This window comes from Pseudomonas sp. UBA2684, assembly GCA_002354655.1.
Classification (GTDB): domain Bacteria; phylum Pseudomonadota; class Gammaproteobacteria; order Pseudomonadales; family Pseudomonadaceae; genus Aquipseudomonas.
Window position 1 is genome coordinate 1 of the sequence record DELY01000054.1, and the last position, 54,374, is coordinate 54,374.

Annotated in this window: 44 protein-coding genes; 20 read left to right on the forward strand and 24 right to left on the reverse strand. The window is 63.9% G+C overall.

Going from position 1 to position 54,374, the window contains the following annotated elements; genetic code table 11:
* Positions 1–99: 99 nt before the first annotated feature.
* A complete protein-coding gene (locus B3M58_RS20700) occupies positions 100–648 on the reverse strand; it encodes a hypothetical protein (RefSeq protein ID WP_296222094.1) in 549 nt (182 codons plus the stop codon).
* A gap of 363 nt (positions 649–1,011) precedes the next feature.
* Between B3M58_RS20700 and B3M58_RS20705 the strand changes: the two genes are divergently transcribed.
* Positions 1,012–1,752: a substrate-binding periplasmic protein gene (locus B3M58_RS20705; protein ID WP_296222096.1), complete on the forward strand. Its 741-nt coding sequence runs from the start codon at positions 1,012–1,014 to the stop codon at positions 1,750–1,752.
* 13 nt (positions 1,753–1,765) lie between these two features.
* Here B3M58_RS20705 and B3M58_RS20710 read toward each other — a convergent pair whose 3' ends face one another.
* From B3M58_RS20710 to B3M58_RS20735, 6 genes are all read right to left on the reverse strand, one after another.
* On the reverse strand, positions 1,766–3,001 hold the full coding sequence (locus B3M58_RS20710) for a diguanylate cyclase domain-containing protein (RefSeq protein ID WP_296222098.1): 1,236 nt from the start codon (positions 2,999–3,001) through the stop codon (positions 1,766–1,768).
* A gap of 52 nt (positions 3,002–3,053) precedes the next feature.
* On the reverse strand, positions 3,054–4,433 hold the full coding sequence (gene dbpA / locus B3M58_RS20715) for an ATP-dependent RNA helicase DbpA (RefSeq protein WP_296222100.1): 1,380 nt from the start codon (positions 4,431–4,433) through the stop codon (positions 3,054–3,056).
* An 864-nt stretch (positions 4,434–5,297) separates the two neighbouring features.
* Positions 5,298–6,980: a choline dehydrogenase gene (gene betA, locus B3M58_RS20720; RefSeq protein ID WP_296222102.1), complete on the reverse strand. Its 1,683-nt coding sequence runs from the start codon at positions 6,978–6,980 to the stop codon at positions 5,298–5,300.
* 143 nt (positions 6,981–7,123) lie between these two features.
* Complete coding sequence (gene betB / locus B3M58_RS20725) at positions 7,124–8,596, reverse strand: betaine-aldehyde dehydrogenase (RefSeq protein WP_296222103.1); 1,473 nt, start codon at positions 8,594–8,596, stop codon at positions 7,124–7,126.
* Positions 8,597–8,925: 329 nt separating this feature from the next.
* Positions 8,926–9,516 (reverse strand): transcriptional regulator BetI, encoded by a 591-nt coding sequence (gene betI / locus B3M58_RS20730; RefSeq protein WP_296222105.1) that lies wholly within the window; start codon positions 9,514–9,516, stop codon positions 8,926–8,928.
* Between the two features lie 171 nt (positions 9,517–9,687).
* The gene (locus B3M58_RS20735) at positions 9,688–10,485 is read right to left on the reverse strand and encodes an alpha/beta fold hydrolase (protein WP_296222106.1); all 798 of its coding nucleotides are present in this window, start codon (positions 10,483–10,485) and stop codon (positions 9,688–9,690) included.
* Between the two features lie 179 nt (positions 10,486–10,664).
* On the opposite strand from B3M58_RS20735, the gene B3M58_RS20740 reads away from it, so the two are divergent.
* Positions 10,665–11,666, forward strand: coding sequence for a hypothetical protein (locus tag B3M58_RS20740; RefSeq protein WP_296222109.1), 1,002 nt, complete (start codon positions 10,665–10,667; stop codon positions 11,664–11,666).
* Positions 11,667–11,799: 133 nt separating this feature from the next.
* On the opposite strand, the gene B3M58_RS20745 is transcribed toward B3M58_RS20740, so the two are convergent.
* The 5 genes from B3M58_RS20745 to choX (B3M58_RS20765) all read right to left on the reverse strand — a co-directional run bounded on the left by B3M58_RS20745 (position 11,800) and on the right by choX (B3M58_RS20765) (position 17,566).
* A complete protein-coding gene (locus B3M58_RS20745; RefSeq protein ID WP_296222112.1) occupies positions 11,800–12,660 on the reverse strand; it encodes a glycine betaine ABC transporter substrate-binding protein in 861 nt (286 codons plus the stop codon).
* A gap of 230 nt (positions 12,661–12,890) precedes the next feature.
* Positions 12,891–13,835 carry a choline ABC transporter substrate-binding protein gene (locus B3M58_RS20750; protein WP_296222113.1) on the reverse strand — a complete coding sequence of 315 codons (945 nt, stop codon included), beginning with the start codon at positions 13,833–13,835 and terminating at the stop codon, positions 12,891–12,893.
* A gap of 37 nt (positions 13,836–13,872) precedes the next feature.
* Positions 13,873–14,757, reverse strand: a complete 885-nt coding sequence (locus B3M58_RS20755) for an ABC transporter permease (protein WP_296222115.1) — start codon at positions 14,755–14,757, stop codon at positions 13,873–13,875.
* Positions 14,750–15,955, reverse strand: a complete 1,206-nt coding sequence (locus B3M58_RS20760; protein WP_296222117.1) for a quaternary amine ABC transporter ATP-binding protein — start codon at positions 15,953–15,955, stop codon at positions 14,750–14,752. Before B3M58_RS20760 ends, B3M58_RS20755 begins: the two co-directional genes overlap by 8 nt.
* Positions 15,956–16,627: 672 nt before the next feature.
* Entirely contained in the window at positions 16,628–17,566 is a 939-nt protein-coding gene (gene choX, locus B3M58_RS20765) for a choline ABC transporter substrate-binding protein (RefSeq protein WP_296222119.1), read from the reverse strand.
* Positions 17,567–17,926: 360 nt separating this feature from the next.
* On the opposite strand from choX (B3M58_RS20765), the gene B3M58_RS20770 reads away from it, so the two are divergent.
* Entirely contained in the window at positions 17,927–19,306 is a 1,380-nt protein-coding gene (locus B3M58_RS20770) for an L-serine ammonia-lyase (RefSeq protein WP_296222121.1), read from the forward strand.
* Between the two features lie 603 nt (positions 19,307–19,909).
* Positions 19,910–21,013 carry a GlxA family transcriptional regulator gene (locus tag B3M58_RS20775; protein WP_296222123.1) on the forward strand — a complete coding sequence of 368 codons (1,104 nt, stop codon included), beginning with the start codon at positions 19,910–19,912 and terminating at the stop codon, positions 21,011–21,013.
* A 159-nt stretch (positions 21,014–21,172) separates the two neighbouring features.
* On the opposite strand, the gene B3M58_RS20780 is transcribed toward B3M58_RS20775, so the two are convergent.
* From B3M58_RS20780 to B3M58_RS20815, 8 genes are all read right to left on the reverse strand, one after another.
* Positions 21,173–21,418 carry a hypothetical protein gene (locus B3M58_RS20780; protein ID WP_296222125.1) on the reverse strand — a complete coding sequence of 82 codons (246 nt, stop codon included), beginning with the start codon at positions 21,416–21,418 and terminating at the stop codon, positions 21,173–21,175.
* Positions 21,419–21,545: 127 nt separating this feature from the next.
* Positions 21,546–22,319 carry an electron transfer flavoprotein subunit beta gene (locus B3M58_RS20785; RefSeq protein ID WP_296222127.1) on the reverse strand — a complete coding sequence of 258 codons (774 nt, stop codon included), beginning with the start codon at positions 22,317–22,319 and terminating at the stop codon, positions 21,546–21,548.
* A 97-nt stretch (positions 22,320–22,416) separates the two neighbouring features.
* Positions 22,417–23,640: an electron transfer flavoprotein subunit alpha/FixB family protein gene (locus B3M58_RS20790; RefSeq protein WP_296222129.1), complete on the reverse strand. Its 1,224-nt coding sequence runs from the start codon at positions 23,638–23,640 to the stop codon at positions 22,417–22,419.
* Between the two features lie 133 nt (positions 23,641–23,773).
* Positions 23,774–25,735 carry a dimethylglycine demethylation protein DgcB gene (gene dgcB / locus B3M58_RS20795; RefSeq protein WP_296222132.1) on the reverse strand — a complete coding sequence of 654 codons (1,962 nt, stop codon included), beginning with the start codon at positions 25,733–25,735 and terminating at the stop codon, positions 23,774–23,776.
* Between the two features lie 142 nt (positions 25,736–25,877).
* Positions 25,878–27,938 (reverse strand): dimethylglycine demethylation protein DgcA, encoded by a 2,061-nt coding sequence (dgcA, locus tag B3M58_RS20800; protein ID WP_296222134.1) that lies wholly within the window; start codon positions 27,936–27,938, stop codon positions 25,878–25,880.
* Between the two features lie 97 nt (positions 27,939–28,035).
* Positions 28,036–28,566: a DUF5943 domain-containing protein gene (locus tag B3M58_RS20805; protein ID WP_296222137.1), complete on the reverse strand. Its 531-nt coding sequence runs from the start codon at positions 28,564–28,566 to the stop codon at positions 28,036–28,038.
* Between the two features lie 191 nt (positions 28,567–28,757).
* Positions 28,758–29,735 carry a dipeptidase gene (locus B3M58_RS20810; protein ID WP_296222140.1) on the reverse strand — a complete coding sequence of 326 codons (978 nt, stop codon included), beginning with the start codon at positions 29,733–29,735 and terminating at the stop codon, positions 28,758–28,760.
* A 391-nt stretch (positions 29,736–30,126) separates the two neighbouring features.
* Entirely contained in the window at positions 30,127–31,080 is a 954-nt protein-coding gene (locus tag B3M58_RS20815) for a GlxA family transcriptional regulator (protein ID WP_296222142.1), read from the reverse strand.
* 513 nt (positions 31,081–31,593) lie between these two features.
* Here B3M58_RS20815 and choX (B3M58_RS20820) point away from each other — a divergent pair.
* The 4 genes from choX (B3M58_RS20820) (at position 31,594) to B3M58_RS20835 (ending at position 35,139) form a co-directional block, all read left to right on the forward strand.
* On the forward strand, positions 31,594–32,535 hold the full coding sequence (choX, locus tag B3M58_RS20820) for a choline ABC transporter substrate-binding protein (RefSeq protein ID WP_296222143.1): 942 nt from the start codon (positions 31,594–31,596) through the stop codon (positions 32,533–32,535).
* A 95-nt stretch (positions 32,536–32,630) separates the two neighbouring features.
* The gene (locus tag B3M58_RS20825) at positions 32,631–33,518 is read left to right on the forward strand and encodes a 3-keto-5-aminohexanoate cleavage protein (protein WP_296222144.1); all 888 of its coding nucleotides are present in this window, start codon (positions 32,631–32,633) and stop codon (positions 33,516–33,518) included.
* Between the two features lie 147 nt (positions 33,519–33,665).
* Positions 33,666–34,631 carry an L-carnitine dehydrogenase gene (locus B3M58_RS20830; protein WP_296222145.1) on the forward strand — a complete coding sequence of 322 codons (966 nt, stop codon included), beginning with the start codon at positions 33,666–33,668 and terminating at the stop codon, positions 34,629–34,631.
* Positions 34,632–34,671: 40 nt separating this feature from the next.
* Positions 34,672–35,139: a thioesterase family protein gene (locus B3M58_RS20835; RefSeq protein WP_296222146.1), complete on the forward strand. Its 468-nt coding sequence runs from the start codon at positions 34,672–34,674 to the stop codon at positions 35,137–35,139.
* A gap of 443 nt (positions 35,140–35,582) precedes the next feature.
* On the opposite strand, the gene gbcA is transcribed toward B3M58_RS20835, so the two are convergent.
* The gene (gbcA, locus tag B3M58_RS20840; protein ID WP_296222147.1) at positions 35,583–36,875 is read right to left on the reverse strand and encodes a glycine-betaine demethylase subunit GbcA; all 1,293 of its coding nucleotides are present in this window, start codon (positions 36,873–36,875) and stop codon (positions 35,583–35,585) included.
* 360 nt (positions 36,876–37,235) lie between these two features.
* On the opposite strand from gbcA, the gene gbcB reads away from it, so the two are divergent.
* A complete protein-coding gene (gbcB, locus tag B3M58_RS20845) occupies positions 37,236–38,336 on the forward strand; it encodes a glycine-betaine demethylase subunit GbcB (RefSeq protein ID WP_296222168.1) in 1,101 nt (366 codons plus the stop codon).
* Positions 38,337–38,451: 115 nt separating this feature from the next.
* Here the strand turns inward: gbcB and B3M58_RS20850 are convergent, their stop codons facing one another.
* Positions 38,452–38,967, reverse strand: a complete 516-nt coding sequence (locus B3M58_RS20850) for an REP-associated tyrosine transposase (protein ID WP_296222148.1) — start codon at positions 38,965–38,967, stop codon at positions 38,452–38,454.
* A gap of 155 nt (positions 38,968–39,122) precedes the next feature.
* Complete coding sequence (locus tag B3M58_RS20855) at positions 39,123–40,166, reverse strand: low specificity L-threonine aldolase (protein WP_296222149.1); 1,044 nt, start codon at positions 40,164–40,166, stop codon at positions 39,123–39,125.
* 341 nt (positions 40,167–40,507) lie between these two features.
* Between B3M58_RS20855 and B3M58_RS20860 the strand changes: the two genes are divergently transcribed.
* From B3M58_RS20860 to fdhA, 9 genes are all read left to right on the forward strand, one after another.
* A complete protein-coding gene (locus tag B3M58_RS20860) occupies positions 40,508–40,813 on the forward strand; it encodes a hypothetical protein (protein WP_296222150.1) in 306 nt (101 codons plus the stop codon).
* A gap of 97 nt (positions 40,814–40,910) precedes the next feature.
* The gene (locus B3M58_RS20865) at positions 40,911–41,651 is read left to right on the forward strand and encodes a TraX family protein (protein ID WP_296222151.1); all 741 of its coding nucleotides are present in this window, start codon (positions 40,911–40,913) and stop codon (positions 41,649–41,651) included.
* A gap of 275 nt (positions 41,652–41,926) precedes the next feature.
* Positions 41,927–43,180 (forward strand): serine hydroxymethyltransferase, encoded by a 1,254-nt coding sequence (gene glyA / locus B3M58_RS20870; RefSeq protein ID WP_296222152.1) that lies wholly within the window; start codon positions 41,927–41,929, stop codon positions 43,178–43,180.
* A gap of 172 nt (positions 43,181–43,352) precedes the next feature.
* Positions 43,353–44,603 (forward strand): sarcosine oxidase subunit beta family protein, encoded by a 1,251-nt coding sequence (locus B3M58_RS20875; RefSeq protein ID WP_296222153.1) that lies wholly within the window; start codon positions 43,353–43,355, stop codon positions 44,601–44,603.
* Between the two features lie 197 nt (positions 44,604–44,800).
* Positions 44,801–45,127 (forward strand): sarcosine oxidase subunit delta, encoded by a 327-nt coding sequence (locus B3M58_RS20880; protein ID WP_296222154.1) that lies wholly within the window; start codon positions 44,801–44,803, stop codon positions 45,125–45,127.
* On the forward strand, positions 45,124–48,141 hold the full coding sequence (locus B3M58_RS20885; protein ID WP_296222155.1) for a sarcosine oxidase subunit alpha: 3,018 nt from the start codon (positions 45,124–45,126) through the stop codon (positions 48,139–48,141). The genes B3M58_RS20880 and B3M58_RS20885 overlap by 4 nt, the downstream gene beginning before the upstream one ends.
* Positions 48,142–48,217: 76 nt before the next feature.
* Positions 48,218–48,847: a sarcosine oxidase subunit gamma gene (locus B3M58_RS20890; RefSeq protein WP_296222156.1), complete on the forward strand. Its 630-nt coding sequence runs from the start codon at positions 48,218–48,220 to the stop codon at positions 48,845–48,847.
* A 196-nt stretch (positions 48,848–49,043) separates the two neighbouring features.
* Positions 49,044–49,907, forward strand: a complete 864-nt coding sequence (purU, locus tag B3M58_RS20895) for a formyltetrahydrofolate deformylase (protein WP_296222157.1) — start codon at positions 49,044–49,046, stop codon at positions 49,905–49,907.
* Positions 49,908–50,095: 188 nt separating this feature from the next.
* Positions 50,096–51,295: a formaldehyde dehydrogenase, glutathione-independent gene (gene fdhA / locus B3M58_RS20900; protein WP_296222158.1), complete on the forward strand. Its 1,200-nt coding sequence runs from the start codon at positions 50,096–50,098 to the stop codon at positions 51,293–51,295.
* Between the two features lie 84 nt (positions 51,296–51,379).
* On the opposite strand, the gene B3M58_RS20905 is transcribed toward fdhA, so the two are convergent.
* Positions 51,380–52,273: an acyltransferase gene (locus tag B3M58_RS20905; RefSeq protein ID WP_296222159.1), complete on the reverse strand. Its 894-nt coding sequence runs from the start codon at positions 52,271–52,273 to the stop codon at positions 51,380–51,382.
* 173 nt (positions 52,274–52,446) lie between these two features.
* Here B3M58_RS20905 and B3M58_RS20910 point away from each other — a divergent pair, with 173 nt between their 5' ends.
* Together B3M58_RS20910 and B3M58_RS20915 are read left to right on the forward strand one after the other, a co-directional pair.
* Positions 52,447–53,667: an HD-GYP domain-containing protein gene (locus tag B3M58_RS20910; RefSeq protein WP_296222160.1), complete on the forward strand. Its 1,221-nt coding sequence runs from the start codon at positions 52,447–52,449 to the stop codon at positions 53,665–53,667.
* 89 nt (positions 53,668–53,756) lie between these two features.
* On the forward strand, positions 53,757–54,260 hold the full coding sequence (locus B3M58_RS20915) for an ATP-dependent zinc protease (RefSeq protein ID WP_296222161.1): 504 nt from the start codon (positions 53,757–53,759) through the stop codon (positions 54,258–54,260).
* The last annotated feature ends 114 nt before the right edge of the window (positions 54,261–54,374 follow it).

Consider the following 54,374-nt stretch of genomic DNA (forward strand, 5'->3'; position numbering starts at 1 on the left):
AGCGGAATAAGGCCGATAACAATGCTGATCCACGTGATCGATTGAACGCTTGGCCCCGCTGCGCGAACTACAGCGTGGCCAGGGTTTGAGTCCCCACTATTATCGATCGAGCAGAACCTCAGCACCCTCAAGGTTGATGCCTAAGCCTTCAATTTTGACTTTCATGGTTTCGATCGCGCTGGACACGATGTGGATCGAGTTTTCGACGGACGCCAGTTTGTTTTTCAGCGCGATGAAGTCGCTCTCGCTGACGGTGTTCTTGCCATGCAGCAGTCTGCCAATAGTCAGCAATGCTTCTTCTGCTTTGGCGGTAGTGGTGGAGTAGTTGTTCAGGGTGTTGATCAGCTTTTTCTGTTTGACGCCATGGCTGAGCAAGACTGCTTTTATGCGTTTTATCGTCGCGACGAGTGTGCGTCGCTCGGCTTCGGTGGATTGCAGTTTTTCAAGCATGTCTTGGCGGTGAGCCTCAAGGTCTGTGACCCTGCGGGACAGTGCTGCGATTGTTTGCTCGCGTTCGCGCTCGCGGAGCTCCAATAATTCGATCTTTCCCAGTCTGCCTTTATCCATTTGCGCGGCTATGAACGTGGCGGCCGCTAGGGTAAGGGCATTGCTGCCAATTATTAAGGTGATCCACTCTGCATTGGTCATATAAACCTCCCAGCACACTGGTGTTTAGATGATTGCTCGTTACCAGCACACGCCCAAATTCCGGGTAATGCAGCCTACTGTCAGATGGTCGCTGGCGAGGGCGTGGCGATGGTAAGAGTGCTATACCCGGTCAATGAAAAATTGCAATTAGCTGTTTTAGCGACGCTAGTCAGTCGCTGACGCTTTGTCCAATGCTTGCCGTTGTCTGTTTGGGCTGTAAAGCTGTGGGCGATGGCGTATACGCCTGCTCGGGGTTAGTGATGTAGCTGTTTCAGATTTGAAGCAGTTATGGCCCCGACTAAATCGCCCCGGTTCACCAGTCGCGGCTAGGCTTAACTCTTCGACCTTTACGGACAGCCCTCGATGAATGGACTGCGTACCTGCTGCTTGGCGCTGGTTTTGCTGTCGTTACTGCCGTTGGGCGTGGCGGCGCAGACTTTGCGTCTGGTGGCCGATCCTTGGCCGCCGTTCAATGATCAGACCTTGCTGAACAACGGTGTGGCCTCGGATCTGGTCAGCACGGCATTGACCCGTGCCGGCTATGTCACGAGCTATGTCGAGGTGCCGTGGGAACGGGCGGTGCGTGGTTTGCAGCGGGCCGATTACGATGTGCTGATCAATGCCTGGTACAGCGATGAGCGCGCGACCTTTGGCTACTATTCCCAGCCGTATCTGATCAACCGTATTCGGTTTTTGCAGCGCAAGGGCGCCAATATCAAATTCGAGCAGTTACCCGATCTGTATCCGTACAGCATCGCGGTGGTGCGCGGCTATGCCTATTCCAGCGAGTTCGATCAGGATACTCGGCTCAGCAAGGTCGGTGTGCTCAGCTTCGAAACCGGCGCGCGGATGCTGCACGCCAAGCGCGTTGGGTTGACCCTGGAAGACGAGTTTGTCGCGCGTTATCACTTGGGCCGCGAGTTGAGCGGCATCCGCGATGAGTTGGAGTTTTTGCCGCAGCCCTTGAGCGAGAACGGCTTGCATATTCTGGTGAGCCGCTTGCACCCCGAGTATCGGCAAATCGCCGAGGCCTTTAATCGGGCCATCGAGGCGATGCGCGCCGATGGCAGCTATGCCGAGATATTGCAGCGCCACGGGTTGTAGCGGCGCGGCGAGTTTACTGCCAGTGGCTGCGCCCGCGGCCTTGGCGTTTGGCCTGATAGAGACGCTGGTCGGCTTCGTGCAGCAGGCTTTCGAGGTCGTCCGGGGGGCCGTGGTAGATGCCGGCGCTAAACGATAGGGGCGGTGCGCCGATGGCGTATTTCAGGCTGGCGCACTGCTCGCGCAGGCGGTCGAGGGCCTGGCTCAGGCTGGCGCCGTTCTGTTGGCTGATCATGGCGAACTCTTCGCCGCCGAGGCGGCCGATCAGTGCATCGGGAAAGGCGTGGGTGAAGGCGCGGGCGAAGGCGATCAGCGCCGCATCGCCGCTGGCATGGCCGTGTTCGTCGTTGATGCGTTTGAAGAAATCCAGGTCGAGCATGGCCACGCTGAGCGTATGACCGCCACGTTGCGCCTGCTGGAACTGTTTCAGGCCCTGTTCGTAAAAGGCCCGGCGGTTGTTCAGGCCGGTCAGCGCATCGAATTGCGCGGCTTGTTTCAGGGCGCGTAGCAGGTCGCGGCGTTCCAGCGTGGACATGACCCGGCAATTCAGTTCTTCCGGGCAGAATGGCTTGCGCAGGAAATCGTCGGCGCCGTGCTTGATGAACTTGGCGCTGAGCGAGCCTTTGGCATCGGCGGACAGGCCGAGGATGATCAGTTCGCTGCGCTTCATCTGCTGGCGCAGCACTTTGACCAGTTCGAAGCCACTGAGCCCGGGCATGCTGTGGTCAACCACCAGCAGGTCGATGTCTGGCTGCGCCTGGAGAATCTGCAGGGCTTCGTCGCCGTCGCGGGCGTCGATGATCTGGAAGCGGTGCGGGGTCAGCACGTGGCGGATGTAGTGGCGCGTGGCTTCGGAGTCCTCGGCGATGAGGATCTTTACCTGGCTGTTGCTTTCCAGGCGGTGCAGCAGGCGGAAGGCGTACTCGTAGGAGTGCTGGCTTTCCTTGAGCACGTAATCGACCACGCCCTTGAGCAACAGCTCGTCGCGCCGCTGCTCGTTGTAGGAGCCGCTGAGCACGATGCACGGCAGGTTGTACTGCATCACCAGGTCGACGCTCTCGCCGTTCGGCGCATCCGGCAGGTGCAGGTCGACGATGGCGGCGAAGAACAGGCTGGCGGAGGTTTCCAGCATCACTTCGGCCTCGGCCAGCGAGGCGCAGAAGATCGGTTGCAGGTCGTGTTCCTGACGGAACAGGTGGTCGAGAATTTTCAGCACCAAGGGGCTGTCTTCGATGACCAGAATAGTGCGCACTGGAACCTCCTGTACCTGTGGCCGCCTCCGTGCGGCGTGCCTGTCCGTTAACTTATAGCGTGCGTACGCGTAGCGAGCGGCCTTTGATCTTGCCATCGCTCAGGCGCTTGAGCGCTTGCGTGGCCATGCTGCGCTCGACGGCGACAAACGCCTGGAAGTCGAAGATCGCGATTTTGCCGACGTGGGCGCCAGGAATGCCAGCATCGCCGGTGAGCGCGCCGAGGATGTCGCCGGGGCGCAGTTTGTCTTTGCGTCCGGCGCCGATGCACAGGGTGATCATCGGCGGTTGCAGCGGCTCGCCGGCTTTGGCTTTGAGGCTGTTCAGCGGGTGCCAGTTGAGCGGGCTTTGCTGCAAGGTCTCGATGGCTTGGGCGCGATGGCCTTCGGCGGGTGCGACCAGGCTCATGGCCATGCCTTTTTCGCCGGCGCGCCCGGTGCGGCCGACGCGGTGGATGTGGATTTCCGAATCGCGCGCCAGTTCGACGTTGATCACCATGTCCAGGGCGTCGATGTCCAGGCCGCGCGCGGCGACATCGGTGGCTACCAGCACCGACAGGCTGCGGTTGGCGAACATCGCCAGCACCTGATCGCGGTCGCGTTGCTCCAGGTCGCCATTCAGCGCTGCGGCGGAAATGCCGTTGGCGGCGAGGTGGTCGACCACTTCCTGGCACTGCTGCTTGGTGAAGCAGAAGGCCACGCAGGATTGCGGGCGGAAGCTGGCGAGCAGCTTGACCACCGCGTCGAGGCGTTCTTCGGGGGCGATTTCGTAGAAGCGCTGCTCGATCTGCGTGTCGTCGTGCATGGCCTCGGCTTTGACCTGCTGCGGGTTGCGCATGAAGGTGGCGCTGAGCTGCTTGATGCCGGCCGGGTAGGTGGCGGAAAACAGCAGGGTTTGGCGCTTGCTCGGGGTCTGCCCGATGATCTCGGCGATGCTGTCGTAGAAGCCCATGTCGAGCATGCGGTCGGCTTCGTCGAGCACCAGGGTGTTGAGGCCGTCGAGCTTCAGCGTGCCTTTGCTGAGGTGCTGCTGAATCCGCCCCGGAGTGCCGACGATGATCTGCGCGCCGTGTTCCAGCGAGCCGATTTGCGGGCCGAAGGATACGCCGCCGCACAGGGTCAGCACTTTGATGTTGTCGGCACCGCGCGCCAGGCGGCGGATTTCCTTGGCTACCTGGTCGGCCAGCTCACGGGTTGGGCACAGCACCAGAGCCTGGCAGCCGAAGTAGCGCGGGTTCAAGGGGTTGAGCAGGCCGATGCCGAAGGCCGCGGTCTTGCCGCTGCCGGTCTTGGCCTGGGCGATCAGGTCCATGCCCTTGAGCATCACCGGCAGGCTCTGCGCTTGGATCGGGGTCATCGCGGTATAACCGAGGGACTCGAGGTTCGCCAGCATGGCGGCGGACAGCGGCAGTGAGGAGAACGCGGTGTTGGTCACGGGACAGGCCTGCTAAACGGAATGGCGCGCAGTGTAACAGGCGCGTGGCGCCGACATGAGGTGGCGCGACCGGGAGCGTGGCTTGTCTTGCGGCGATGGCGTTAAACGCAGCGATACCCACCCTGGCGTGCGCAGCGTTCCCGAGCGCTATCGGTTGGTAGGGCGGACATGCCGAAGGCTTGTCCGCCGTTTGCGTGTAGGCGGTGGACAAGGCTGCGCCATGTCCCCCCTACGGCGATGATCTGGCAACGCTTCAGCGTTGTGGGGTGCCGTGCGGCGGTGGGGCGTAGCGGTTCCGAGTGCTATCGGTTGGTAGGGCGGACATGCCGAAGGCTTGTCCGCCGTTTGCGTGCTGGTGGTGGACAAGGCATGCACCATGTCCACCCTACGGCGACGCTCTGGCAAAGTTTCAGCGTTGTGGGGTGCCGTGCGGCGGCGGGGCTTAGCGGTTCCGAGTGCTATCGGGTTGTAGGGCGGACATGCCGAAGGTTTGTCCGCCGTTCGCGTGTAGGCGGTGGACAAGGCTGCGCCATGTCCACCCTACGGCGATGATCTGGTAAAGCTTCAGCGTTGCGCGGTGCCGTGCGTTGGTGGGGCGCAGCGTTCCCGAACGCTATCGGTTGGTAGGGCGGACATGCCGAAGGCTTGTCCGCCGTTTGCGTGTAGGCGGTGGACAAGGCTGCGCCATGTCCACCCTACGGCGACGATCTGGCAAAGTTTCAGCATTGCGCGGTGGTGGGGCGCAGCGGTTCCGAGAGCCATCGGTTGGTAGGGCGGACATGCCGAAGGCTTGTCCGCCGTTTGCGTGCTGGTGGTGGACAAGGCTGCGCCATGTCCACCCTACGGCGGCGCTCTGGTAAAGCTTCAGCGTTGCGCGGTGCCGCGCGTTGGTGCGCCGCCTGCCACGTAGTACGGCGCGGTGCTGCGCGGCAGTGGGGCGCGGCCGCGGATTTTGTCGGCGATTTTCTCGGCCATCATGATGGTCGGCGCGTTGAGGTTGCCGGTGGTGATCAGCGGCATGATCGACGCATCGACCACCCGCAGCCCTTGCAGGCCGTGTACGCGGCCTTGGCCATCGACCACCGCCATGTCGTCCGTGCCCATCTTGCAGGAGCAGGACGGGTGGAAGGCGGTTTCCGCGTGTTCGCGGACGAAGGCGTCCAGTTCGGCGTCGCTTTGCACTTCGGCGCCGGGGCTGAGTTCGCGACCACGGAACGGGTCGAGCGCCGATTGCGCCATGATCTCGCGGGTGATGCGGATGCCGTCGCGGAACTCCTGCCAGTCCTGCGCATGGCTCATGTAATTGAACAGGATGCTCGGGTGCTGGCGCGGGTCTTTCGATTTCAGCTGGATACGCCCGCGGCTGGGCGAGCGCATGGAGCCGACGTGGGCCTGGAAACCGTGCTCCTTGACCGCGTTGCTGCCGTTGTAATTGATCGCCACCGGGAGGAAGTGGTACTGGATGTTCGGCCACTCGAACTCGGCGCTCGAGCGGATAAACCCGCCGGCCTCGAACTGGTTGCTGGCGCCGATGCCTTGGCCGAGGAACATCCACTTGGCGCCGATCAGTGGCTGGTTCCACCATTTCAGCGCCGGGTACAGCGAGACGGGTTCCTTGCAGGCGTATTGCAGGTACATCTCCAGGTGATCCTGAAGGTTCTCGCCGACGCCCGGCAGGTCGTGCACCACCGGAATGTCCAGGTCGCGCAGCAAGGATGCCGGGCCCACGCCGGAGCGCTGGAGGATTTGCGGCGAAGCGATGGCGCCGCTGCACAGCAGCACTTCGCGCCGTGCGTGCACGCTGGTCGGGCTGTCGCTGTCGCCGTGCAGGTAGTCGACGCCGACGGCGCGTGTGCCGTTGAACAGAATGCGGTCGGTGAGCGCGTGGGTGACGATGGTCAGGTTCGAGCGGCCGCGCGCCTGGTCGAGGTAGCCGCGCGCGGTGCTGGCGCGGCGGCCCTGCGGGGTGACGGTGCGGTCCATCGGGCCGAAGCCTTCCTGCTGGTAGCCGTTGAGGTCGTCGGTGCGTGGGTAGCCGGCTTGCACGCCGGCTTCGATCATCGCCTGGAACAGCGGGCTGTTACCGCTTTTCGGCGTGGTCACGCTGACCGGGCCGTCGCCGCCGTGGTAGGCATTGGCGCCGCTGTCGCGGCGTTCCGCCTTGCGGAAATAGGGCAGGCAATCCAGGTAGCTCCAGTCTTCCAGGCCCTTTTCCTTGGCCCAGCCGTCGTAGTCCATGGCGTTGCCGCGGATGTAGCACATGCCGTTGATCAGGGATGAGCCGCCCAGGCCTTTGCCGCGCCCGCACTCCATGCGGCGGTTGTTCATGTGCGGTTCCGGCTCGGTTTCGTAGGCCCAGTTGTAGCGCCGGCCTTGCAGCGGGAAGGCCAGAGCGGCGGGCATCTGGGTGCGGAAGTCGAGGCGGTAATCCGGGCCGCCGGCTTCCAGCAGCAGCACGCTGACCTCGGCGTCCTCGGTCAGGCGGGCGGCCAATACGTTACCGGCCGAACCGGCACCGATGATGATGTAGTCGAACTCTTGGGACATGGGGCTTACCTCTGTAGCCCGGAGCAAGGCGGGCGACGAGTTGTGCGTGGGTAGGGTGGACATGGCGAAGCCTTGTCCACCACGGCGGCCTGGATGGCGGACAAGCCTCGCGGCAGGTCCGCCCTACGACGGCGCGAACAGGCTCAGAACACCGAGGTGTAGCCGCCCAGTTCGACCTGTACCGACTTGATTCGGGTGTAATGCTCCAGGGTGCTCAGGCCGTTTTCACGGCCGACGCCGGATTGTTTGTAACCGCCGACCGGCATCTCGGCCGGCGATTCGCCCCAGGTGTTGATCCAGCAGATGCCGGCTTCCAGCTGGTGGATCATGCGGTGCGCGCGCGCCAGGTCGCGGGTCACCACGCCGGCCGCGAGGCCGTAGTCGCTGGCGTTGGCGCGGCGGATCACTTCCTCTTCGCTGTCGTAGACCAGGATGCTCATCACCGGGCCGAAGATTTCCTCACGCACGATGGTCATCTCGTCCGTGCAGTCGGTGAACACGGTCGGCGCGACGTAGGCGCCCTTGGCGTAGTCGCCAGTGCTGACGCGTTCGCCGCCGATCAGCAGGCGTGCGCCTTCCTGGCGGCCGGTTGCGATGTAGCCGAGCACGCTGTCCATGTGGGCGAAACTGGTCAGCGGGCCGAAATTGGTGGTTTCGTCTTGCGGGTTGCCCAGGCGGATGCGCTTGACCCGCTCGGCCACCTTGCTCTCGAAGCGCGCTTGCAGCATGCGTGGGATAAACACGCGGGTGCCGTTGGTGCAGACCTGGCCGGAGCTGTAGAAGTTGGCCATCACCGCGATGTCGGCGGCGCGGTCGAGGTCGGCGTCTTCGCAGATGATCAGCGGCGACTTGCCGCCCAGCTCCATGGTGACTTCCTTGAGCGACGAGCTGGAGGCGCTGGCCATGACTTTCTTGCCGGTGCTGGTGCCGCCCGTGAAGGAAATCTTCTCGATGCCTGGGTGTTCGGTCAGCCACTGGCCGACTTCGCGGCCGCTGCCGGTGAGCACGTTGAACACGCCGTCCGGCAGGCCGGCTTCGGTATAGATTTCCGCCAGTTTGAGCACCGACAGCGGGGTGACCTCGCTGGGTTTGAAAATCATCGCGTTGCCGGCGGCCAGGGCCGGCGCGGACTTCCACAGGGCGATCTGGATCGGGTAGTTCCACGCGCCGATGCCGGCGACCACGCCCAGCGGCTCGCGGCGGGTGTAGACGAAGCTGCTTTCGCGCAGCGGAATCTGCTGGCCTTCGATGGCGGGCACCAGGCCGGCGTAGTACTCCAGCACGTCGGTGCCGGTGACGATGTCGACGAAGCGGGTTTCCGACAGCGGCTTGCCGGTATCGAGGGTTTCCAGCTCGGCCAGCTCATCGTTGCGCGCGCGGAGGATGTCCACGGCTTTACGCAGGATGCGCGAGCGCTGCATGGCGGTCATCGCTGCCCAGACTTTCTGCCCGGCGGTGGCGCTGGCCACGGCCCGCTCGACGTCGTCCTTGCTGGCGCGCTGTACCTGGGCGAGCACTTCGCCGTTGGCCGGATTGATGCTCTCGAAGGTGCTGCCACTGCTGGCTTCCACGTAGCGGCCGCCAATGTAGAGCTTCTGTTCGTCGAATCGGGCCATGGAGTGAGTGTCCTCTTGAAGGTGATTGCGCAAGGCGGAGCAGCCGTGTCGTGGCGCCTGGGTCGGTGAATCGGCGTGGCAATGGGGTGTAGAAAAGCGCGGGGTGCAGCCGATTTGATCGAAAAAAGCCTACTTTATCTTTATTGATTGTTCAATCAATAAAGATTTCTGAGAGCGACGAGGGCCGATCCGAATACGACGCGCATCAGTCGTTCGTCCCAGAAGGCGAGGGGCTGGCTTGAGGTGAGGCGGGAAGTTAGGGGATTGGATTGAGCGCGAGGTCGTTGGGGCCCGTGCGGCCCGACCCAACCTATGGCTTGTCGGCTACCTTAGGCGGCCTTGCCCAATTGCACGTCGAGGTAGTCGTAGGCTATCTGCAGCGCTTGCTGGGTGTCGAAGGCCTCGCCGGACAGCGCGCCGCGCAGCCACAGGCCATCGATCAGCGCGGCCAGGCCACGGGCCGCGGCGCGTGCCTGGGGTTGCGGCAATACCCGGTGGAACTGCCCGCACAGGTTGGAATACAGGCGATGGTCGTTGATCCGTTGCAGGCGGCGCAGCGAGGGCTGGTGCATGCTGGTGGCCCAAAACGCCAGCCAGGTCTTCATCGCCGGGCCGCTGACCTGGGTGTGGTCGAAGTTGCCAGCGATGATCGCGCGCAAATGCGCGCGCGGGCTGTCGTCCTTGAGCACCTTGCGCCGTGCGCGCACGGCATCGCTCAAGGCCAGCATCAAGTGGCGCATGGTGGCGTCGAGCAGGCCGTTCTTGTCCTGGAAATAGTGGCTGATGATGCCATTGGACACCCCCGCGAGGCGGGCGATATAGGCGATGCTGGCATCGCTCATGCCGACCTGATCGACCGCTTCGAGCGTGGCCGCGATCAGTTGCGAGCGGCGGATCGGTTGCATTCCGACCTTGGGCATCGGTATCTCCGTCGATAAAAGGCGTTCCCTGGGTGGCGCAGTCTAGGACGGTTTTTATTGATCGATCAATCAAACATGACGCTTTAGCGGACGACCCGTCGGTCTAAATTGTGGATTCACTGGCCGTACGGCGCTTCAGCCCAGTGCTACAGCGGGCATGCAGCGCTGTCGTCACAGTGCATCGAGGAAGTGCGCAATGGCGGCGTTGACCGTGTTCGCGTGGGTAACCGGGCCCATGTGGCCCAGGCCCTCGAATTCGACCACCCGCACCTGCGGCAGCACCTGGGTCAACAGGCGGGCCACACCGCGCGACGAGGCGGGTGAGTGTTGGCCGACCAGGTAGAGCACGGGCATCGGCAGCGCGGCAAACGCGGCGAGCGGCGTCGGTTCGTTGAGCAATGCCCCGGCCCAGCCGCGCACATTGGCCACCGAGGCGGCAATGGCGGTTTTACGTGACGCCGGCATCTGCGCCCAGGCACCCGTGCCCATCCAGTAGTCGATAAAACACTCGGCGGCGCGCTCAGGGTTGCCCGCCTCAAGCGCCGCCGCCGAGGCCACCACGGTCGCGCGAATGCCGTCGGCGGCATTCGGCGGTGGCGCTTCGGCATCCAGCAGCGCAAACAGCGTCGGTTCATACAAGGCCAAGGCGCGCACCCGTTGGGGCTGCGCCAGCGCCGCGAGCAATGCCACTGCGGCGCCGTAGGAGTGGCCGACCAGCACAAAGGGGGCGCCGGCGCGGGCGAATACCGGCTCAAGCAGTGCCACCTCATCGTGCAGCGAAACCCGCCGCTCGGCAGGCCAGGCCGGGCTCTGGCCCGCACCCAGCGAGTCGGCGGCCAGCACATGGAACCTGTCGGCCAAGGCCGCCATCAACGGCCGCCACTGGCTGGAGGTACTGGCATTCGCGTGCAGGCACACGACCCCAGGGCCAGTGCCGGCTTCGCGAAAGAAGGGCAGTAGAGGCTGCATGGTCAGCCCTCGGCGCGAGGCAGGTAGTGGGATAACTTTAGTGCAGGCGCAGAGGGATAAATCAATCCGTCTGCTTTTCTGCGTCCCCTGTTTCTGAGATGAAGCACTTGCTACGCCATCAATCCAGCATGGAGCCATGTTCTATGCTCCCTCCAGCAACTCAAAAAGGGAGAGGGATTGTGTCCAAGCTCAGGGATTTTTTTAAAGGACTCTTCGAAGAAGGAAAGCTATTAGCGATCACTCAGGGAAACCTCGTGCTGGATGTCCAGCAGGGCACAAGGCGATTTACCGAAGAAGAGTTGAGGCGCTATGAGTACCGTATTGCGGGTGGCTATTTGCTGAATGTGGAGGGGGTCAGGCTAAGTTCGACAATTCTCGCGCAATCGCATGACAAGAGTGGCATGGCGGCCTTTGTGATCGCGGCTGACGACAGAGTCTATATTTTCAATCACTTCAATAAAGCGGACCGGGTGGCCCACTCTTCATTTGTGGGGAAGTTTGCCAAGGGTGCCGGCGAGATCATGGTGTCGAAAGGCAAGATCAAGCTGGTGCATGCGCACAGCGGCCATTTCCGGCCCAACGCCCTGAATATCTACCGTGTTGTTGAGTACTTCAATGGGCTGGGCGCTCTGGCCGTGGATGCCAAGGTGGGTTTCGTGACCAATCCATTTCCCGATATCGGCAAGACGCCGCCGACCTATGCCGCCAGTGTCCTGCTTACCTGTGTTCTGGATAGGCAAGAGAGAGAAACCCTTGCAGCCTGCAAGGCAAGTGTTGAGCAAGCAAAGTCGCAACTGGCTGTATTGGGGGTAGGGATCAACCAAGAGTCGCTTGAACTATATCGGCTCGATCAACTTCGTGAGCTCGAAGAAAGTGTGAACCAGATAAAGGCAGTGGCGACAGAGGAATTACTACCTCTATTCGCAGGGCAATTGAAACGGTTGGATGAAGAAGCTAGCGGGGTGCGGGGGATGACGCTCGAGGATTACCGAAAGGTCATCCTCAGGAAAATTAATAAGTTGGAGGGGGAGATTGAAGACAACCAGTCTCTGATCGATGCGCTGAATAATAAGCGCGAAACCATATCGGTGGTGTATGGCGTTGCGGTGTTTTTGCAGTTCGTCGAGGAAAATTGGGATGCCCTGCGAGGGCAGTTGAAACCCGCGTTCTACACGATGTAAACGTGTCGGCATGGAGAGTGTGCCGGTTCCGCTTGGTCTCCTCAGGCGCGTGGTTCAATGGCGCCGGATCATCTTCCCGGCGCCATGAAAAAGCGGGCCGAAGCCCGCTTTTTATCGTCTTGCTGAGAACCGCTTATTGCAGCCAGCTGGCGACGCGCTCGGGGTTTTTGGCGACCCAGTCCTTGGCGGCATCTTCCGGCTTGGCGCCTTCGCGGATGGCCAGCATGACGGAGCCGACTTCTTCACCGCTCCAGGAGATTTTCTTCAGGAAGGCGGCGGCGTCCGGGGCTTTGGTTGCCAGGCCTGGGTTGGCGACGGTGTCGACGCGCTCGTCATCGCCGAAGACTTTCTTCGGGTCTTCGAGGAAGCGCAGTTTCCACTTGGCGAACATCCAGTGTGGAATCCAGCCGGTGACGACGATGGCTTTCTGGTCTTTTTCGGCACGGGTCAGGGCGGTGGCCATGGCCGGACCGGAGCTTGGCATCAGCTTGATCTCGCTCAGGTTGTATTCCTTGATCGCTTCTTCGGCGCGGCGCATCACGCCGGCACCGGCGTCGATGCCGGTGATCTTGCCGTCGAATTCCTTGCTGTAGGTGTTGAGGTCTTCGATGGTCTTGGCTGCGACGTAGTCCGGCACGATCAGGCCGATTTTCGCGCCCTGGTAGTTGGTGCCGAGTACCACGACTTTGTCTTTGAGCTTCTCGAAGTATTCGCCATGGGTAGCGGGCAGCCAGGCGGAGAGGGTGGCATCGAGGTCGCCACGGGCCACGCCTTGCCACATGATGGCCGGCTCGACCGGTTGCAGGGTGACGCTGTAACCGAGGTTGCTTTTGAGGATTTCACCGGCGACGTGGGTTACCGCGACGCTGTCGTCCCAGCCGTTGACGTAGCCGATTTTCAGCGAGGGTTTGTCCGCCGCCATCGCGGTGGACATGCCCAGCGCCAGGGCGGCGACGCCGAGGCCTTGCAGGCAGAGGGTTTTCAAGTTGCGCATAGGTCAATTGCTCCATCAGTGAGAGTGGCAGTTTGGCTGTGTTACTGGCTCGTTCTGATTGCGGGCCTTGCGTTAACCGGCGTGCGCGGGGCATGGCATGTGCCGATGCCGGTTCGCGAGGAAAGCCGTGCCTGTGCAGGGTGCTCGCAGAGCGCCCAGCAGCGGCTATACAGCGGCTTTTCTCAAGCCCGCTCCGGGTTCCGGGGCGGGCTTGATTGGTGCCGGGCTTATTAGAGCCCGACGTGTTTCTTCACTGCGGCGACGCCGTCCTGGCCGTCGTAGGTGGTGACGCCGGCCAGCCACTTGTCGAGGGCGCCCGGGTTGGCCTTGATCCAGTTTTTCGCCACGTCGGTCGGGTTCTGTTTCTCCAGCACTTTCTCCATCAGCTGGCTTTCGATCTCGACGCTGAATTGCAGGTTGTTCAGCAGCTTGCCGACGTTGGCGCAGCGCGCTTCGTAGTCCGGCGGCACCACGGTGTAGACCTTGGCGGCGCCGTAGTCCGGGCCGAACACCTCATCGCCACCAGACAGGTAGGTGATGTCGAACTGGGTGTTCATCGGGTGCGGTGCCCAACCGAGGAAGACCACCGGTTCTTTCTTCTTCACCGCGCGCTGCACCTGCACCAGCATGCCGGCTTCGCTGGACTCGACCATGCGGAAGCTGCCGAGGTCGAACTGGTCGCCCTTGATCATCTTGTCGATCAGCAAGTTGCCGTCGTTGCCCGGCTCGATGCCGTAGATCTTGCCGTCCAGCTGATCCTTGAACTTGGCGATGTCCTGAAAGCTTTTCAGCCCAGCCTCGGCAGCGTAGGTCGGCACGGCGAGGGTGTACTTGGCGCCTTCGAGGTTGGCGGTCGGCAGCACCTTGACCCCGCCGTCCTTGGTGAACGGTTCGATCACTGCGTCCATCGACGGCGCCCAGTAGCCGAGGAAGACGTCGACCTGACCGGTTTTCACCCCGGTGAAGGCGATCGGCACCGAGGCCATGATCTTGCGCGGCTGGTAGCCCAGGCCTTCGACCAGGGTCATCGCTACGCCGGTGGTGGCGGCGATGTCGGCCCAGCCGATTTCCGCGAAACGCACCTGTTTGCAGCTTTCCGGCTCCTGCGCCCAGGCGCTCTGCATCAGCGCGCAGGACAACAGAGCAACACCCGCGATTGTCTTCATCTGGTTCATCTGCGACTCCCTGTGTCTTTGGATAAGTGAGTTCTGCCTACGGCTGACGTTGCAGCTTCGCGCTCAGCCAGCCGAACAGGCTGCTGCGGTTGGCGGTTTGCGGGGTGCCGAAACTTTCGGTGATGCGGTCGAGGATGATCGCCAGCAGTACCACGGCCATGCCGCTCTCGAAGCCTAGCCCGATATCCAGGCGCTGGATGCTGGCGAGTACGTCGTTACCCAAACCGCCGGCGCCGACCATCGAGGCAATGATCACCATCGACAAGGCCATCATGATGGTCTGGTTGACCCCGGCCATGATCGACGGCATGGCGTTGGGCAGTTGCACCTTGAACAGCAGCTGGCGGCTGGTGCAGCCGAACGACTGGCCGGCCTCGACGATTTCCTTGTTCACCTGGCGGATGCCCAGGCTGGTCAGGCGTACCGCCGGTGGCATGGCGAAGATCACCGTGGCGATGATCCCCGGCACTCGGCCGAGGCCGAACAGCATGGCCGCCGGAATCAGGTAGACGAACGCCGGCATGGTCTGCATGAAGTCGAGGATCGGCCGGATGATGGTCGCCACCCGCTCGCTCTTGGCTGCCCAGATGCCCAGCGGGATGCCGAGCAGCAGGCTGATCAAGGTGGCGGAGAAGGTCAGGCCGAGGGTCACCACGGTCTGTTCCCAGAAACCGGTCAAGACGATGAGGATGAAGGAGACGGCGGTGAAGGCGGCGAAGCGCGCGCCGATCCGCCACAGGCCGAGGCCGACGAAGATAGTGATCAGCAACCAGGCCGGCGGCAGCATGAGAATCGCTTCGACCGCCTCGGAAAACCCACTGACCACACTGCCGACGCTGTCGAAGCCGCCGCTGTAGTTATCCAGCAGGTGTTGCACCACATCGTTGACCCAGCTGCCCAGGTCGAGTTTTTTCTCACTCATGGGATTCTCCCTGCAGGCGAGTCAGCAGACGCCCTTTGCTGATCGCGCCGCAGTAGTGGCCGTGCTGGTCGATCACCGGGATCGGCCCCTCGTTGTCGACCAGACGGCCGATCACCTGCTCCAGTGGCAAGTCTTTCTGCACCGGGTCGATGTGCTTCAGCACGCTTTGCTCCAGCCCACAGGATTCGCCGCCTTCGACCAGCAAGGCGATCTTCTCCAGGCTGATGGAGCCTTGGAAGTTGTGGTGTTCGTCGACGATGAAGGCGTAGTGCTTGTCCAGCGCTTGCAGCTCCTGGCAAACCTGCTGCGCATCGGGGGCGCGGCCGTTGTGCACGTAGAGCGGCACGCTGTCGGCCATCAGTTGGCCGGCGGTGAGGTAGCGACTGGTGTCGACGGTGTCGAAGAAGTTGCGCACGTAGTCGTTGGCCGGGTTGTCGATCAACTCCTGCGGGGTGCCGACCTGGATCAGCTTGCCGCCTTCCATGATGCCGATGCGCGAACCGATGCGCATGGCTTCCTCGATGTCGTGGGAAACGAAGATGATGGTGCGCCGGTGGGTCTTCTGCAGCTCCAGCAGCACGTCCTGCATCTCGCGGCGCTTGAGCGGATCGAGGGCGGAGAAGGCCTCGTCCATGATGATCATCGACGGGTCCACGGCCAGGGCGCGGGCCAGGCCGACGCGCTGCTGCATACCGCCGGACAGCTCATGCGGGTATTTGTGCGCGAAGGTGTCTAGGCCGACCTGCTTGAGCACCTCCATGGCGCGCTGCTCGCGCTCCTTGCGGCCCTTGCCGGCGACCTCCAGGCCAAACGCGGCGTTGTCCAGCACGCTGCGCGAGGGCATCAGGGCGAAGGACTGGAACACCATGCTCATGTCGCGGCGGCGCAAGTCGATGAGTTCCGCCTTGGGCATCTTGGCGACGTTCTGCCCGTCGATGTAGACGTTACCGGCGCTGGGTTCGACCAATCGGTTGATCAGACGAATCAGCGTGGATTTACCGGAGCCGGAGAGGCCCATAAGAACGAAAATCTCGCCTTCTTCGACACTGAACGACACGTCGCTCACGCCGATGACCGCGCCCTTTTCGGCGAGAATTTTATCTTTGCTCCAGCCTTGCTTGAGCAAATCGATGGCTTCTTGTGGCTGTGGGCCGAAAACCTTGTAGAGGTTCTCGACCACGATTTTTCCAGACTGCATGGGATAGTTCCCCTTCAGTAGACATCCAGATCAGCTACATGGAACCTGCCGTTCGCCCTCGGGGCGTTCGTCAGGTGATGCCGACTGTTCTTGCCTGTGTGGGTGTTTACGACGTGGTTCCGAGGTTTGCACAACAGTCTGCGCGGCGACGTTGCGCGGGCACCCAGGCACAGTTCGGACGCCACGTCAGCGGCCGTGATGGCGATTGACGTTGCCTGAAGCTGTTGTCGGGTGAACCTTGCATTGCCGTGTTGCAAACTGCTTTCCAAACCCTCTGGCAGTGTTACGAAACCCAATCCTTTGGGGGTTTCACATCTCGATCCGAGATGTGCGTACATCCGAAATTTCTTGTTGGGATGGCGCCCAAAGTGTGCTGCCAGCGCTTATCTGTTCTTCGGTCCGGAGCGGTGGGGCTCCAGTCTGTCAGCCCGCACTCGGGGTGACAGCGACGAAATCGGCTGACTCAACGATATAGTCTTCGAATCGCAGCAATTGTCGGTTTGCGACTCTGACGTGTTGGGCGACGACATAGCCGCAGCCTAAAAAAACCATAACAGATTTTTTCCACCGCTGGCCAAGGCTGCAAGCCACGTGTGGCGTGGTTTGCAGCGCTTCAGGCCAGCTTAGGCGGCGGATGCCGGGGGCTGTGGGGAAATCGAAAAAATATCAAATTTATGGCGTTTGGCCGCCACTGGCCGGCACCAGTGCGGTGCTGCCGTCGCGTTGCGTGACGCCCTGCAACCATTCGCTGAGCGCCTGCGGGTTGGCCTTTAACCAGGCTTTGGCCTCGCGCCGACGATTGCTGCTCTGGTTGAGGAGCGCGCCCATCAGGTGGTTTTCCATGGCCAGGCTGAAGCGCAGGTTTTTCAGCAACTGGCCAACGTTCGGGCACTGCTCGGCATAGCCGGCGCGCACATTGGTGTAGACCGTGGCGCCGCCGAAATTGGCGCCGAAGAAGTCGTCGCCACCGCTGAGGTAGTGCATCTGTAGTTGGTTGTTCATCGGGTGCGGTTCCCAGCCGAGAAACACCACCCATTGCTTGAGGTGATCGGCGCGTTTGACCTGGGCGAGCATCCCGCTTTCGCTGGACTCGATCAGCTTGAATGTGCCGAGGCCGAAGGCATTCTTGTCGATCATCTGCTGGATCAGTTGGTTGCCGTCGTTGCCCGGCTCGATGCCGTAGAGCTTGCCGGCCAACTGTTGTTGGTAGGTGGCGAGGTCGGCGAAGCTTTTCACGCCGCCGTCATACGCCGCCTGGTTCACCGCCAGGGTGTATTTGGCGCCCTCCAGGTTGGCGCTGAGGGTCTGCACCGAACCATTGGCGAGATAGGGCTTGATGTCGTTTTCCATGCTCGGCATCCAGTTGCCGAGGAACACGTCGATCTGCTTGTCCTGCAAGGCCTTGTAAGTGTCCGGCACCGACAGCCGCTTGACTTGGGTGCGGTAGCCGAGGTCATTGAGCACCACGCGGGTGACCGCGGTGGTGACGGTGATGTCGGTCCAGCCGACATCGGCGAAACGCACCACATCGCAGGCGGCCGGATCGGCGGCGTGGGCCAGCAACGGGGTACTCAGGGCTGCTGCCAGCAGCCAATGGGTGTGCACAGTCATGGAGGCGCCTCCAGCAGCCTTTATGGTTCCCGACCGCTCAGCGGTGGGGCTATGGCCATGTGCTGGCGAGGCGGTGCCGGCCTGCGCATGGGCGCCTGGATCATGGCGCCGGAGTTTGCTCGCTGCCATCTGGCGGGTCGCAGATGGGACGCTGCTGTCGTAATTCGTCGCGCTGGGGCAGCGCCGTGCGTGTCGGGTCACGCAGCGCCAAGCTACCTGGGCCCCGCCGTTCTTGTCGCCATCCGCCACCTGGCAGCCGCCCTGACGGATTTGGATATGAGCGGGTCGGTGTGGGGCGTCAGCGCGTCGGCGAAATCCCGATGATGGGCGCGTAGAAGCAACCCCGCTCAGGAGACCGTCGTGGCGATTAGTGTGTTCGACCTGTTCAAGATCGGTATCGGCCCGTCCAGTTCGCATACCGTCGGGCCCATGCGCGCCGCCGCGCTGTTTGTCGGCGCGCTGCGTGAACGGCGTTTGCTCGAACGCGTGCAACGTCTGGAAGTGCGCCTGTACGGCTCGCTATCGGCCACCGGTGTGGGGCACGGCAGTGACCGCGCGGTGATCATGGGCCTGATGGGCGAGTGGCCGGACCAGATCGACCCCGCCGAGATCGAACCACGGATCGAGCGTGTGCAGCGTCATGCCGAGCTGTTGCTCGACGGGCGCCTGCCGATTGCCTTCGACTGGCAGCGCGACATGCTGTTGCTCGACGAGAACCTGCCGTACCACCCGAATGCCATGACCCTCACGGCGTTCGCCGGCGATGGCAGCCGGCTGCATGACAACACCTATTATTCGGTCGGTGGCGGCTTCGTGATCGATGCGGAGCAGGCCGCCAGCGGCCAGCTGGACAGTGATCTGACGCCATTGCCGTACGACTTCAACAGCGCCGAGGAGCTGCTGCACCTGTGCCGCGAGCATGGCCTGCGCGTGTCGGAACTGATGATGGCCAACGAGAAGGCCTGGCGCAGCGAAACCGAAATCCGCAGCGGCCTGATGCGCTTGTGGCAAGCCATGCGCGATTGCGTCGAGCAGGGCCTCAAGCACGAAGGCATCCTGCCCGGCGGGCTCAATGTCAAACGCCGCGCTGCCAAGTTGCACCGCAGCTTGCAGGAAATGAGCAAGCCCAACGTGATCGGCTCGACCCTCAGCGGCATGGAGTGGGTCAACCTGTTCGCCCTGGCGGTCAACGAAGAAAACGCCGCCGGTGGACGCATGGTCACCGCGCCGACCAACGGCGCGGCGGGGATCATCCCGGCGGTGCTGCATTACTACGTGCGCTTCAGCCCGGCGGTGAGCGAGGCCAATGTGGTCGACTACCTGCTGGCGGCGGCGGCCATCGGCATTCTGTGCAAGAAGAACGCCTCGATCTCCGGCGCCGAAGTCGGCTGCCAGGGCGAGGTCGGTTCGGCCTGTGCGATGGCCGCGGCCGGGCTGGCGGAAATCCTCGGCGCCACCCCCGAACAACTGGAGAACGCCGCCGAGATCGGTTTGGAACACAACCTCGGGCTGACCTGCGACCCGGTTGGCGGGCTGGTGCAGGTGCCGTGCATCGAGCGCAACGCGATTGCCGCGGTGAAGGCGATCAACGCCGCGCAGATGGCCTTGCGCGGCGACGGCCAGCACTTCATCTCGCTGGATCGGGTGATCCGCACCATGCGCGATACCGGCGCCGACATGCACTACAAATACAAGGAAACCTCGCGTGGCGGCCTGGCGGTCAGTGCCATCGAGTGTTGATCGGGTTGTTGCGCGGTTTTCGCGCACCTCGCGGCTGCTGTGTCGCCTATTGGGGCGGGTACGGATGGTCTTGCGCCACGCTGCTACGCGGCTAACCTGCGCGGCCCGCGGCGGACTGCCGGCTGAACGTGCAAACTTCAAAAGGCTGGGTCAAGAGGCCTGGTCGGTGTAGCGGAATTTGGCTTCGGGAGCCGAACCCAGCGCACGCGCTGCCAGCTTTTGGTGCGCATGGTTTAGCCGGCGTGTTTCGATAGAAGTGACCACCCGGTCAGTGTCGTTACCGCTCGTCCGTTACCGTCGCTATTCCCAGTCGTAGCGCGGTGACAATTGCCCTCTCGGGCAGTGCTACCGAAATGCTCAAGAGCCCCACCCTGCGGGCGCTTGCGGTCGCAAACAGAATGCTTCTGTCGCTCCTGCCAAAGCCTTGTGGCACGTGCCTTGGATGGCTCGGTATATTTTTAATTGAACGGCCAATTAATCTAGGCATGACCTTTGCGTTGTTATTCATGCCTGTCTGGGGCTGTCGTGTGCCAGAACCACAAAAAAAGGGCCTCTCCATAAAGGGCCCAATACCGTGCTTTGCTTCGCGTGAGGGTTTCATCGATGTCGCAGTTCAATCAAGGGTCACAACCCCAGAGCCGTGTTCCTCAGTCCATCGGTTTTCTGCTGCTGGACAACTTCACCCTGATTTCCCTCGCTTCGGCGGTCGAACCGCTGCGCATGGCCAATCAGCTCTCCGGCAAGGAGCTGTATCGCTGGCACACCCTGACCCAGAGCGGTCGCCCGGTATGCGCCAGCGACGGCCTGCAGATCACCCCGGACGCCGGCCTGGACAACGCCCCGACGCTGGACGCGGTGATCGTCTGCGGCGGCGTGGACATCCAGCACAGCGTCACCCGTGAGCACCTGCATTGGCTGCAAAGCCTGGCGCGCCAGGGCCGCCAGCTGGGCGCCGTGTGCACCGGCAGTTGGGCGCTGGCCAAGGCCGGTCTGCTCGACGGCTACGATTGCAGCGTGCACTGGGAGTGTTTGGCGTCGATGCAGGAAGCCTTCCCGCGCGCGGCCATCACCACGCGCCTGTTCTCCATCGACCGCAACCGCAATACCTCGTCCGGCGGCACCGCGCCGATGGACATGATGCTGCACCTGATTGCCCGCGAGCATGGCCGCGAACTGGCGGCGGCGATCTCCGAGATGTTCATCTACGAGCGCATCCGCAACGAGCAGGATCACCAGCGCGTGCCGCTCAAGCATATGCTCGGTACCAACCAGCCGAAGTTGCAGGAAATCGTCGCGCTGATGGAAGCCAACCTGGAGGAGCCGATCGACCTCGACGAGCTGGCTTGCTATGTCGACGTGTCGCGGCGCCAGCTGGAGCGGTTGTTCCAGAAATACCTGCATTGCTCGCCGTCGCGCTACTACCTGAAGCTGCGCCTGATTCGTGCGCGCCAGTTGCTCAAGCAGACCTCGATGTCGATCATCGAAGTGGCGTCGGTGTGCGGTTTCGTCTCCACCCCGCACTTCTCCAAGTGCTACCGCGAATACTTCGGCATCCCGCCGCGCGACGAACGTGCCGGCCAGACCTCGGCCAACGTGGTGGCGCTGGTGCCGCTGCCGGAAGACCTGATGCGTCCGTCCTCGTCGTCGGCCATGGCGGCGTTGACCCGTGCCCAGGGCGAATCGACCTTCGCCAGCGTGCGCCTCTAAGAGCGCGGCAGCGGTTCGCAACAGGGGCGCCGTGGGCGCCCCTGTTGTTTGTGGGGCACACACAATGACGGCGGACAAGCCTGCGGCATGTCCGCCCTACGGATGGGAAGGTATTGCGTTTGTGTCGGGTGGCGATGGCGAAGCCTTGTCCACCATGGCTCAGCGCGGTACCAGCGCCGGCAGCAGGGTGCGTGAGATGGCTTCGCGCACGTTCGGCAGCAGGGTGGCGCTGCCGCCCAGCAGTTCTTCCACCAGCCGGCGCAAGGCCAGCGCCCGCTCCGGGCTGAGGCCGGTTACCGCGTGGGCGCAGGCTTGCTCGGCGGTGGCCCCCGGCGGAATCGACAGGCCCAGCGCCACCAGGCGTTCGCGGAAGTCTTCCTGGTCGATCAGGTCGGCATGCATCATGTTCTTATCCTCCGTTCGCGGCGCTCTGGCAGCGTAGGCTGGGTTGAGCGCAGCGATACCCATGTGGTATCGACGCATTCTGATGGGTATCGCCCGCTCAACCCATCCTACGTATTGGCGGCTGCGGTTAGCGCAGCACGCCTTCTTCGAGCAATAAGGTGAAGATAGCCTCGGCACCGGCTTGCGGCGAGACATCCTTGAGCACCTGACCGCCGCCGCCGGTGGCTTTTGCCGTGGCGGCCTTCATGCGTTCGGCGCCGGTCTTGGCCTTGATCACCTTGAGGCGCTTGGGCCGTGGGCGCGCCGGTTGCAACTGCGCGACAGCGAGCAAGGCGTCGTCGACGCTGCTTACCGCCTGGGCCCGCAGTTGGCCACGGCGGGCCGGGCCGAAGGCGCTTTGCCGCGCCACGGGGGCGGCGTTGTCGACGCTGGCGAGAAACGGCAAGCGCACCTTCAAGCGCCGCCGCTGGCCACGCGGCAAGGCTTGCAGCACCTGCGCCACGCCGTGTTCGACCTTCTCCACCTCGGCCAGGCCGACCACCAACGGCCAGCCCAGGCGCTCGGCCAGCAGGAAGGGCAACATGCCCGAGCCTTCGCCGGTTTCCGCCTGGCTGCCGGTCAGCACCATCTGCGCGCCGGCCTCGCTCAGGTACTCGGCCAACGCTGGCAACGCATCGGCCTGTGCGGCTTGTTCAAGCACGGTGATTTCCGCCAGACCCATGCCCAGGTAGGCGCGCAGGGCTTCTGCGTGTGGGTCGCCGGCATGCAGCACCTGCAGCGTATCGCCGGCCAGGCGCAGGCCCAGCTCGACCGCGCGGGCATCCTGCTCGGCGCGGCGCGCGCGACCGGAGGTCGGGTGCGCGCCGACGGAGACCAGGGTGATGATATTCAAGTCAGCCATGGCTCAGCTCCGTAGGGTGGACATGGCGCAGCCTTGTCCACCAGGGGTATGCGTGGTTATCGGGTGGACAAGCCGTCGGCCTGTCCGTCCTACGCGTCTATGCGGCATCGCGCGCGCCTCCCTGGCGGTAGGCGGTAACCCGCTCGATCAGCGCCTGGAGAATGGCCGCCGAGTCGCCGATCACCGACAGGTCGGCGCGTTTGATCATGTCGCAGGTTGGATCGAGGTTGATGGCGATCACCTTGTCGCAGGCGCCGATGCCTTGCAGGTGCTGGATCGCCCCGGAGATGCCCACCGCCAGGTAGACCCGCGCGGTGACCCAGATGCCGGACGCGCCGACCTGGCGCTCGCGGCCCATAAAGCCATCGTCCACCGCTACCCGCGAGGCGCCTTCGGTGGCGCCGAGGGCGGCGGCGGCCTGGTGGAAGTGCGCCCAGTCCTTCACGCCGTTGCCGCCGGAAAGGATGAATTCGGCCTCGGCCATGGGAATCAGCGCCGGGTCGACCGCCACCGCGCCGAGATCCTCGATGCGGGGCAGGCTGTGGGCGACTTTTTCGTGCAATGCCAGTGGCCGCACTTCATGACGGCTGTCGCTGACCGGCTCGGCGCACTCGACGGCGGCGAGGATCAGCCGCGGTGCCTGGCGTATCAGATCTTCGCGCCCGGCGCCGGCGCGGCCGCTGGCAATCCCGTTGGCCACCTGCCAGACGCGCGTGGCCGGCCGTTCGCCGAGCTTGGCGGCCAGGCGCCGGCCAAGCTCGCCGCCGCCCGTGCGGCTATCGGGCAGCAGCCAGTGGCGCGGCGCCAGCTGGCTTTCCACGGCGCTCAGGGCGAGTACCCGTTGTTCCGGGGCATAGCCATCGAAGGCCGGGCCCTCGACGTGCAGCAGGCGGTCGACGCCGGCCGTGTCGAAGGCGCTTTCCTTGTGTTCGCCGAACGCCACGGCCAGCACCGCGCCGTCACTGCCGGCGAGGGTGTGGGCCAGGCCGAACAGGTCTTTGTCGTGGCTGCTCAGGCGGCCGCCGACCAAGTCCGGCACCACGGCGATATAAAACGCCGGTTGTTCGAGCACATGCAGCGGCAGTTGCACGGTTTGCGTGGTGGTCTGGCGCTTGCCGGTAACCCCCTGCTGGGTGCCGGAGCGGTCGATGCGCTTGAGCCCGTTGGGGCCGATAAAACCCACGGCATGCGGGTTCTTGCGGATAACGCCGTTGGCGCCGATCCAGCTGCTCTGCGCTGTTTGCATCGCCGCGTGCAGCGGATGCAGGCGGTTGCGCGCAATCCACTCGGCGCGCGGGTCGCGGCGGATAAGGTCGCTCATACACAGGACTCCGTAGCGTTTGCGTTCTCTGTGGTAGGGGCCGGGCGGTGATCCGCTTTAGCCGCGATATGGCCTGTCGCGGCTAAAGCCCCTCCCACGATGAGCTGCGGCTTGTTCATAACGTGCGTCGACATCACAGCAGCTCCGCCAGCTCGGACTTTGCCGGCACAGGCTGCTTTGCCTCGACCACGCCCTCGATCAATACGTCGGCCACCAGCTCGGCAATATCCTTGACCTCCGGGCGCGGGCCGACCACGCCTTCGAGCATGGCGGTGCACTGCGGGCAACCGACGGCCACCAGCTCAGCGCCGGTTTCCTTGATATCGAGCATGCGCATATCGGGGATGCGCTGCTTGCCGGGGATATCGGTGATCGGCGCGCCGCCGCCACCGCCGCAGCAACGTGAGCGGAAACCCGAGCGCTGCATCTCTTTCACCTCGATACCGATGGCATTCAGCACCGCACGCGGCGCTTCGTACTCGCCGTTGTAGCGGCCCAGGTAGCAGGGGTCGTGATAGGTCACGCTGCCGCCCTTGTGTTGACCAAGATTGAGCTTTTGAGCACTGATCAGCCGCTCCATATAGGTGCTGTGGTGCAGCACCTGGTAGCGACCGCCCAACTCGCCGTATTCGTTTTTCAGCACGTGGAAGCTGTGTGGGTCGCAGGTGACGATAGTGCGGAACTGGTACTTGGCCAGGGTGGCGATATTGCGTTTGGCCAGCAGCTGGAAGGTCGCTTCATCGCCCAGGCGCCGGGCCACGTCGCCGCTGTCACGTTCTTCCAGGCCGAGCACGGCGAAGTCGACGTTGGCGGCTTTCAGCACTTTGACGAAGGCGCGCAGGGTGCGCTGGTTGCGCATGTCGAAGGCGCCGTCGCCGACCCAGAACAACACCTCGACCTGCTGTTTATCGCTGAGCAGCGGCAGGTTGAGGTCCGCCGCCCAGTTCAGTCGACCACCGGGGTTGAAACCGCCGGGGTTGTCGGTGGCGATCAGGTTGTCGAGCACCTCGGCGCCCTTGTTCGGCGTGGCGCCTTTTTCCAGGGTCAGGTGGCGGCGCATGTCGACGATGGCGTCGACGTGCTCGATCATCATCGGGCATTCCTCGACGCAAGCGCGGCAGGTGGTGCACGACCACAGCGTCTCGGCATCCACCAGGGCCTTGCCGTTCAGGTTGACGATCGGTAGATGGGGGCCGCCGCTGTGTTCACCCACCGGCTTACCCGGATAGGGCGAACCAGCAAACTTGGCATCCGTGCCGCCGGCCAGGCCGACCACCATGTCCTGGATCAGCTTTTTCGGATTCAGCGGCTGGCCGGCGGCGAAGGCCGGGCAGGCCGCCTCGCACTTGCCGCACTGCACGCAGGCATCGAAGCCCAGCAGCTGGTTCCAGGTGAAGTCGGTGGGTTTTTCCACGCCCAGCGGGGCGTTGCAGTCATTCAGGTCCAGGGCCTTGAGGCCGGTGGAGCGGCCGCCGCCGAAGCGCTCGCTGCGGCGGTGCCAGGCCAGGTGCAGGGCGCCGGCGAAGGCATGCTTCATCGGCCCGCCCCAGGTCATGCCGAAGAACAGCTCGGACACGCCCCAGGCCACGCCGATACTCAGCACGATGGCCAGCACCCAGCCACCGAAGTCAGCGGGCAGAATCCCGGCCACCGGCAGGGTGGCGATAAAGAAGCTGGCGGCGAACATCAGCAGGCTTTTCGGCAGGCGCATCCACGGGCCTTTCGACAGCCGCGACGGCGGATCGAGACGGCGCTTGGCGACAAACAACGCACCGCCAAACATCAGCGCGCAGGCTGCCAGCAGGGCGAAGCCGAGAATGCGGCTGTGCAGGCCGAAACCGTGCACGACGATGGCCAGCACAGCCGCCAGGACAAAGCCGCCAGCCGTGGCCACGTGGGTGTTGGCGATGTATTTGTCGCGCGCCACCACATGGTGCAGGTCGACCATATAACGCCGCGGCATGGCCAGCAGGCCGCCGAGCCAGTCGACCTGCGCCGGCCGGCCGCGACGCCACATCAGAAAGCGTTTGCCCGCGCCAATAACCGCAAGGGCCAGGGCGGCGAACAATAGAATGGGGAGCAGGGTGTGCAACATCAGTTGGTCTCCTCAGAGGGACCACATAGGGTGATCAATACGATCGTGACCTTGGGCATGGTTCCTGTGGGAGGGGCTTTAGCCGCGACGCTGTTGACCTTGTCGCGGCTAAAGCCCCTCCCACAATGGTTCAGCAGCTGCCTTAGAAGTCCTTGCACAACCGCAATGCGTCATAGATCGCCGCGTGAGTGTTGCGCTGGGCCACGCAGTCGCCGATGCGGAACAGCAAGTAACCGTCGCCGGCCTGCGACAGGCACGGCTGCGGCTTGATCGCGAACAGCGCTTCGACGTCGATCTGACCTTTGTTGCGCGAGCCTTCCTTGAGCGCGTAGTAGAGGCTTTCGTCCGGGCGTACGCCGTTCTCCACCACCACCTGGTCGACCACCCGCTCCTCCTTGGCGCCGGTGTATTCGTTCTCCAGCACCGCCACCAGCTTGTCGCCCTCGCGGTAGACCTTTTCCAGCATCAGGTCGCCGGTCATGATCACTTCCTTGGGGTACAGGCTGCGGTAATAGGTGGGGAAGCTGGTGCCGCCGATGGCCACGCCCGGCTTGATATCGTCGGTAACGATCTCCACCTTGGCGCCTTTTTCGGCGATAAAGTCGGCTACCGACATGCCGGTGAATTCGCAGATGGTGTCGTACACCAGCACGTTGTTGCCTGGCGCGACCGTGCCGTCGAGGATGTCCCAGCTGCTCACCACCAACCCTTCGGCGGCGCCCCAGTGTTCGTTCTGTTCGATGAACGGATGGCCGCCGTTGGCCAGCACCACGATATCCGGGCGCAGGTCCATGATGCTCGCGACGTCCGCGCCGGTGCCCAGGCGCAAATCGACGCCGAGGCGGGCGATCTCCAGTTGGAACCAACGGGTGATGCCGGCCATCTGGTCGCGCTGCGGCGCCTTGGCCGCCAGACTGATCTGCCCGCCGAGGCTGTCTTTCTTTTCAAACAGGGTCACGTCATGGCCACGCTCGGCCGCCACGCGCGCCGCTTCCATGCCGGCTGGGCCACCGCCAACGATCACCACCTTGCGCTTCGGCCCATTGGTTTTTTCGATGATGTGCGGCAGGCCCATGTACTCGCGGGAAGTCGCGGCGTTCTGGATGCACAGCACGTCGAGGCCCTGGTACTGGCGGTCGATGCAGTAGTTTGCGCCGACGCACTGCTTGATCTGGTCGACTTGGCCCATCTTGATCTTGGCGATCAGGTGCGGGTCGGCGATGTGCGCGCGGGTCATGCCGACCATGTCGACATAGCCGCCTTCCAAAATCCGCGTGGCCTGGTTCGGGTCCTTGATGTTCTGCGCGTGCAGCACCGGTACCTTGACCACTTCCTTGATCCCGGCGGCCAGATGCAGAAACGGCTCCGGCGGATAGCTCATGTTCGGGATGACGTTGGCCAGGGTGTTGTGGGTGTCGCAGCCCGAGCCGACCACGCCGAGAAAGTCGAGCATGCCGGTGTCGTCGTAGTACTTGGCGATCTGCTTCATGTCCTCGTGGGACAAACCGTCCGGATGGAACTCGTCGCCGCAGATGCGCATGCCCACGCAGAAGTCGTCACCGACCTCGGCGCGCACGGCTTTGAGCACTTCCAGGCCGAACTTCATGCGGCCTTCGAAACTGCCGCCCCATTCGTCGGTGCGCTTGTTCACCCGTGGCGACCAGAACTGGTCGATCATGTGCTGGTGCACGGCGGACAGTTCGACGCCGTCCAGGCCGCCTTCTTTCGCGCGGCGCGCGGCCTGGGCGTAGTTGCCAATCACCCGCCAGATTTCCTCGACCTCGATGGTCTTGCAGGTGGCGCGGTGCACCGGCTCGCGGATGCCGGACGGCGACATCAGGGTCGGCCAGTTGAAGCCGTCCCAGCGCGAGCGACGGCCCATATGGGTAATCTGGATCATGATCTTGGCGCCGTGCTTGTGCATGGCGTCGGCGAGGTTCTGGAAGTGCGGGATGATCCGGTCGGTGGACAGGTTGACCGAACTCCACCACTCCTGCGGGCTGTCGATGGCCACCACCGAGGAGCCGCCGCAGATCGCCAGGCCGATGCCGCCCTTGGCCTTCTCTTCGTAATACTGCACGTAACGCTCGGTGGTCATGCCGCCGTCGGTGGCATACACCTCGGCGTGCGCGGTGCTGAGCACACGGTTGCGGATGGTCAGCTTGCCGATCTGGATCGGCTGGAACATTGCTTCGAAAGCCATTACGGCATCCTCACGGAACTAAGGATTGTGGGAGGCGCTTTAGCGGCGATAGCGGTAGGCCAGTCGCGGCTAAAGCCCCTCCCACACAGGATTGTCTTTAGCGTGGCTTAACCACAAACAGGCCATCGTCGTGGCCTGCTTCGGAGCCGCCATAGACCTGCTCGGCCACGGTGCGCAATTGGCTGCCCTGGGCCTGGAGAATCTGGTCCATGGCGCCGGCGAACCAGCCGGTGAACATGTAGTCGACCTTGCGCCCGCACTTGCCGTAGACGTAGACAAAGGCCGAGTGCTTGAGCTTCACCGACGCAGTGCCGGCGGCCAGATCGATGGCTTCGATTTCGAACAGCCCCCAACCGCGTTGCGACAGGCGCTTCATATAGTGTTCGAACACCGCCACGCCTTGCAGACCGTGGCACTCGGCCTCTTTCTCGCACCAGTGCCAGGCGGATTTGTAGCCGGCCTTGTAGAGAATTTCGGCGTAGGCGTCGGCGCCCAGGACTTCCTCGATGCCGATGTGGTTGTTGACGAAAAAGTGCCGTGGCACGTAGAGCATCGGCAGGGCGTCGGTGGTCCAGACGCCAGTTTCGTCGTCGACCTGGATAGGCATTTCGGGTGCGTGGGTGGCCATGTGTTCAGTGCTCCAGAATTCGTTGTCTTACGTATTTGAAAGATGCCGATGAATGCCTGTGGAGCCGTAGCGAGCACGCCGAGAGCAAGGAGACCCGCAGCGACAAGCGAGAGCAGTACGCATGTACGGCGAGCTTGTCGCGAGGACGCGACGCAGTTATCGGTGGGCGCAGTAGGCTCCGGAGGTATTCATCATTCGCCCCAGACGTCCGCCAGGACGTTCACCCAGTTCTCGCCCATGATCTTGCGCACTACGCGCTCGGAATGGCCGCGCCCCAACAGGGTTTCGGTGAGGTTGGGGAATTCGCCGACGGTGCGGATGCCCAGCGGGTTGACGATCTTGCCGAAGTTGGTCAGGCGACGGGCGTAGCCCTTGTCGTGGGTCAGGTACTCGAAGAAGTCCTGGCCGTGGCCCTGGGTAAAGTCGGTGCCGATACCGATGGCGTCTTCGCCGACCAGATTCATCACGTACTCGATGGCTTCGGCGTAGTCGTCGATGGTCGAGTCGATACCCTTGGCCAGGAAGGGCGCGAACATGGTCACGCCGACGAAGCCGCCGTGGTCGGCGATAAATTTCAGCTCGGCATCGGACTTGTTGCGCGGGTGTTCTTTCAGGCCGGACGGCAGGCAGTGCGAGTAGCAGACCGGCTTTTTCGATTCGAGGATGACTTCCTCGGAGGTCTTCGAGCCAACGTGGGACAGGTCGCACATGATGCCGACGCGGTTCATCTCGGCGACGATCTCGCGGCCGAAGCCGGACAGGCCGCCGTCGCGCTCGTAGCAGCCGGTGCCGACCAGGTTCTGGGTGTTGTAGCACAGCTGCACGATGCCCACGCCGAGCTGCTTGAACACCTCGACGTAGCCCAGTTGGTCTTCGAACGCGTGGGCGTTCTGGAAGCCGAAGAGGATGCCGGTCTTGCCCTGTTCCTTGGCCTTGCGGATGTCGGCGGTGCTGCGTACCGGGATCACCAGGTCGCTGTTCTCGCGGATCAGCTTCTGGCTGGCAGCGATGTTGTTCACCGTGGCCTGGAAGCCTTCCCACACCGAGACGGTGCAGTTGGCGGCGGTCAGGCCGCCTTTGCGCATGTCTTCGAACAGTTCACGGTTCCACTTGGCGATGATCAGACCGTCGATGACGATGCTGTCGGCGTGCAATTCGGCTGGGCTCATCAGGCTGTCCCCTTTTAGGTGAAAGTCGCGCAGCGACGCCTTCCTGTTGCCCTTCCCCCGGCGGGAGAAGGTGGCGCGGAGCGCCGGATAAGGGAGGCGGGCATGCCGCGTAGGTGTCTATAAGCTGGGGTGCCTCTTACGGCATGCCCGTTAGCTGGTATCGCCAAACCCGGTGTTGGCGCTTTGGAGTGAGCATATCCCTGGGGGGCAGGGCGACCCGGTGCAAAAGCGACCGGGGTATTGCCGAAAGCGTCAAGCCTTGGTCGCGAACGGATAAGCCGTCGGCAGCGCCGGCCGCTGTAGCAGCCAGCTTGCTGGCGATGCGCTTGCAGGATGGCTGATCGCCAGCAAGCACTGGGCGTCCCCCTGGCTTCTACAGGTCAGTGCGCGCTCAGGCGCTGGCCGTCGAGTGCTCGTGGCGGTCCTGGCTGGGACAGGTGGCGAAGCGCGCGCGGTAGCAGCGGGAGAAATACGACGAGGACTCGAAACCACAGGCCACGCCGACCTCCAGCACGCTCATATCGGTCTGGCGCAGCAGCTGGCGGGCCTTGTCCAGGCGCAGTGCCAGGTAGAAGTTCGATGGCGTTTCGTTCAGGTGCTGGCGGAACAGGCGCTCCAGCTGGCGCGGTGTGACGCGGATCAGTTCGGCCAACTGCTGGGAGCTGAGCGGCTGTTCACTCTGGCGTTCCATCTCGCCGATCACCTGCACCAGTTTCTTGTTGTGCACCGCGTAGCGGCTGGCGATCTGCATGCGCTGGTGGTCCTGGCGCGAGCGGATGCGGCCGAGCACGAATTGCTCGGACACCGCGACCGCCAGAGCTTCGCCGTGGTCGCGGCCGATCAGCGTGAGCATCAGGTCGAGGCTGGCGGTGCCACCGGCGCTGGTGATGCGCCGGTCGTCGATCTCGAACAGCTCCTGGGTCGCGCCCAGGCGCGGGTAGCGTTCCTGGAAGGCCTCAATGGCTTCCCAATGCAGGGTCAGGCGTTGCCCGGCGAACAACCCGGCTTCGGCGAGGACGAAGCTGCCGGTGTCGATGGCGCCGAGCAGCACGCCTTCCCGCTCGATCCGGTGCAGCCAGTGCGCCAGGCGCGCGTCGAAACTGGCCAGCGGCTCGAAACCGGCCACCACGAACAGCGTGTCGCCCGCCGCCGGCACATCCAGGGCGCCGTCGACGTTCAGCGACATGCCGTTGCTGCCCGCCACTGCCGCGCCGTCCAGGCTGAGCAGGCGCCAGCGGTACAGTTCGCCGCGAAAGCGATTGGCCACGCGCAGCGGCTCGATGGCCGACATCAGGCCCATCATGGAAAAACCGGGGAGCAGGAGAAACCACAGGGTCTGAGGCATGGTTGCATTCCGCGGGCGCTGGGAATGGTTAATAAAGGCTATGTCCAAATTAGGTGTTGCAGGAGAAGCCGCGCTTTTGTGGGAGCGGATTTATCCGCGAAAAACTTCGGAAGCTGAAGATATTTCGTGGCTAAAGCCGCTCCCACGAGGCGGCGGACCGCATCAACAAAAGTGGTGCCTGCAATCTCGTAGGCGCTGGCCATGCCCGCGACCTAGGGTAGGCGCCGCCAATTTCGCGGCCATGGGCCGCTCCTACGAGGTGGTGCGGCAGCGCGCCACTTACCCTACTACACGGCAGGCGAGGCGCAGGTGCAAGCAAGGTGGTCGCTTCTGTTCAACAGGTAGTCGCTTTAGTTCGTTTTTTGCCCAGCTGCGCTACGTACTGTGAGCACATCGGGCGCAGTGAATCCCGAGCACGGAGGAGTCGAAAGGCTCTTGCACAACAACAGACGGGCCAGCGAAAACCAGATTTTCAAGAGGCCCGATAAACCGTACCGCTGTAGGGGAGCATCAATGAACCGTCTCAACGCACTTGCCGCTTGCTCTTTACTCACCCTGTTCAGTGCCTCACTGCTGGCCGCCGACGACGCCAGTTGCCAGAAAATCCGCATCGGCGCGGTCGGCTGGACCGATGTGGTCGCCACCACCGCCGTGGCCAGCGAGCTGCTCGGTGACCTGGGCTACACCACCAGCCAGACCCAGGCCTCGCAGCAAATCATCTTCGCCGGCATCCAGAAGCAACAGATCGACGTGTTTCTCGGCTACTGGAAGCCGATCATGGACGACAACATCAAACCGTTCCTCGCCAGCGGCGCGGTCAAGGTCGCCGCCGAGCCGTCGCTGGACGACGCCATCGCGGTGCTCGCGGTGCCGACCTATACCGCCGAGGCGGGATTGAAGACGTTCGCCGATATCGCCGCGTTCAAGGCGCAGTTGGACGGCAAGATCTACGGCATCGAATCCGGCTCCGGCGCCAATACGGCGATCCAGAAGATGATCGACAGCAACCAGTTCGGTCTCGGCGAGTTCAAGCTGATCGAGTCCAGCGAGGCGGCCATGCTCACCGCGGTCAACCGCGCGGTGAAGGCCAACAAGCCGGTGCTGTTCTTCGGCTGGAAACCGCACCCGATGAATATCCAGATGCCGATCACCTACCTGACCGGCAGCCAGAACGTGTTCGGCCCGAATGACGGCGCCGCCACCGTGTCCACCGTCACCGCGCCGGACTTCGCCCAGCGCTGCCCGAACGCCGACCGCCTGCTCACCAGCCTGCGCTTCACCAGTGCCCAGGAAGCCGAGCTGATGCAGCCGATCATGCAGCGCGAGGCGCCGGCCAAGGTCGCCCGCGCCTGGCTCAAGGCCAACCCCGCGGTGGTCAAGACCTGGCTGGCCGGAGTCACCAGCTTCGACGGCAAGCATGCCGCCGAAGGCGTTATCGCCGGCCTGGGCAACTGAGCTCCAGCCAGCCTGCGTGGAATAAATTCAATCACCCCTGCCTGCGCGGTTCGCCGCGCAGGGCTGCAGATCGCCTCGAAGAAGGATGTAAAACCGTGAACTACGAAGTCATCGTCACCTGTGCGGTGACCGGTGCCGGCGATACCGTCGGCAAGCACCCGGCCATTCCCGTCACCCCGAAACAGATCGCCGCCGCCGCCATCGAAGCGGCCAAGGCCGGCGCCACGGTCGCCCACTGCCATGTGCGCGACCCGCACACCGGCAAGCCGAGCCGCGACGTGGCGCTGTACCGCGAGCTGGTCGAACGCATCCGCGAAAGCGACACCGACGTGATCATCAACCTCACCGCCGGCATGGGCGGCGACCTGGAAATCGGCCGTGGCGAACAACCGCTGGAATTCGGCGCCGGCACCGACCTGGTTGGCCCGCTGGAGCGGCTCAAGCATGTCGAGGAGCTGCTGCCGGAAATCTGCACCCTGGATTGCGGCACGCTGAATTTCGGCGACGGCGATTTCATCTACGTCTCCACCCCGGCGCAGCTGCGTGCCGGCGCCAAGCGCATCAGCGAGTTGGGGGTGAAGGCCGAGCTGGAAATCTTCGACACCGGCCATCTGTGGTTCGCCAAGCAGATGCTCAAGGAAGGCCTGCTCGACGACCCGTTGTTCCAGATCTGCCTGGGCATCCCCTGGGGCGCGCCGGCCGACACCACCACCATGAAGGCCATGGCCGACAACCTGCCGGCCGGCGCCACCTGGGCCGGTTTCGGCATCGGCCGCGCGCAAATGCCGATGGTCGCCCAGGCCATGCTGCTCGGCGGCAACGTGCGGGTTGGCCTGGAAGACAACATCTGGCTGGACCGCGGCGTGCACGCCAGCAATGGCCAGTTGGTCGAGCGCGCCGTCGAGATCATCGAGCGCATGGGCGGTCGCGCGCTAAGCCCGGCCGAGGGCCGCGCAAAGATGGGCCTTAAGCGTCGCGGCTGAAGCCTCTCCCACATGCGTGCGCAGGACTGGATAGCCGGTCCGTGGGAGGGGCTTCAGCCGCGCCGAACCGCCCCCGGCCCCTCCCGTAGTCACCCCCCGAATTAGCACCCCCGGATTGCCTCCGGGCTCTCTCATGCAGGAGTCACCATGACCTTTGTCACCGACATCAAAACCTTCGCCGCCCTCGGCACCGGCGTGATCGGCGCCGGCTGGATCGCCCGCGCCCTGGCCCACGGCCTCGACGTGATCGCCTGGGACCCGGCGCCCGGCGCCGAAGCCGCCTTGCGTGCGCGCATCGCCAATGCCTGGCCGGCTCTGGAGCAACAAGGTCTGGCGCGCGGCGCGGCGCAGGAGCGCCTGCGCTTCGTCGTAAGCATCGAGGAATGCGTGGAGCACGCCGACTTTATCCAGGAAAGCGCGCCGGAACGCCTCGACCTGAAACTCGACCTGCACGCCAAGATCAGCGCCGCGGCGCGGCCGAATGTGCTGATCGGCTCCAGCACCTCCGGTCTGCTGCCCAGCGAGTTCTACGCCGACGCCGTGCACCCCGAGCGCTGTGTGGTCGGCCATCCGTTCAACCCGGTGTACCTGCTGCCGCTGGTGGAAGTGGTCGGCGGCGAGAAGACCGCGCCGCAAGCGGTGCAGGCGGCGATTCAGGTGTATGAAGCGCTGGGCATGCGCCCGTTGCATGTGCGCAAGGAAGTGCCGGGTTTTATCGCCGACCGCCTGCTCGAAGCGCTGTGGCGCGAGGCGCTGCACCTGGTCAACGACGGCGTGGCCACTACCGGCGAGATAGACGATGCGATCCGCTTTGGCGCCGGTCTGCGCTGGTCGTTCATGGGCACTTTCCTGACCTATACGCTGGCGGGCGGCGATGCCGGCATGCGCCACTTCATGGCGCAGTTCGGCCCGGCCCTGCAACTGCCCTGGACCTACCTGCAAGCGCCGCAACTGACCGACGCGCTGATCGATCAGGTGGTCGACGGCACCCGCGCGCAACAGGGCGAGCGCAGCATCGCCGAGCTGGAACGCTACCGCGACGACTGCCTGCTGGCGGTGCTCGGGGCGGTCAAGGCCAGCAAGGCCAAGCATGGCTTCGCCTTTGCCGAGTAAGCGCCGCGCCATCCGCGTCAAATCAAGGGAAGCCAAAACCATGCCCCTCACCACCTACCGTACCGCCATCCAGCCCGAGTGGGTGGACTACAACGGCCACCTGCGCGATGCCTTCTACCTGCTGATTTTCAGCTACGCCACCGACGCGTTGATGGCGCAGATCGGCCTCGACGAGAGCGGGCGCGCCCGCAGCGGCCACACCCTGTACACCCTGGAATGCCACTTGAACTTCCTCGACGAGGTCAAGCTCGGCAGCGCCGTGGAGGTGCGCACCCAGGTGCTCGGCCACGACCGCAAGCGCCTGCATATCCACCATGGCCTGTACCGGCCGGGCAGCAGCGCGGCCCTGGCGGAAAGCGAGCAGATGCTGATGAACATCGACACCCGCACTTCACGCTCGGCGCCATTTGATGAGTCGGTCGCACGCCAGGTGCAGGCCTTGGGCGAGGCGCACCGCGCGCTGCCGGCACCAGCCTACGTCGGCCGGGTGATCGGCCTACCGGGGTAACGCGGCACTGGGGATATCTGCCCCTACACGGATCATGCGGCGGACAAGCCTTCGGCCTGTCCGCCCTACGTTGTGCAAGGCTTGCGTAGCGTGCCCCGCACATAAAAAGCCCTCGAGCCTATCCCTGTCGCAACTTCCGCGACAGCCAGCCTACAGCTGCTGTGTAGGGTGGACATGGCGCAGCCTTGTCCACCAACGACGGATCATGCGGCGGACAAGCCTTTGGCCTGTCCGCCCTACGCTGTGTATGGCTTGCGCAGCGTGCCCCGCACATAAAAAAAGCCCCCGCCAGAGCCGACGTCCTGGCGGGGGCAAACAACCCTTGCGGGTCTCAGTGTGATCGAGCGGGTTCGCGCGTTATCAGGCACGCGGTCAAGCCATAAACCGTTAGCAGGATGACCAGCAACAGGCCAAAAGACATGGCGTCGTCTTCCGGGGTGGTCTTACTCCGCGCCAACCTGGCGCAGGTAGGGCGCCGGCGCTTCGCCGAGGTTGTTCAGCAGGCGTTCGCTGTACCAGTCGATAAAGTTGACCACGCCGAACTCGTAAGTCTTCGAGTACGGGCCTGGCTGGTAGGCGGTGGAGTTGATGCCGCGCTGGTTCTCTTCGGCCAGGCGACGATCCTGGTCGTTGGTCGCGTCCCACACCTCACGCATGCGCGCGACGTCGTAGTCCACGCCTTCCACGGCATCCTTGTGCACCAGCCATTTGGTGGTGACCATGGTTTCCTGGGCGCTGATCGGCCACACGGTGAACACGATGATGTGGTCGCCCATGCAGTGGTTCCATGAGTGCGGCAGGTGCAGGATACGCATCGAGCCGAGGTCGGGGTTCTTGATCCGGCCCATGAGTTTCTTGCAGCCCTGCTGGCCGTCCAGGGTCATCGATACGGTGCCCTTGAGCAGCGGCATGCGCACGATGCGGTTACGCAGGCCGAAGCTGGCGTGGGCGTAGGGGATCTTCTCGGCGTCCCAGGCGGCGGCAGAGGCGGCCACGTGGTCCTTGAATTCCTGGCTGGCGCGCGGGTCGGTGACGTCGTCCCATTCCAGCAGGGTCTTCAGCAATTCCGGGTGCGAGCCGCTGCAGTGGTAGCACTCGCGGTTGTTCTCCAGCACCAGCTTCCAGTTGGCCTTCTCCATCAAGGTGGTTTGCACCGCCACCTTGGTGTTCTCCATGTCGTAAGGCTCCATGTAATGGGCCAGGGTGGCGAGGAAGTCGTCGATCGCCGGCGGGTTCTGCGCCAGGGAAATGAAGATGTAACCGCCAGCGGTCTTGCACTGCACCGGTTTGAGGCCGTACTCCTGCATGTCGAAGTCGGCGCCCATTTCGGTGCCGGCGAACAGCAGGCGGCCGTCCAGCTCGTAGGTCCACTGGTGGTAGTGGCAGACCAGCTTGGCGACCTTGCCTTTTTCGCTGGTGCACAGGCGCGAACCGCGATGACGGCAGACGTTATGGAAGGCGTGCACCACGCCTTCGGCACCACGGATGACGATGATCGGGTTGGCGCCGATTTGCAGGGTCAGGTAATTGCCCTTGCTCGGGATCTCGCAGGTCATGCCGGCGATCAGCCATTCCTTGTGGAAGATCTCCTGCATGTCGATCTGGAACAGCCGCTCGTCGTTGTAGAACGGTTGCGGCAGCGAGAAGGTGCGCTCGCGGGTCTGCAACATTTCGGCGGTGGCCTTGCGTGCCGGCGCCAGCGGATCGCCCAGACTCAGGGTGGAAGTGACGTCCATCGGTAACTCCTCAATGGCCAATCGCCTGGAGCGATTGCCGCAAAAAAGTGGCTGTTTCGGTTCTTACGCAAGGCGGCGTATGTGCCCCATTCCGCGCCTGCCGATGGCGCTTGAGATGATGGGGAAATTCGCTCATGACCTTTATGGTTCGGCTGGGTCGGAGTGTGGAGTCGGGCGTGGTAATGACCTTATCCATGGGCGACATGGTTGCATCCGTTTCCGACGCGGCAAGCCACGGGCCCAGCGGCAGGTCGCGATAAGCATGTAAATGTCGCTGGTAGGTAAATGAGCGCCGTGGCCGTTGCGCACAATCCGCTGCAAGAGGCCGGCAATCTGGCCGCCGTGCGCGAGAGAACGACCATGTCGAATCATTTCCTCAATCCCGTTACCACCCAGACCTGGAGCAACGGCCGTCATCAGGTGCGTTGCGTCAAGGTGATCCAGGAAACCTGGGACGTGCGCACCTTCTGTTTCATGGCCGATCAGCCCGTGCTGTTCTTCTTCAAGCCGGGGCAGTTCGTCACCCTGGAGTTGGAGATCGACGGCCTGCCGATCATGCGCTCCTACACCATCTCCAGCTCGCCGGCGGTGCCCTACAGTTTTTCCATCACCATCAAACGCGTGCCAGGCGGCAAGGTCTCCAACTGGCTGCACGATAATTTGCAGGAAGGTCAGGAGCTGGCCGTGCACGGGCCGGTGGGGCTGTTCAATGCCATCGATTATCCGGCGGAGAAGGTGCTGTTTCTCTCCGGCGGCGTCGGCATCACCCCGGTGATGTCGATGGCGCGCTGGTTCTACGACACCAACGGCAATGTCGACATGGTCTTTGTGCACAGTGCGCGCTCGCCGAAAGACATCATCTTCCACCGCGAGCTGGAACACATGGCCGCGCGGATCAACAACTTCAGCCTGCATGTGATCTGCGAAAAACACGGCTTTGGCGAGGCCTGGGCGGGCTACCGTGGCTTCCTCAACCAGAAGATGCTGGAACTGATCGCCCCGGACTACCTGGAGCGGGAAATCTTCTGCTGCGGGCCGACGCCCTACATGGGCGCGGTCAAGCGCCTGCTCGAAGCCAACGGCTACGACATGGCGCGCTACCACGAAGAAGCCTTTGGCCCGACGCCGCCGGCGGTCCGTGCCGAGGTCAAGGAGCTGGCCGCCGAGGCCGCCGAAGCGCCGCCGGTGCCGATCGCCGATCAGCATCAGGTGGCGTTCATCGGCACCGGCAAGAGCATTCGCGTCGATCCGGGCGAAACCGTGCACGCCGCCGCCGCCAAGCTTGGCCTGCACATTCCCAAGGCATGCGGCATGGGCATCTGCGGCACCTGCAAGGTAATGAAAACCGCCGGCGAGGTGGACATGGAACACAACGGCGGGATCACCGACGAAGACGTCGCCGAGGGCTACATCCTGTCCTGCTGCAGCGTGCCCAAGGGCGACGTGGCCATCGATTATTGAGCGCAGGTCGGGCCTTTGGTGGACAAGGCTACGCCATGTCCACCCTACTAAAAGCCAAGCGCAACCGTAGGGCGGACATGGCGCAGCCTTGTCCGCCGTTTAGAGCGTTTACCCGCTAATCGCCACCCGGCACCTCGGCATCCCTATCCCCCGCCCACCCCAACGGATAAATACCTTCGCGCACGGCGCGGTGAAAGCTGGAGTAGGGCCAATCCTCTACGCGCTCGACCCAGCCGTGTTTGGCCGGGTTGAAATGCAGGTAATCGAAGTGCCGCTGAAAGTCGTCTTCGTCGCGGATCAGGTGCTCCCAGTAACGCCGTTGCCAGATCCCCGCTTCACCTCTTTTGCCGAAGCGCGCGGCTAAGGGCAGGCCGCGACAGAACAGTTGCTTGAGCACCATCCAGCGTGTGGCGTAGTCGCTGTCGCCAGGTGGTAGCGTCCACAGGCAATGCATATGTTCGGGGAGCACTACCCAGGCGTCGATCGCGAAAGGATGTCGCTCTTTGGTCAGGGCAACGACGCGGCGCAGCAGCGCAATTTGGCGAACCAGCAGGTCGCTGCGGCGATCTTGCAGATTGACGGTGAAAAAGTAGGTGCCGCCCGGCACCCAGGCGCGACGGTAGTTCGGCATGGACGCATCCGTGTGTCCGTGGGTTGATTTGGGAGTGTAGTCAGGATTTTTGGTGGACAAGGCTCTGCCATGTCCACCCTACTAAAAGCCAAGCGTAACCGTAGGGCGGACATGGCGGAGCCTTGTCCGCCGTGGTTTACCGGTGTCGTCCGCGGTTACTGCGCGGCCATCGCTGCGCGGATTGCCGCGGCCAGTTCGCGTACGCGGGCTTCTTCGGTGTCCCAGGAGCACATGAAGCGTGCGCCGCCGGCGCCGATGAAGGTGTAGAAGCGCCAGCCATTGCCGCGCAGGATCTCCAGTGCCGGCTCGGACATTTGCAGGAACACGCCGTTGGCTTCCACTGGGAACATCAGGCTGACGCCCGGCACGTCGCTGACCAGTTCGGCGAGCAGGCGCGCGCAGTGGTTGGCGTGGCGCGCGTATTTCAGCCAGGCGTCGTTTTGTAGCAGGCCGACCCAGGGCGCGGAGAGGTAGCGCATCTTCGAGGCCAGTTGGCCGGCCTGCTTGCAGCGGTAGTCGAAGTCTTCGGCCAGGTCTTTGTTGAAGAACAGGATCGCTTCACCGACCGCCATGCCGTTCTTGGTGCCGCCGAAGCACAGCACGTCGACGCCGGCTTTCCAGGTCAGCTCGGCCGGGGTGCAGCCGAGGAAGGCGCAGGCGTTGGAGAAGCGCGCGCCGTCCATGTGCAGGTTGAGGCCCAGTTCGCGGCAGGTGGCGCTGATCGCGCGGACCTCCTCGGGGCGGTATACGGTGCCCACTTCGCTGGCCTGGGTGAGGGTGACCACGCGCGGTTTGGGGAAGTGGATGTCCTGGCGCTTGAGCGCCAGTTCGCGGATCGCCTCGGGGGTCAGCTTGCCCTGCTCGGTTTTGGCCAGCAGCAGCTTGGAGCCGTTGGAGAAGAACTCCGGGGCGCCGCATTCGTCGGTCTCGACGTGCGCGGTCTCCGAGCAGATCACGCTGTGGTAGCTCTGGCACAAGGCGGCCAGGGCCAGCGAGTTGGCTGCGGTGCCGTTGAAGGCGAAGAACACTTCGCAGTCGGTCTCGAACAGTTGGCGGAAGTGATCGGCGGCGCGCGCCGTCCACTGGTCGTCGCCGTAGGCGCGTTGGTGGCCCTGGTTGGCCTCGGCCATGGCGGCCCAGGCTTCCGGGCAGATGCCCGAGTAGTTGTCGCTGGCGAACTGTTGGCTCTGCTCGGTCATCGTGCGTTCCTTATCAGTCTGGCGCCGGGATGAGGGGCCGGCGGATGCCGCTACTTTACCCCTGCGCCGCGCTACGGTGGGGCGTCTGCGGCGACATCTTGTTCATTCCAGGCGCTATTCGGCGCGGCGCCGGGCATGCCGCCACGGGTGCCCGCCGGCAAAGCAAAAGGCTCTGTCTCAGTGACGTATTGCAGGAAAAGCCGTGCTGTTGTGGGAGCGGCGGTCTGCATCAACAGTTAACGGGTGCAGAGCCAATCAAAAGGAACTCATGCGGGGCGTCGGCCTCACAACAAGGGTCCCGGCTGGTTTGCCGCTGTCATCGACCCGAACAGGAGTTCCCTATGCTTTCTCGTCATCTACTGGTCCTTTGTGCGTCCCTGGCATTTGCCCTGCCTGCCGTCGCCGCCGCCGATAAATGGCCGGCCGGCGCCAAGGCGGCATTCGTCAACGAGTGCGTGGCCGGCGCCCCGCAGGGGCATGCCGCGAGCAACCTGCAAGCCTATTGCGAGTGTGCGGCCGAGCAAGTCAGCAGCGAGTTCAGTCAGGCGGAGATGCAGGCCATGGGCGGCCAGGCGCCGGCCGATCCAACGTTGCAACAGCGTCTGGCCGCGGCGTCGAGCAGTTGCAGCAGCACCTTGCAGCCTTGATCGACACGGCGCTGCGCGCACGGGGTTGATCCCGGGCGCGCATCGGCGGCGCCGTTGGGTTACCGTCGAGCGCACCCGATGACCCACGAGCGCCGCCATGCCGATCCCCTTTGCCGCCTCCGCTAGCCGTCCACGCGATGTCGCGCTGGACCTGATCAAGTGGCTGGCGCTGCTGAGCATGTTGATCGACCACCTGCGGCATGTCTGGCCGCAGTTGTACTTTCTGTATGTTCCGGGGCGCCTGGCGTTTCCGTTGTTCTGCCTGGCGATTGCCGCCAACGTGGTGCGGCCCGTGGTGGGCGAGCGCAGGCCGCTGCCGCTGCGTTACCTCGGTCTGCTGCTGGTGTTCGCGCTGCTCTCCGAGTGGCCCTATCGGTTGTTGGTGCCGGCGCCGCAGTCGCTGAATGTGCTGCCGACTCTGTTGTTGGGCCTGTTGCTCGCCAGTGCGCTGCAACAGCCGTATGGGCAGCGCCGTTGGTTGGGCGCGGCGGCATTGCTGACGGCCGTTGTCGGCCATCCCTGGTTGATGTTCGGCGCCGCCGGCGCTCTGCTACCGGCGGCATTCGTGTATGCGTTGCAGCGCTCTGGCCCTGCGTGGGTCTGGCCCGTGTTGCTGTGCCTGCTGGCCAACTACTGGCCGCCGTTCTATATCGATGCCGCGCGCGGCGACCCGTTCGCCTGGGCGGTGATCCTGATCTGCGCCCTGGCGCCGCTGGGCGGGCTGTGGCTGCTGCGCCAGCCGCTGCAGCTGTGGGTGCCGCCAGTGCGGCGCTGGGCCTATCTGTTCTATCCCGGACACTTCCTGCTGCTGGTCGTCGTGCGCGAGTGGTTCACCTAAGAGGCGCCGCGCCTGCGGCTTGCGCTCTTGTAGGGTGGACATAGCAACGCCTTGTCCACCGCTTGCGGCCTGGGTGGCGGACAAGCCTTGCGGCCTGTCCGCCCTACGACTGCCCTGGCGGGTTGCACCCGCCCTGCGCGCATGTCGCAAACGCAACCCCCCGTGGCGTGCATAGGCATCTGACGGTTCAGGGCGAGTCATACCATCGGTTGCAAAGAGGCTAAGGCCTCTCGACCGACAGCTATGCGCCGCCCCGGTGCCGCAGGAGATCAGCAATGTTCAGCAAGCACGACCAGATTCAGGGCTACGACGACGAATTGCTCAGCGCCATCAACGCCGAAGAGCGTCGTCAGGAGCATCACATCGAGCTGATCGCCTCGGAGAACTACACCAGTCAGCGGGTGATGGAAGCCCAGGGCAGCGGCCTGACCAACAAGTACGCCGAAGGCTATCCGGGCAAGCGCTACTACGGCGGTTGCGAGCATGTCGATGTGGTCGAGCAGCTGGCCATCGACCGCGCCAAGCAGCTGTTCGGCGCCGATTACGCCAACGTCCAGCCGCACTCCGGCTCGCAGGCCAACAGCGCGGTGTACCTGGCCTTGTTACAGGCCGGAGACTGCATTCTCGGCATGAGCCTGGCGCATGGCGGTCACCTGACCCACGGCGCCAAGGTGTCGTCCTCGGGCAAGCTGTACCACGCCGTGCAGTACGGCATCGACACCGCCACCGGCTTGATCGACTACGACGAAGTCGAGCGCCTGGCCGTGGAGCACAAGCCGAAGATGATCGTCGCCGGCTTCAGCGCTTACTCGAAGACCCTGGATTTCCCGCGTTTCCGCGCCATCGCCGACAAGGTCGGGGCGCTGCTGTTCGTCGACATGGCCCACGTGGCCGGGCTGGTCGCGGCCGGTCTGTACCCCAACCCGCTGCCCTACGCCGACGTGGTCACCACCACCACCCACAAGACCCTGCGCGGCCCGCGTGGCGGCTTGATCCTGGCCAAGGCCAACCCGGAGATCGAGAAGAAGCTGCAATCCGCGGTATTCCCCGGCGCCCAAGGCGGCCCGCTGATGCACGTGATCGCGGCCAAGGCGGTGTGCTTCAAGGAAGCCCTGGAGCCGGCCTTCAAGACCTATCAACAGCAGGTGATCAACAACGCCCAGGCCATGGCCAAGGTGTTTATCGAGCGCGGTTATGACGTGGTCTCCGGCGGCACCGACAACCACCTGTTCCTGGTCAGCCTGATCGCGCAGGGCATCACCGGCAAAGACGCCGACGCCGCGCTCGGCCGCACCGGCATCACGGTGAACAAGAACGCCGTGCCGAATGACCCGCAGTCGCCGTTCGTCACCTCGGGCCTGCGCATCGGCACCCCGGCGATCACCACCCGCGGCCTCAAGGTCGAGCAGAGCGTGGCCCTGGCCGGCTGGATCTGCGACGTGCTCGATCACCTCGGCGACGCCGATGTCGAGGCGCAAGTAGCCACCCAGGTGGCCGGGCTGTGCGCCGATTACCCGGTCTACCGTTAAGTTTTGCCGCATCGCTAGGGTGGGTTAGCCGAAGGCGTAACCCACCCGCGTTTCGCGGCAGGGGGTCATCTGTCGTCACGGCGGGTTAGGCCGCTGCGCGGCTAACCCACCCTACGCACTACCTCGTTTCGACCGGTGGGCCAAGCAGTACCCAGATTTCAGGAGCATTGTTATGCAGCGTTATTCCGGCTTCGGCCTCATCAAGCACGCGTTCAGTCACCACGAAAACTGGCAGCGCATGTGGCGCAACCCGACGCCCAAGCCGGTCTATGACGTGATCATCGTCGGCGGCGGCGGCCATGGCCTGGCCACCGCCTATTACCTGGCGAAAGAGTTCGGCGTGCGCAACGTCGCGGTGGTGGAGAAGGGCTGGCTGGGCGGCGGTAACACCGCGCGCAACACCACCATCGTGCGCTCCAACTACCTGTGGGACGAGTCCGCGCACCTTTACGAGCACGCCATGAAGCTCTGGGAAGGCTTGTCCCAGGACCTCAACTACAACGTGATGTTTTCCCAGCGCGGCGTGTTCAACCTCGGCCATACCCTGCAAGACATGCGCGACATCGAGCGCCGGGTCAGCGCCAACCACCTCAACGGTATCGACGGTGAAGTGCTCAACGCCAAGCAGGTCGAGGAGCTGATCCCGTATATGGATTGCTCGAAGAACACCCGCTACCCGGTGTTGGGCGCGTCCTTGCAGCGCCGCGGCGGCGTTGCCCGTCACGATGCCGTGGCCTGGGGCTATGCGCGCGCCGCCGATGCCCTCGGCGTCGACCTGCTGCAACAGACCGAAGTGATCGGCTTTCGTAAGGAAAACGGCGTGGTCATCGGCGTCGAGACCAACCGCGGTTTTATCGGCGGCAAGCGCGTCGGTGTGGTCACCGCGGGCAACTCCGGGCACATGGCGGGGCTTGCCGGCTTCCGCCTGCCAATCGAGTCGCACCCGTTGCAGGCGCTGGTCTCCGAGCCGATCAAACCGATCATCGACAGCGTGATCATGTCCAACCAGGTGCACGGCTATATCAGCCAGTCGGACAAGGGCGACCTGGTCATCGGTGCCGGTATCGACGGCTACAACGGTTACGGCCAGCGCGGTTCCTACCCGACCATCGAGCACACCCTGCAGGCCATCGTCGAATTGTTCCCGGTGCTCTCGCGGGTACGCATGAACCGCCAGTGGGGCGGCATCGTCGACACCACGCCGGACGCCTGCCCGATCATTTCGCCGACCCCGGTGAAGAACCTGTTCTTCAACTGCGGCTGGGGCACCGGCGGCTTCAAGGCCACCCCCGGTTCCGGTCATGTGTTCGCCGCGAGCCTGGCCAAGGGCGAGATGCACGCGCTGGCCAAGCCCTTCGCGATGGACCGTTTCTACAACGGCGCGCTGATCGACGAACACGGCGCTGCCGGGGTGGCGCATTAAACATTCATCCCGCAGGGCGGGTGAGGGTTGTTCAGGTTGCGCGGACCCCTTGCCCTCACCCCCGGCCCCTCTCCCGGGGGGAGAGGGGTGAACAGCAGTTGAGTTTGTTTTGGCCCCTCTCCCGGGGGGAGAGGGGAGAACAGCGGTGACCCTCTCCAGAATGGTGGGGGACGAAAGATTTCCTGGAGGTACCGACCATGCTGCATATTTTCTGCCCTCACTGTGGCGAACTGCGTTCCGAAGAAGAGTTTCATGCCAAGGGCCAGGCGCACATCCCGCGGCCGCTGGAGCCGAACGCCTGCACCGACGAGGAGTGGGGCGAGTACCTGTTCTTCCGTGACAACCCGCGCGGCATCCACCACGAGCTGTGGATTCACGCCGCCGGTTGCCGCAAGTACTTCAACGTCACCCGTCACACGGTGAGCTACGAAATCCTCGAAACCTACAAAATCGGCGAGCGGCCCAGCGTGACGGCGGCCAGCGTTGCCGAGAAGAAGACTGCCGGCCAAGGAGTAAGCGCATGAGCCAGGTCAACCGTCTTGCCCAGGGTGGCCGCATCGACCGCAGCCAGCCTTTGAGCTTCAGCTTCAACGGCCAGACCTACCAGGGTTACGCCGGCGACACCCTGGCCGCTGCGTTGCTGGCCAACGGCGTGGATATCGTCGGGCGCAGCTTCAAGTACTCGCGGCCGCGCGGCATCGTCGCCGCCGGTAGCGAAGAGCCCAATGCGGTGTTGCAGATCGGCTCCAACGAGGCTGCGCAGATCCCCAACGTGCGCGCCACTCAGCAGGCGCTGTACCAGGGCCTCGCGGCCAGCAGCACTAACGGCTGGCCGAGCGTCAACACCGACCTGATGGGTATCCTCGGCAAGGTCGGCGGGCAGATGATGCCGCCCGGCTTCTACTACAAAACCTTCATGTACCCGCAGAACCTCTGGCTGACCTACGAGAAGTACATCCGCAAGGCCGCTGGCCTGGGCCGCGCGCCGAAGGAAAACGACCCGGACAGCTACGACTACCTGAACCAGCACTGCGACGTACTGGTGGTCGGCGCCGGCCCTGCCGGCCTGGCCGCGGCCCTGGCGGCCGGGCGCAGCGGCGCGCGGGTGATTCTCGCCGACGAGCAGGAAGAGTTCGGCGGCAGCCTGCTCGACACCCGCGAAACCCTCGACGGCAAACCGGCCAGCGAGTGGGCGGCCAAGGCCATTGCCGAGTTGCAGGGCATGGCCGACGTCACCTTGCTGGCGCGGGCCACGGTGAACGGCTACCACGACCACAACTTCCTGACCATTCACCAGCGCCTCACCGATCACCTTGGCGAGATCGCGCCCATGGGCATGGCGCGCCAGCGCATGCACCGCGTGCGCGCCAAGCGTGTGGTGCTGGCCACCGGCGCCCACGAGCGGCCGCTGGTGTATGGCAACAACGACGTGCCGGGCAATATGCTCGCCGACGCGGTGTCCACCTACGTGCGCCGTTACGGCGTGGCGCCGGGCCGCCAGCTGGTGCTGTCGACCAACAACGATTACGCCTACCGCGTGGTGCTCGACTGGCTCGACGCCGGCCAGCAGGTGGTGGCCGTCGCCGATGCGCGTGGCAATCCGCGCGGCGCCTGGGTCGAGGAAGCGCGCAAGCGTGGCGTGCGCATCCTCACCGGCAGTGCGGTGGTCGAGGCGCGTGGCAGCAAGCGGGTGACCGGCGCGCGCATCTGCGCCATCGACTTGAGGAGTCATACAGTCACCAGCCCCGGCGAAGTGCTCGACTGCGACCTGATCGTCAGCTCCGGCGGCTACAGCCCGGTGGTGCACCTGGCCTCGCACCTCGGCGGCAAACCGATCTGGCAGGAAGACATCCTCGCCTTTGTTCCCGGTGAAGGCTTTCAGAAGCGCCTCTGCGCCGGCGCGATGAATGGCGTGTTCAGCCTGGGCGATGCCTTGGCCGACGGTTTCGAGGCGGGCGCCACGCTGGCCGCCGAAAGCGGTTTCAAGGCGGTCGAAGGCACGCTGCCGAAGGTCGAGAAGCGCCATGAGGAACCCGCCGTTGCGCTGTTCCAAGTGCCGCACGACAAGCCCACGGCGCGTGCGCCGAAGCAGTTCGTCGACCTGCAGAACGACGTCACCGCTGCCGGCATCGAACTGGCCACCCGCGAGGGCTTCGAGTCGGTCGAGCACGTCAAACGCTACACCGCGCTGGGCTTCGGCACCGACCAGGGCAAGCTGGGCAATATCAACGGTCTGGCCATCGCCGCCCGTTCGCTGGGCATCAGCATCCCGCAGATGGGCACCACCATGTTCCGCCCGAACTACACCCCGGTGACCTTCGGCGCGGTCGCCGGTCGGCACTGCGGCGCGTTGTTCGAGCCCAAGCGCTACACCGCGATGCAGGCCTGGCACCTGAAGAACGGCGCCGAGTTCGAGGATGTCGGCCAGTGGAAACGCCCCTGGTATTTCCCCAAGGGCGGTGAAGACCTGCATGCCGCCGTGGCCCGCGAATGCCTGGCAGTGCGCAACGCGGTAGGCATCCTGGATGCCTCGACCCTGGGCAAGATCGACATTCAAGGCCCGGATGCCCGCGAGTTCCTCAACCGCGTGTACACCAACGCCTGGACCAAGCTCGATGTGGGCAAGGCGCGCTACGGCCTGATGTGCAAGGAAGACGGCATGGTCTTCGACGACGGCGTCACCGCCTGTCTGGCCGACAACCACTTCCTGATGACCACCACCACCGGCGGCGCCGCACGGGTGATGGAATGGCTGGAGATCTACCACCAGACCGAGTGGCCGGAGCTGAAGGTGTACTTCACCTCGGTCACCGACCACTGGGCGACCATGACCCTGTCCGGCCCCAACAGCCGCAAGCTGCTGGCCGAAGTGACCGATATCGACCTGGACAAGGACGCCTTCCCGTTCATGACCTGGCAGGAAGGCCAGGTTGGCGGCGTGCCGGCGCGGGTGTTCCGCATCTCCTTTACCGGCGAGCTGAGCTATGAAGTCAACGTACAGGCCGACTACGCCTTGGGCGTATGGGAAAAGATCATCGAGGCCGGCAAGAAGCATGGCCTGACGCCTTACGGCACCGAAACCATGCACGTACTGCGCGCCGAGAAGGGTTTCATCATCGTCGGCCAGGACACCGACGGCTCGGTGACCCCGGACGACCTCAACATGGGCTGGTGCGTCGGCCGGACCAAGCCGTTCTCGTGGATCGGCTGGCGCGGGATGAACCGCGAAGACAGCCTGCGCGAAGACCGCAAGCAGCTGGTGGGGCTCAAGCCGGTCGACCCGAACAAGGTATTGCCGGAAGGCGCGCAACTGGTGTTCGACCCGCAACAGGCCATTCCGATGACCATGGTCGGCCACGTCACCTCCAGTTACATGAGCGCCAGCCTGGGTTGCAGCATCGCCATGGCCCTGGTCAAAGGCGGCCTGAAACGCATCGGCGAGAAGGTCTTCGCCCCGTTGATGGATGGCAGCGTGATCGAGGCCGAAATCGTCAGCTCCGTGTTCTATGACCCGAAAGGGGATCGCCAGAACATCTGAAGGCACGGCACGCAACTGTAGGAGCCAGCTTGCTGGCTCCTACAGGTCAATCAGACAACACCGACAGGTTAAGAACATGACCGCGATCAATGTTTACAAACAACGCCCCGATGCCGGCCGCGCCGAGTCGCCACTGTTCCACGCCGGCCTCGACGAGCTGGCGCGCAAGGGCAAGAGCCGCGCCGGGGTGACCCTGCGCGAGAAGAAATTGCTCGGCCACCTGACCCTGCGCGGCGACGCCAAAGACCCGGCGTTTGCCGGCGGCGTGCACCAGGCCCTCGGCCTGGAGCTGCCGGTGGCGCTGACCCTGGTGGCCAACGGCGAAACCTCGCTGCAATGGCTGGCGCCGGACGAGTGGCTGCTGATCGTGCCCAGCGGCGAGGAATTCGCCACCGAGCAGAAGCTGCGCGCGGCACTGGAGGGGCTGTTCTTCGCGGTGGTCAACGTCAGCGGCGGGCAAACCGTGCTGGAACTGTCCGGCGCGAAGGCCCGCGAGGTGCTGATGAAATCCAGCAGCTACGACGTGCACCCGAGCAACTTCCCGGTGGGCAAAGCGGTCGGCACGGTGTTCGCCAAGTCGCAGTTGGTGATCCGCCACACCGCCGAAGACACCTGGGAACTGCTGGTACGCCGCAGCTTCTCCGACTACGTCTGGCTGTGGCTGCAAGACGCCAGCGCCGAGTATGGCTTGGCGATCAAGGCCTGAGCTGTAGGGTGGACGACGCTTTTTTCGTCCACCGGAGGACACCTAAGTAGGTAGGGCGGACATGGCGAAGGCTTGTCCGCCGTTGCGTCAGCCTGGTGGACAAGGCTGCGCCATGTCCACCCTACGTCATGCGCTCGGCGGACCTACCGACGGTTTGTCCGCCGCATAAACCGCCTGCCATCATCGGAGCCTGACCATGAGCCGCACCCCCGATACCTGGATCTTCACCGCGCATTGCCCGAGCGTGCTTGGCACCGTGGATGCGGTGACGCGCTTTCTGTTCGAGCAGCGCTGCTATGTCACCGAGCACCATTCGTTCGATGACCGACTGTCCTCGCGCTTTTTCATCCGCGTCGAGTTCCGCCAGCCGGACGACTTCGACGAGCAGGCCTTTCGCGCCGGCCTCGACGAGCGCCTGGCGCCCTTCGACATGCACACCGAACTGACCCCGCCGGGCTACCGGGCCAAGGTGGTGCTGATGGTCAGCAAGGCCGATCACTGCCTCAACGATTTGCTCTATCGCCAGCGCATCGGTCACCTGGCGATGGACGTGGTGGCGGTGGTCTCCAACCACCCGGACCTGGAGCCGCTGGCGCGCTGGCACGACATTCCCTATTACCACTTCCCGCTCGACCCGCACGACAAACCGGCGCAGGAGCGCAAGGTGCTGCAGGTGATCGAAGACCGCGGCGCCGAACTGGTGGTGCTCGCCCGCTATATGCAGGTGCTGTCGCCCGAGCTGTGCCGCAAGCTGGACGGCTGGGCGATCAATATCCACCACTCGCTGCTGCCTGGCTTCAAGGGCGCCAAGCCCTATCACCAGGCGTACCAGAAGGGCGTCAAGCTGGTCGGTGCCACCGCCCACTACATCAACAACGACCTCGACGAGGGGCCGATCATCGCCCAGGGCGTGGAGTCGGTGGACCACGCCCATTACCCGGAAGACCTGATCGCCAAGGGCCGCGACATCGAATGCCTGACCCTGGCCAAGGCCATCGCCTACCACATCGAACGCCGCGTGTTCCTCAACGCCAATCGCACCGTGGTGCTGCACGCATAAACCGGTAAGCAGTAGGGCGGACATGGCGAAGGCCGGTCCGCTGCGTAACCCGCCAATGGCCAATGGTGGACAAGGCTGCGCCATGTCCATCCTACGCAACGGTTGGCAACAGATGCATAACGCTCCCGTGCAAGGCCGCGTGGCCGTTGGCTGCGCCCTTGTATTCACAACAACAAAGGAGAACACGTATGTCTGGTAATCGTGGTGTGGTGTATCTCGGCGCTGGCAAGGTCGAAGTACAGAAAATCGACTATCCGAAAATGCAGGACCCGCGCGGCAAGAAGATCGAGCACGGGGTCATTCTGCGGGTGGTATCCACCAACATCTGCGGCTCCGACCAGCACATGGTGCGCGGTCGGACCACCGCGCAAACCGGCCTGGTGCTCGGCCATGAAATCACCGGCGAAGTGATCGAGAAAGGTCGCGACGTGGAAAACCTGAAGATCGGCGACCTGGTCTCGGTGCCGTTCAACGTCGCCTGCGGCCGCTGCCGTAGCTGTAAGGAACAACACACCGGGGTTTGCCTGTCGGTCAACCCGGCGCGTCCCGGCGGTGCCTACGGCTACGTCGACATGGGCGACTGGACCGGCGGCCAGGCCGAGTACGCCATGGTGCCTTACGCCGACTTCAACCTGTTGAAGTTGCCGGACCGCGACAAGGCGATGGAGAAGATCCGCGACCTGACCTGCCTGTCCGACATCCTGCCCACCGGCTACCACGGCGCGGTCACTGCCGGAGTTGGCCCGGGCAGTTCGGTGTATATCGCCGGCGCCGGCCCGGTCGGTCTGGCTGCGGCGGCCTCCGCACGGCTATTGGGCGCGGCGGTGGTGATCGTCGGCGACGTCAATCCGGTGCGGCTGGTGCATGCCAAGGCGCAGGGTTTCGAGGTCGTCGACCTGTCCCTCGACACCCCGCTGCACGAACAGATCGCCGCGCTATTGGGCGACCCTGAAGTCGATTGCGCCATCGATGCGGTGGGCTTCGAGGCCCGCGGGCATGGCCACGAAGGCGTGCAACACGAGGCGCCGGCCACCGTGCTCAACTCGCTGATGGGCGTGGTACGCGTCGCTGGCAAGATCGGCATTCCCGGCCTCTACGTCACCGATGATCCCGGCGCGGTGGATGCCGCGGCGAAGAAGGGCGCCCTGAGCATTCGCTTCGGCCTCGGCTGGGCCAAGTCGCACAGCTTCCACACCGGCCAGACCCCGGTGATGAAGTACAACCGCCAACTGATGCAGGCGATCATGTGGGACCGCATCAACATCGCCGAAGTGGTCGGCGTGCAGGTGATCAGCCTGGACCAGGCGCCGAATGGCTACCACGAGTTCGATGCCGGCGTGCCGAAGAAATTCGTCATCGACCCGCACAAGCTGTTTAGCGCGGCCTGATCGCCATCGTCCCGTAGGGCGGACATGCCAACGGCTTGTCCGCCATTACTCACCCCTGGTGGACAAGGCTTCGCCATGTCCACCCTACGTTTCAATCTCGGCACGAATCTGCGCAATCCGCGCATCCTTGTCTTGCCACAATTGGGTGACCCAATTCTGCACAAACTGGCGGAATACCGGGTCGTTCTGGTAATCGCCCTGCCACAGTGCCGGGTCGAGTTCGCGGGTTTGAATATCGACGATCACCCTTGGCACCTGGCCGCTGATCAAGTCCCAGAAACCGGGAATCCGCGTGCTCGGGTAGACCACGGTGACGTCCAGTACCGCATCCACTTGCTCGCCCAACGCGGCGAGAACGAAGGCCACGCCACCGGCCTTGGGTTTCAGCAGATAGCTATAGGGCGAACCTTGCTGGGCGTGCTTGGCCGGGGTGAAGCGGGTGCCTTCGAGGTAATTGACCACGGTCACCGGCAACGCCTTGAACTTCTCGCAGGCGCGCTTGGTGATGGCCAGGTCCTGGCCTTTGAGCTGCGGATGCTTGGCCAGAAACGCCTTGGAATAGCGCTTCATAAACGGGTAATCCAGCGCCCAGAACGCCAGGCCGAGCAACGGCACCCAGATCAGTTGCTGCTTGAGGAAGAACTTGAAGTACGGCGTCTTGCGGTTGAACGCCTGGATCAGCGCCGGGATGTCCACCCAGGACTGGTGGTTGCTGATCACCAGGTAGGAGGTGGTCTGGCGCAGTTCGGCGCTGCCACGGATGTCCCATTGGGTCGGCAGCAGGCTGGCGAAGATCAGCTTGTTCAGCTCGGCCCAGGTTTCCGCCAGCCACATCACCCCGCGCGAGCTGGCGGCTTTCAGCGCCTGACCAGGCAGGAGGAACTTGCCCAGGGCGATCAGCAGCAGCGGACCGATCAGGGTCAGGGTATTGAGCAACAGCAGCAGGGTGACGGTCAGGCCGGTCAGCAGGCGACGCATGGCAGCTCCTTGGCGTGCGCGGGCGTGGTCATCATAAGCAGCACCGTGGCGCCCTCCAAGTCATGGCGCGGCGCCGATTCTGTAATAAATGTTTGCGCGATACCAATCGGCCATCAGCGGATATGGCTTATTCTTGCAGGGTCCGTATCCCTCTCTTTTCTCTGGTCACCGCCGTGCTGAGACGCATCGTTGTCGCTGAACTCGTTCGGGGCATGTACATCCATGAGTTGTGTGGCTCGTGGATGGAGCATCCGTTCTGGAAAACCAAGTTCCTGTTGGACAGTGCCAAGGATTTGCAGCGCATTCGCGACAGCGGCATTCACGAGGTGTGGATCGACACCAGCAAGGGCCTCGACCTGCCGAGCGGGCAGACGGTCGAGCAGGTGGCGGTCGAGACGGAAGCGGTGCTGCGCGCCGCCGAGCCGCTGGCGACGGTCAAGCCGACAGGGCTGGAAGAGGAAATCGGCCGCGCGGCCAAGCTGTGCGACAGCTCCAAGGCCGCGGTGATGGCGATGTTCAGCGATGCGCGCATGGGCCGGGCAATCGACGTGGCGCATGTCGCCGAATTGGTCGAGGGTATTTCCAGCTCGGTGATGCGCAACCCGCATGCGCTGATCAGCCTGGCGCGGCTCAAGCACGCCGACGAATACACCTACATGCACTCGGTCGCGGTCTGTGCACTGATGATCGCCCTGGCGCGGCAGCTCGATCTGCCCGAGCCCCTGGTGCGCGAGGCGGGCATGGCCGGGCTGCTGCACGACATCGGCAAGATGAGCATCCCCCTGGCGCTGTTGAACAAGCCGAGCAAGCTCAGCGACAGCGAGTTCGCCACGGTGCGCGGCCACCCGCAGGCAGGCACGCAGATTCTCCTCGACAGCAAGCAGGTCAGCGCCCTGGTGCTCGACGTCTGCCTGCATCACCACGAAAAGGTCGACGGCAGTGGCTACCCGCATCGTTTGGCCGGCGAGCAGATCAGCCTGTTCGCGCGCATGGGCGCGGTCTGCGATGTGTATGACGCAATCACCTCCAATCGCCCCTACAAAGCTGGCTGGTCGCCGGCCGAGTCGATCCGCAAGATGGCCGAGTGGAGCAAGAGCCATTTCGACGAAAAGATCTTCCAGGCGTTCGTCAAAGCCGTCGGCATCTACCCGACCGGCTCCCTGGTGCGCCTGGAAAGCGGGCGCCTGGGCGTGGTGCTGGAGCAACACGGCCAATCGTTGCTCACGCCCCGGGTCAAGGTGTTCTTCTCGGCCAAGTCGAAAACCCCGATTGCCCAAGAGGTGGTCGACCTGGCCAAGCTGGTCGGGCGCGACAAGATCGTCGGCCGCGAATCCCCCGCCGACTGGGGCTTTCGCCACCTGGATGAGCTGTGGACAGGCTTGCCCGCTCGCTAGTTCGCAACATTTTCTTGCAGCCTTCCAGCGAACCATCCGCGCCTGAGTCAGTCGGAATCCGTGACGTTTTTTACGGAGGAATACCCAGCGTGAAGATTATTGTTCTGGCCTTGCTGAGCCTGATTACCTTTCCGGCGCTCGCCAATCAACCGACCCTGTACGGGCGTTACGAATACATCAAATTGCCGCAAATCGGCCAAACCCTGAAAGCCAAGATGGACACCGGCGCGATGACGGCGTCCTTGTCGGCCAAGGATATTCAGCAGTTCCAGCGCGACGGCGAAGACTGGGTGCGGTTCCGCCTGGCCACCGCGGATGCCAACGACACCCTGTTCGAGCAGCCGCTGGTGCGCATCAGCGAGATCAAGAGCCGGGCCGAAGAGCAGGGTTCGGCGAGCAGCCCGGCGGTCGCCGAGCGCCCGGTGGTGGACATGGAAATCTGCCTGGGTGGCGAGGCGCGTACCGTCGAGGTCAACCTCACCGACCGCAGCCACTTCGACTACCCGCTGCTGATCGGTGCCAGTGCCTTGCGTGATTTCGACGCGGCGATCAACCCGGCCGAGCGCTACACCGCCGCCCGCCCGCAGTGCTGAGCCCCTGTTCACGATCTGCTGCGCATCGGTGATGCTGCGTTAAAAATGGCTCTGTATCCGTTAAATGTCGATGCAGACCGCCGTCACGTGGGAGCGGCTTTAGCCGCGAAAGAT

What these genes read in the sequence shown, in the direction of transcription:
- dgcA (WP_296222134.1), bottom strand. Translation starts at nt 27,938, where the DNA reads ATGGCTTTCGAAGCAATGTTCCAGCCGATCCAGATCGGCAAGCTGACC.
- purU (WP_296222157.1), top strand. Translation starts at nt 49,044, where the DNA reads ATGAGCCGCACCCCCGATACCTGGATCTTCACCGCGCATTGCCCGAGC.
- B3M58_RS20885 (WP_296222155.1), top strand. Translation starts at nt 45,124, where the DNA reads ATGAGCCAGGTCAACCGTCTTGCCCAGGGTGGCCGCATCGACCGCAGC.
- B3M58_RS20855 (WP_296222149.1), bottom strand. Translation starts at nt 40,166, where the DNA reads ATGACCGAGCAGAGCCAACAGTTCGCCAGCGACAACTACTCGGGCATC.
- B3M58_RS20875 (WP_296222153.1), top strand. Translation starts at nt 43,353, where the DNA reads ATGCAGCGTTATTCCGGCTTCGGCCTCATCAAGCACGCGTTCAGTCAC.
- betI (WP_296222105.1), bottom strand. Translation starts at nt 9,516, where the DNA reads ATGCCCAAGGTCGGAATGCAACCGATCCGCCGCTCGCAACTGATCGCG.
- B3M58_RS20785 (WP_296222127.1), bottom strand. Translation starts at nt 22,319, where the DNA reads ATGGCTGACTTGAATATCATCACCCTGGTCTCCGTCGGCGCGCACCCG.
- B3M58_RS20760 (WP_296222117.1), bottom strand. Translation starts at nt 15,955, where the DNA reads ATGCAGTCTGGAAAAATCGTGGTCGAGAACCTCTACAAGGTTTTCGGC.
- B3M58_RS20775 (WP_296222123.1), top strand. Translation starts at nt 19,910, where the DNA reads ATGTCGCAGTTCAATCAAGGGTCACAACCCCAGAGCCGTGTTCCTCAG.
- choX (WP_296222143.1), top strand. Translation starts at nt 31,594, where the DNA reads ATGAACCGTCTCAACGCACTTGCCGCTTGCTCTTTACTCACCCTGTTC.
- B3M58_RS20860 (WP_296222150.1), top strand. Translation starts at nt 40,508, where the DNA reads ATGCTTTCTCGTCATCTACTGGTCCTTTGTGCGTCCCTGGCATTTGCC.
- betB (WP_296222103.1), bottom strand. Translation starts at nt 8,596, where the DNA reads ATGGCCCGATTCGACGAACAGAAGCTCTACATTGGCGGCCGCTACGTG.
- B3M58_RS20705 (WP_296222096.1), top strand. Translation starts at nt 1,012, where the DNA reads ATGAATGGACTGCGTACCTGCTGCTTGGCGCTGGTTTTGCTGTCGTTA.
- betA (WP_296222102.1), bottom strand. Translation starts at nt 6,980, where the DNA reads ATGTCCCAAGAGTTCGACTACATCATCATCGGTGCCGGTTCGGCCGGT.
- B3M58_RS20790 (WP_296222129.1), bottom strand. Translation starts at nt 23,640, where the DNA reads ATGAGCGACCTTATCCGCCGCGACCCGCGCGCCGAGTGGATTGCGCGC.
- B3M58_RS20755 (WP_296222115.1), bottom strand. Translation starts at nt 14,757, where the DNA reads ATGAGTGAGAAAAAACTCGACCTGGGCAGCTGGGTCAACGATGTGGTG.
- B3M58_RS20850 (WP_296222148.1), bottom strand. Translation starts at nt 38,967, where the DNA reads ATGCCGAACTACCGTCGCGCCTGGGTGCCGGGCGGCACCTACTTTTTC.
- B3M58_RS20745 (WP_296222112.1), bottom strand. Translation starts at nt 12,660, where the DNA reads ATGCGCAACTTGAAAACCCTCTGCCTGCAAGGCCTCGGCGTCGCCGCC.
- gbcA (WP_296222147.1), bottom strand. Translation starts at nt 36,875, where the DNA reads ATGGACGTCACTTCCACCCTGAGTCTGGGCGATCCGCTGGCGCCGGCA.
- B3M58_RS20880 (WP_296222154.1), top strand. Translation starts at nt 44,801, where the DNA reads ATGCTGCATATTTTCTGCCCTCACTGTGGCGAACTGCGTTCCGAAGAA.
- choX (WP_296222119.1), bottom strand. Translation starts at nt 17,566, where the DNA reads ATGACTGTGCACACCCATTGGCTGCTGGCAGCAGCCCTGAGTACCCCG.
- B3M58_RS20890 (WP_296222156.1), top strand. Translation starts at nt 48,218, where the DNA reads ATGACCGCGATCAATGTTTACAAACAACGCCCCGATGCCGGCCGCGCC.
- dgcB (WP_296222132.1), bottom strand. Translation starts at nt 25,735, where the DNA reads ATGTTGCACACCCTGCTCCCCATTCTATTGTTCGCCGCCCTGGCCCTT.
- B3M58_RS20735 (WP_296222106.1), bottom strand. Translation starts at nt 10,485, where the DNA reads ATGCAGCCTCTACTGCCCTTCTTTCGCGAAGCCGGCACTGGCCCTGGG.
- B3M58_RS20815 (WP_296222142.1), bottom strand. Translation starts at nt 31,080, where the DNA reads ATGCCTCAGACCCTGTGGTTTCTCCTGCTCCCCGGTTTTTCCATGATG.
- B3M58_RS20700 (WP_296222094.1), bottom strand. Translation starts at nt 648, where the DNA reads ATGACCAATGCAGAGTGGATCACCTTAATAATTGGCAGCAATGCCCTT.
- glyA (WP_296222152.1), top strand. Translation starts at nt 41,927, where the DNA reads ATGTTCAGCAAGCACGACCAGATTCAGGGCTACGACGACGAATTGCTC.
- B3M58_RS20905 (WP_296222159.1), bottom strand. Translation starts at nt 52,273, where the DNA reads ATGCGTCGCCTGCTGACCGGCCTGACCGTCACCCTGCTGCTGTTGCTC.
- B3M58_RS20865 (WP_296222151.1), top strand. Translation starts at nt 40,911, where the DNA reads ATGCCGATCCCCTTTGCCGCCTCCGCTAGCCGTCCACGCGATGTCGCG.
- B3M58_RS20835 (WP_296222146.1), top strand. Translation starts at nt 34,672, where the DNA reads ATGCCCCTCACCACCTACCGTACCGCCATCCAGCCCGAGTGGGTGGAC.
- B3M58_RS20830 (WP_296222145.1), top strand. Translation starts at nt 33,666, where the DNA reads ATGACCTTTGTCACCGACATCAAAACCTTCGCCGCCCTCGGCACCGGC.
- B3M58_RS20750 (WP_296222113.1), bottom strand. Translation starts at nt 13,835, where the DNA reads ATGAACCAGATGAAGACAATCGCGGGTGTTGCTCTGTTGTCCTGCGCG.
- gbcB (WP_296222168.1), top strand. Translation starts at nt 37,236, where the DNA reads ATGTCGAATCATTTCCTCAATCCCGTTACCACCCAGACCTGGAGCAAC.
- B3M58_RS20780 (WP_296222125.1), bottom strand. Translation starts at nt 21,418, where the DNA reads ATGATGCATGCCGACCTGATCGACCAGGAAGACTTCCGCGAACGCCTG.
- B3M58_RS20810 (WP_296222140.1), bottom strand. Translation starts at nt 29,735, where the DNA reads ATGAGCCCAGCCGAATTGCACGCCGACAGCATCGTCATCGACGGTCTG.
- B3M58_RS20805 (WP_296222137.1), bottom strand. Translation starts at nt 28,566, where the DNA reads ATGGCCACCCACGCACCCGAAATGCCTATCCAGGTCGACGACGAAACT.
- fdhA (WP_296222158.1), top strand. Translation starts at nt 50,096, where the DNA reads ATGTCTGGTAATCGTGGTGTGGTGTATCTCGGCGCTGGCAAGGTCGAA.